Here is a 56,340-nt window from a genome sequence, read left to right as displayed (position 1 = left end):
CCTGATGGACCCGGTGGCGAACGCCATGGAGCAGAACACCAAAAAACAGCTCGCGGTGATCGAGTGCGTGCGTACCGTGCTGGTGAATCACGTGGCGGGCAAGCCCACGCTGCTGGCGGTGGATGCCGGACGTAAAATGCTGCCGCTCGATTCGAAACCGACCTTCGCCACGCTCGACGGCTGGGTGAACCAGATGACGGGTGAATCCTGATGCGCGGCACACGCGGAAAAGAACATACCACCATCATCAAACGCTCCTCGCGCAAAAGCCACGACACCTTTCATGGCGGGGCGTGGAAGGTGGCCTTCGCCGACTTTACCCTCGCGATGATGGCGCTGTTTATGGTGCTGTGGATCATGGGCTCGGTGACGGAAGAGGAGCGCAAAGAGATCGTCTCTCAGCTCAACGGCGAGTCGATTTTTGAAGGCAACTCCCTGACGCCAATCACCCAGCCGCACGGCAGCGGCGGTAAAATTGCGGTCACGGAAAAACGCGATCGCGAAGCGAAAAAATCATCCGCAGAAAAACCGATGACTATTCAGGCGGGGCTGAAAGGCGAAAGCCTGGAGGACGTGAATAAGCGTTCCCAAAGGGAGATCGAAGATCTGGCGCGGATCATCATGAAGATCACCTCGGCCTACGATGCCCAGTCGAACCTGAAAATGGAGATCGTCCCGCAGGGGCTGCGGATCCTGATCACCGACGATCAGAAGCGCGAGATGTTCCAGCGCAGCAGCGCGATCCTGACGCCGTTCTTTACTCGTCTGCTGACGGAGTTCTCCCCGGCGCTCAACAAGATCGACAACAAAATCATTATCACCGGCCACACGGACGCTACCCGTTTCCGCGACCAGGATCTCTACAACAACTGGAACCTGTCCGGCGAGCGAGCCATGCAGGCGCGTAAAGTCCTGACCAGAGCCGGGTTAGCGCCAGGGAAAATTTTGCAGGTGAGTGGAATGGCCGATCAGATGCTGCTCGACCCGGAAAATCCGCTCAGTTCCTCGAACCGCCGCATTGAAATCATGGTGCTGACCCACTCGGCGAGCGAGTCGCTATACCAGTTCTTTGGTCAGCACGGCGAGAAAGTGATCAAGCCGATCATTGATAAACTCTCGCAGAAACAATAGACGATTGAGTGATGTTGACCTTTATCCCTTTCCCGATCCTGCGCTGTATGGCGCTGGCTGCCGCGCTGATGGTGGCCGGGACTTTTCATGCCGACGCCGCGCCGCGGCGTGAGACGGTCTCCGAAGAAGAGGCCGCCGCCAACGCGCGGATGCGCAATCGCGCGGCGCTGCTGAAAAAAGCCCGCACCCGCATCGCCGTGGTGCCGGTGACGCCGGAGCAAAAGCGCAAGCTGAGCGAGGCAAAACGCCTTGAGCGGGTACAAAACCGCGAACAGCTGGCGATGCATAAACGCTGGCAGCCTGGAAAGCTCTCGACGGACATGATCTGGGAGCCGCTCCCCGGCGAGAAGATGAGCCCGCGCCTGCAGGCGTCGCTGAAAAAAGTGATTCATTTGCTGCAAGAGCAGATTGGCAAACCCTACGTCTGGGGCGGCCAGACGCCGGAGCAGGGCTTTGATTGCAGCGGCCTGGTGTTCTACGCATTCACGCCGGTGCTGAGCCGCAATCTGCCGCGCACCGCCAACGGTATGTATCAGGACCGCACGCTGAGACAGATAAAACAGGACAAATTGCGACGCGGCGATCTGGTGTTCTTCAACATCAACCAGCGCCCCGGCGCGGATCACGTCGGCGTCTATCTCGGGGACGGCAAATTTATCGAAGCCCCGCGCACCGGCCTGAATATTCGCATCAGCCAGCTTTCCGATAACTTCTGGCAGGACCACTATCTCGGTGCCCGCCGCATTTTAACTGACGAGGCTGTGCTCTGACGCGGCCCCCTTTTTCAGAACGATTGAGACATTTTCCATGACCCAGACTTGCAAAAAATTCGCCATCGACGACGGTTCCACTAACGTCAAAATCAGCTGGATTGAAAACGGCACCCTGAAGACCGTGGTCTCGCCAAACTCCTTCCGCAAAGACTGGAAGAGCGCGGCGCTGCTGCGCGGCCAGGCGGTGCACAACTACACCATCGGCACCACCAAATACACCTACGATGCCACGTCCGATAAGGCGCTCTCCACCACCCATATCGACTATCAGTACGACGATTTAAACCTGCTGGCGGTGCATCACGCCCTGCTACAGACCGGGGTAACGCCGTGCGACGTAGAGGTGATTGTGACCTTACCGATCACCCAGTTCTACAAGCCGGACGACTGTCAGCGTAACGAAGAGCGCATCGAAGCGAAGCGCCAGAATCTGATGCGCGATATCTCCCTGAACAAAGGCGAGCTGTTCCGCATTGTGGATGTGCAGGTGATGCCGGAGAGCCTGCCTGCGGCGCTGTCTCACCTGCTCAACTCGAACGTTAATGAATTTACCAAATCGCTGGTGATCGACTGCGGCGGCACCACCCTGGATATGGGCGTGGTGATTGGCGAATTCGACGATGTGTCGGCCATCTACGGCAACAACGAAATCGGCGTGGCGATGGTGACGGACGCGACGCGCAAACTGCTGGCCGCTGCCGACAGCGACTCCAGCTATCTGGTGGCGAATGAGCTGATCAAGCGCCGCCACGATCTTAACTTTGTAAAAAGCGTGATTAACGACGAATCGCGCATCGATGACATTCTCGAAAAGATTGAGATTAAAATTCAGGAGCTGGGCGATCAGGTCGCTTACGAAGCGAAAAAATTCGCCAAAAACCCGAACCGCGTTTACCTGGTCGGCGGCGGTGCGCACCTGATCGAAGGGGCGATTCGCGACGTTTACGCGACCCTCGGCGATCGCGTGGTGAGTATTGAAAACCCGCAGAGCGCGCTGTCGCGCGAAATCTGCCTGTATCACTCTGACGCCGGTGCGCAGACGGTCGAGGAGCCGTTAATGGCCGAGGTGGGTGACGATGCGTAAGGGACAGATTCGCCGCGTCAATCTGTCCCTGCACCTGACGCCAGACCAGTCGCGCGCGGATCTGCGCGCGATGCAGCAGCTGCAAAAGTGGCATCAGTCCATGGACAAGTCTGCCAGCATTGACGACACGAATATGGAGATCCGCGCGTTCCACCGTGACGTCTACCTGGCGGGCCTGCAGCTGCACCTGATGGACCCGTCCCTGTGCCACCATGTGGCGGAATCGCTGGGGCGCGAAACGCTAACGCTCGCGCAGCTGCTGGAGGAATTGACGCCGCAGGAGTCTGTGCCGGAAAAAGCGGTGGATACTTCCGCAGAGCAGCTGGCGCAGTTGCAGATGATTCGTGACGAAGTTGCAGCCCTGAAGCCGCTGCTGGAGCAGCAGAAGCTGGCGTTACAGCAGTTAAGAATGGCCGGGAAAACGGCGTCGGAACCTGAGCGCGCGGCGAGTGGCAAAGAAGAACTGGATTTGAGTCAGGTGGATGCGCCGACGGAGAAGATGAAGAAGGTGCGGCAGAAGGGCATTTTCTAGCGGCTGGTGCCTGCTATCCTGACCCTCTCTCTGTGTGAGAGGGCCGGGATGTGAGAACTAAACACAGCGATCAGGTAATGACCATCGGCCAGTCAGGCGGGGTATGGCTCATCGCTTCGATCATCACCTCTTTCATGTTGCCCCAGATCGTCGCCACGTCCACCATGGTGATACCCAGTAATCCCGTCGCGAACCAGCATGCAGCGCCTACGCCCAGTAAGGTGCTAATCACCGCCAGCCCCGCAAGGTCAGATTTACGAAATTGAATGTTCAGCGTGCTGGCTAAAAACATCAAAACCGCACTCAACAACGGCCAGCGCAGTAAAACCATGCTGGTGGTAATGGTCGCCATAAAACCAAATCCTCGAAAAGCGTGTGAACAACAATGAAACAGTGTTTCGCGTTACAGAATATGTGTGAACTATATCACATTTGTTCTTTTATTCGCCAGTCTCGTTGCGGCAAAAATGTGCGCTTTTTAACCCTTCTCAGTAAAAGAAGGGGTACGCAAAATATATCTTTGCAGACTAATCGTGATTTCATGCACGTCTTTATAACGAATTCATTGAGATACAAAAGTCTCTACAGCCAGGAGGGGTCTGTACAATATTTACAGTATTAGACCTATGGCTTATGCTTGAACGGACAATAAAATATACACAATTAATAATTCAGGTTACTGAATTCATTGCTTTTTATTCTCTGGTGTCACTTATTATTCACACACACATGCAATTTTTCACATATTTATGCGTTGCCTGGAATAAAAGCTCTCAATGAGATTATTCGAATCCTGAGTTATTCGTTGCGCCTGTTTTCTATGTTTCAACGACCTGCGAATAAACATGATGAAAGAGACATGCCGCGAAATTGTTAACGACAGCATGCAGGCTTTGCATGCTTTAGCAAAATTGATGCCGCTGTTAACGTCCCAGTGTTCGCTGACTGAGATGCTGGAAACGATCAACCGCTCGCTGGGTTCGGCGCTGGCGTGGGTGAGTGTGGATGATGATAGCGGCTTGCCGCGCGTGGTTTGCGCGGGTGATGTCACCTGCCACTCTTTTGAAGTAACCGATTTTCTTGCCAGCACTCTGATGAAGCGTCATCACCGCTCGTGGCGCGCGATTTACTGGAAAGAAAATATTGGCCGCTCGCTTTTTAACGCCCAGCATCCTGGTTATGTGCAATTACAAAGCGGCGTGTTATGTAAACTCTCTTCCCGGGATGGCAGCTGCAACGGCTATTTCTTCCTGGGTTTTTCGCAACGATTGTGTGCATTACCGACGCTGAAAAATGTGGTGGTCGTGCTGGTCGAGAAATTAAAAGATTATTTTGCCGATATGATTTCCCGCGAGCGAACGGCAAAAGAGATGCAGCTGGTGGTGACGCAATATAAAACGTTATTTGAACGCGCGCCGGTATTAATGAACTCTTTTGATCGGCGTAATCGCTGCGTACTGTGGAATATGGAGTGTGAAAAGATATTTGGCTGGACGATGGCGGAGATCAATATGTATCCCGATCCGCTGGCGCTCTTTTATCCCGATCCGGAAGTGCGGCAGCGGGTCCGCGAATCGGTCCATGTGTCGCCTCTGAAAGATATGTACGAGTGGCATCCGATCCGTAAAGACGGGGAAGAACTCACCATTCTGTGGTCGAACATTCTGCTGCCGGACGGCTCTATTCTGAATATTGGTCTGGATATCACCGAGCGTAAAAAAGCCGAGCAGCAGCTGGCGCTGAAAGCCACCACCGACGACCTGACCGGCTGCTTGAATCGTTCGGCGATTTTACAGGCGCTGCAGAGCGCTCTTGAACACAATCAAACGCGCGACAGCCCTTTCTGCGTGCTGATGTTTGACCTGGATTATTTCAAGCAGATCAACGACGAGTGGGGCCATCAGGTGGGTGATGCCGCGTTGATCCACTTCTGCGATCGCCTGCGCGAGTTAAGCCCTGCACATTCCGCACTGGGGCGGGTTGGCGGAGAAGAGTTTTTACTTCTACTCTCAGAGGCGGACTGTGAAGCGGCTATAGCCCTCTCGACAAAGCTGCGTGCAGCGCTGCTGGAGCGGCCGATGTGGGTGGGCGATAAATCTCTGCTCCTCACCTTTAGCGCCGGAGTGGTGGAGGTCGGACGTGGACAGCGCGATACCTCGTCGCTGCTTACCCGCGCCGACAAAGCTTTATATGATGCAAAACGAAGCGGCAGAGGGAAAACGGTGATTGCCATTGATTATTTATAAATCAATATCGGGGTAAGCCGTATCCAGTAAGTCTGAAAATTGATGATCACGCTGAGCTTTTTTCATGCTGTCGTGAGTTTGGCTTAATCAATGATCCTCTGTTGTGTTATCTTAAAACTCACCGTTAAGTCTTGATATTTATTTTCCTTAATAAAAACGGCACGCATTCTTTAAGTTTGGCTTACGGACAAATAATATCGTCATAACCAAATATTGGGTTTCTGATGATAAAAGTCAGTTGCTAACTTCGCATGATTCATGCAACGTAATCACCTGTTTATCAAAGCATCCGGCCTTCATTACTACAGGCACACATATTGCAGGGATATAGGGCGGAAATGAATCGTAGCGCACGGCGCAAGGTGCTGAGGGTAGTCGGGATCATCATGGTAGTTTTGCTACCGGTGATGCTGGCGCTATGGTTTGCCCAGCTAAGAGCCGTCACCGAAACAAGCAGTCAGCTACGCTCCTTTGCGCAACTCGCTTTAGATAAAACTGAACTGGTAATTGAACAGGTTGATTTAGCCCGCGACGCCGCCGAAAAATATCAGGGAGAGATTTGTTCCCCCGCTCATCGGCAATATATGTTGAACGTTGTGCGTGGCCGTCTGTATGTGTCCGATTTAATTTATGCCGAAGGCCAGCAGTTTCTCTGCTCCACGGTAATGACTCCCGATAAGCCGTATCTGATACCTGACGCAAATTACAAACGAAAACCTGACGTCTCTATCTATTATTTCCGCGATACGCCCTTTTTTGCTGGTTATAAAATGACTTATATGCAGCGCGGGAATTATGTCGTCGTGGTCAATCCGCTCTCATACAGTGAAGTGATGTCGACAGATCACTCTCTGGCGTGGGGCGTATTTGATACGGTGACCAATGCCTTCTTTTCCGTCAGTCCACGGGCCAATATTTCTTTATTACACACGCTCGTCGGAAATGTGAGCGCGCCATTTCAAAAAGACGATCGTTTTTACACCATCGTCAGCTCAGCGAAGCGGCCTATTGCCGCGATCGTCTCAACATCCAATACCCGTTTTTATGAAATTCTTTACCACCAGGCCACATTGACCCTGCCGCTGGGGATGATTTGCAGCATTATTATTTTGCTGGTCTGGTCGCGCACGCACCGTGAATTTAATTCGCCAGGACGGTTATTGCACCGCGCGCTCAATAAGCGCCAGCTGTGCGTTCATTATCAGCCGATCATTGATATTAAAAATAACCGCTGCGTCGGCGCCGAAGCGCTGCTGCGCTGGCCGGGGTTTAATGGCCCGGTGATGAGCCCGGCAGAGTTTATTCCGCTGGCGGAAAAAGAGGGGATGATTGAGCGCATTACCGATTATGTCGTCGAAGAGGTGTTTAACGATCTCGGAGATTTCCTCGGCAACAATCCGCACCTCTATATTTCGATTAACCTGTCGGCGTCGGATTTCCACTCGTCGCGCCTGATTGCCCTGATCTCGGATAAAGCACGGCATTACTCCGTGCGGGCGCAGCAAATTAAGATTGAGGTAACGGAGCGCGGATTTATTGATGTGCCGAAAACCACGCCGGTGATTCAGGCGTTTCGCCAGGCGGGTTATGAGGTGGCGATCGATGATTTTGGCACCGGGTATTCGAACCTGCATAACCTCTATTCGCTCAACGTCGATATCCTGAAAATCGATAAGTCGTTTATCGATACCCTGACCACCAATAGCACCAGCCACCTGATTGCGGAACACATCATTGAGATGGCCCAGAGTCTGCGGCTGAAAACCATTGCGGAAGGGGTGGAAACGGCGGAGCAGGTGACCTGGCTCCTCAAGCGCGGCGTGCAGTATTGTCAGGGCTGGCACTTTGCGAAGGCGATGCCGCCGCAGGAATTTATGACCTGGCAGCAACAGCCTGTCGGCGTGCTGATCCCGCGCACGAGTTAATTCAGCTGGTGGCGGTAGTCGCTCGGCGTGCGGTCGAATTCGCGACGAAACACCCTGGAGAATGTCTGCTGCGACACATATCCCAAATCCATCGCAATATCAAAAATCGGACGCTTGGTCGTGCGCAGAGCCTGTGCGGCCAGCAGTAACCGACGCTGACGGATGTAATCCCCCAGAGTCTGATGCATAACGGTGCGGAACATCCGCTGCAGATACCACTTCGAATAGCCCGACTTTTTAGCGACAGCGTCAATATTTAACGGTTGGTCGATATGTTCATCAATCCATTCAATCAATGTCTGAATAATTTGCTGATGCGACATAAGGTTGCCCCTCTTTAGATACAACTTTCTCTGTTGATTCGTCGTTTTCTCTGCGGGGGAGTATAATTCCTCAAGTTAACTTGAGGTAAAGAGGTTTTATGGAAAAGAGATTACCCAGAATTAAGGCGCTGCTGACGCCGGGGGAAGTCGCAAAGCGTAGCGGGGTGGCGGTCTCAGCGCTGCATTTCTATGAAAGCAAAGGCTTAATTAAAAGTATCCGCAACGGGGGCAATCAGCGCCGCTACACCCGCGATGTGTTGCGCTACGTGGCGATTATCAAAATTGCGCAACGGATCGGCATTCCGCTGGCGACCATCGGCGATGCGTTTGGCGTGCTGCCGGAGGGGCACTCCCTGAGTACGAAAGAGTGGAAGCAGCTATCCTCCCAGTGGCGTGAGGAGCTGGATCGGCGCATTCATACGCTCGTGGCGTTGCGCGATGAACTGGACGGATGTATCGGCTGCGGGTGCCTGTCGCGCAGCGACTGCCCGCTGCGAAATCCGGGGGATACGCTGGGTGCGCAGGGGACCGGCGCGCGGCTGCTGGAAGAAGATTGAATTCGCAGGGTTTATATGCCGGATGGCGCAATGCATATCCGGCCAACAAAAAACGCACAATCCTGTGGGCGGACTAAAATGTCATAGCTACCCAACGCAGAAAAAACTAAAGCGCCAGACTAAGGCGCTTTAGTTTATTCCCGGTCTTTGTCTTTCTCTCTATCCCGTTGGTACACGGGAGGGTTTCCCCCGACATCAACACCCCTCATGTCGAGCACGTTGGGGAGGTTCCGGTTTGTGTTGACACTTTAATTGTATGCAAAACCCGGTTGTTCGCCAGTGGCTTTGGTCAGAATCTCGCCAAAACTTTTTCGCCATGTTGTGCAATTTTCTATAGTTAGTTTGTATGAATCATAGGAGAAAAACCATGCTGACGCTCCACCACCTGAACCAGTCCCGCTCCCAGCGCGTCATCTGGGCGCTTGAAGAGCTATCTGTGCCGTATCAGATTGTCCGCTATCAGCGTGAAAAAACGATGATGGCGCCCCCGTCGCTCAAAAAAGTGCATCCCCTGGGGAAATCGCCGGTAATCGAGGATGACGGCCTGATCCTCGCAGAGTCCGGTGCCATTCTGGAATATCTGCAGGAGACCTATGATACCCAGTCGCAGCTCAAGCCCGAGGGCGCGGCGGACAAAAATCAGTACCGCTTCTGGCTGCACTATGCGGAAGGTTCCCTGATGCCGCTCCTGCTGATGAAGCTGGTGTTTGCCAGCCTCGGTAAGCCGCCGATTCCGTTTGGTATGCGCTCGCTTGGCAAAGTGCTGGGTGGGGGCGTGCAAAAAGCCTGGCTCAATCCGCAGCTCGAAACCCACGCGCGCTACATCGAATCTCATCTCAGCGAACACCCCTGGTTTGCCGGTGAGCAGCTGAGCATGGCCGATATCCAGATGACTTATCCGATCTTCGCACTGCTGACACGCGGTGGGATCGACAATCTTCCGCACACCCAGGCGTGGAAAAAAAGAGTGGAAATGCGTCCTGCCTGGCAACGCGCCATTCAGCAGGGCGGGCCTTTTGAGATCCCTGGCGGGTGACAGATTGTTATCAAATTGCGCATTCACGATAACGTTTGCGCATCCTCTGGTTATTTCTTCAGCGTCATAAGGGAATTTTAGCGAAAAACGATAAAGTTCAGTTGAAAAGGGCGTGGATTACGCTAGATAATCGTTTGCCTTCAATTCACCACCCGTTTTGTCAGCGCGGAGCTAAACGTTTGCTTTTTTTGTGACGGCCCCTTTTCGTCGCAAACGCAGCACAAGGATTTGACGTTTCGCTGGCAGTGGAGTTGTCCACCACGCTGACAGGCGAATGATAAAAATTTCTCAGGGGATGTTTTCTATGTCTACGCCATCAGCGCGTACCGGCGGTTCACTCGACGCCTTGTTTAAAATTTCTGCTCGCGGCAGCACCGTGCGTCAGGAAGTTGTTGCAGGTCTGACGACGTTTCTGGCGATGGTTTACTCCGTCATCGTGGTGCCTGGCATGCTGGGTAAAGCGGGCTTCCCACCGGCGGCCGTTTTCGTTGCCACCTGTCTGGTTGCGGGCGTCGGCTCCATCGTCATGGGCCTGTGGGCAAACCTGCCGCTGGCGATTGGCTGTGCGATCTCGCTGACCGCCTTTACCGCGTTTAGCCTAGTGCTGGGTCAGCACATCAGCGTGCCGGTCGCGCTGGGTGCGGTATTCCTGATGGGTGTGTTGTTCACCATCATCTCCGCCACCGGGATTCGTAGCTGGATCTTGCGCAACCTGCCGCAGGGCGTGGCGCACGGCACCGGTATCGGTATCGGCCTGTTCCTGCTGCTGATTGCGGCGAACGGCGTCGGTCTGGTGATCAAAAACCCACTGGACGGCCTGCCAGTGACCATGGGCCATTTCGCCAGCTTCCCGGTGATTATGTCCCTGATTGGTCTGGCGGTGATTATCGGCCTGGAAAAACTGAAGGTGCCGGGCGGTATTCTGCTGACCATCATCGGTGTTTCGATTGTCGGTTTGATTTTCGATCCGACCGTTCACTTCTCCGGCGTTTTCGCCATGCCGTCTCTGAGCGACGACCAGGGTAACTCCCTGATTGGCAGCCTGGATATCGTCGGTGCGCTGAACCCAATTGTTCTACCAAGCGTGCTGGCTCTGGTGATGACCGCGGTGTTTGATGCCACTGGCACCATCCGCGCTGTCGCGGGGCAAGCGAACCTGCTGGATAAAGACGGGCAGATTATCGATGGCGGCAAAGCGCTGACCACCGACTCCCTGAGCAGCGTCTTCTCCGGCCTGGTCGGTGCGGCACCGGCAGCGGTGTACATCGAGTCCGCAGCGGGTACGGCGGCAGGCGGTAAAACCGGTCTGACGGCGATCACCGTGGGCGTGCTGTTCCTGCTGATCCTGTTCCTCTCTCCGCTCTCCTATCTGGTTCCGGCCTACGCGACCGCGCCTGCGCTTATGTACGTGGGTCTGCTGATGCTGAGCAACGTGGCGAAAATTGATTTCGCGGATTTCGTCGATGCGATGTCCGGCCTGATTACCGCCGTGTTTATCGTACTGACCTGTAACATCGTGACCGGCATCATGATCGGTTTCGCCTCGCTGGTGATTGGTCGTCTGGTCTCCGGTGAGTGGCGCAAGCTGAACATCGGCACCGTGGTGATTGCCATTGCGCTGGTGGCATTCTATGCGGGCGGCTGGGCGATTTAAGCCCGTCCGACGCCTTAAAACGGGTGGCTTAGGCCGCCCGTTTTCATTTTCAGACCCATTTCGTTGTCTTTTGCGTTACTCTGGAAGCGGTAGAATAGAAGCACGACGCTTCATGCTTATGCCTGTCATACGTCTGGTTGCACGTGCGTTGGCTGCGGTCATTCTCCCTCATCACTTACTTGAGTAAGCTCATGGAGATGCACTTACTGCCACCTTCTTTCAACTCGACTTATTTAGGGCATACACAATAAGAAACACGCAAACAGGGAACGCATGGAAATCTTCTTCACAATACTCATCATGACCCTTGTGGTCTCACTTTCCGGGGTAGTTACCCGCGTACTACCCTTCCAGTTACCCCTCCCGCTGATGCAAATCGCCATTGGTGCGCTGCTGGCGTGGCCGACGTTTGGCCTGCACGTTGAGTTCGACCCCGAGCTGTTCCTCGTGCTGTTCATTCCGCCGCTGCTGTTTGCCGACGGCTGGAAAACGCCGACGCGTGAATTTCTTGAACACGGGCGAGAGATATTTGGTCTGGCGCTGGCGCTGGTTGTCGTCACGGTTGTCGGGATAGGGTTCCTGATTTACTGGATGGTACCGGGCATTCCGCTGATACCGGCCTTTGCACTCGCCGCCGTCCTGTCGCCAACGGATGCCGTGGCCCTTTCCGGTATCGTCGGCGAAGGCCGGATACCGAAGAAAATCATGGGCATCCTGCAGGGCGAAGCGCTGATGAACGACGCTTCCGGTCTGGTGGCGCTGAAATTTGCCGTCGCAGTGGCGATGGGAACCATGATTTTTACTATCGGTGGCGCGACCGTTGAATTCTTTAAGGTGGCGATTGGCGGCATCCTGGCCGGTTTTGTGGTGAGCTGGCTGTACGGTCGCTCGCTCGGGTTCCTCAGCCGCTGGGGCGGTGACGAACCCGCCACGCAGATCGTCCTGCTGTTCCTGCTGCCGTTTGCCTCTTACCTGATTGCCGAACATATCGGCGTATCGGGCATCCTGGCAGCCGTCGCGGCGGGGATGACCATCACCCGTGCGGGTGTGATGCGCCGCGCACCGCTGGCGATGCGTCTGCGCGCCAACAGCACCTGGGCGATGCTGGAGTTTGTCTTTAACGGCATGGTGTTCCTGCTGTTGGGCCTGCAGCTGCCGGGCATTCTGGAGTCCTCGCTGGTGGCGGCAGAAGCCGATCCGAACGTGGAAACCTGGATGCTGTTTACCGATATCGTGCTGATTTACCTGGCGCTGATGCTGGTGCGTTTCGGCTGGCTGTGGACGATGAAAAAATTCAGCCTGCGTTTTCTGCACAAGAAGCCGATGGAGTTTGGCTCTTGGACCACGCGCGAGCTGCTGATTGCCTCGTTTGCGGGCGTTCGCGGGGCGATTACCCTCGCCGGTGTGCTCTCGATTCCCCTGCTGCTGCCGGATGGCAACGTCTTCCCGGCGCGTTACGAACTGGTGTTCCTGGCGGCTGGCGTGATCCTGTTCTCGCTGTTTATCGGCGTGGTGATGCTGCCGATTCTGCTGCAACACCTGGAGGTGGCCGACCACTCCCAGCAGCATAAAGAGGAGCGTATCGCGCGCGCGGCGACCGCCGAAGTGGCGATTGTGGCGATTGAGAAGATGGAAGAGCGTCTGGCGTCCGATGCGGAAGAGAACATAGATAATCAGCTGCTGAAAGAGGTGAGCTCGCGGGTGATTGGTAACCTGCGCCGCCGCGCCGATGGGCGTAACGACGTAGAAAGTTCGATGCAGGAAGAGAATCTGGAGCGCCGCTTCCGTCTGGCCGCGCTGCGTTCAGAGCGAGCCGAACTTTACCACCTGCGTGCTACGCGCCAGATCAGCAATGAGACGCTGCAAAAACTGCTGCACGATCTGGATTTGCTGGAAGCCTTGTTGATAGAACAGTAGGGCGCGCGGCCTGATGGCGGCATCCATTCCCTCTCCCTTTCGGGGGAGGGGGAACACCCGCCGCAGGACTTACTCCGCTGCGACCCAAAACCCCTCGCAGCACGTCAGCCACGCCTGGGCGCTGTGCGACAAATAAACCCCTTCGCGCCAAATCATCCCCAGCTGCCAGTGCAGATCGCTCTCAAGCGGTATCCAGCGCAGCGTGTTCTTATCCAGACGCTCGCAAATCGGCTGCGGCAAAATCGCAATCCCGACGCCCGCCTGCACCATGGCGGCAAGAAAATCCCACTGGCCGCTGCGCACGGCGATGCGCGGTTTGACGTCGTGCTGATGGAAAAGCTGCATAAGCTGGCGGCTCAGGGCGAAATCCTCGTTATAAATCAGCAGAGGATGCTCTGCCAGCAGCTCGGGTTTTACCGTATCAATCTGCAGCCAATCGCCGGAGCGCGGGACCAGCACGCACAGGGGGTGGCTAAACAGCGGAAGCGTCGCCAGGCCGCTGTCCTCTTCGACGGGCAGGGCCGTCATCGCCAGATCCAGTTCGCCGTTCATTACCGCCTGTTGGACGGTCAGCCCGCCGAACTCGGAGATCTTCAGCTCGACGCCGGGATAGCGCTGGCGATAGAGGCTGATCGGTCCGGCCATCATCATGCCGACCATCGGCGGAATGCCTAAGCGCAGCAGGCCCTTGTTCAGGTGGTTAATATCGCCAAGCTCGGCTTCCAGCTGGCGGAACTCGGCCAGAATCGCCAGACCGCGCTCAAACACGACGCGCCCGGTGTCTGTCAGCAACAGCTTGCGGCCATCGCGAATCAGCAGGGTACAGTTCAGTTCATCTTCGAGATTTTTCAGCATTTTGCTGATGGTGGGCTGGGTGACAAATAACTTCTCCGCTGCGCGGGTAAAACTCTGCTGGCGAACCACTTCGACAAAATAGCGCAGCGTTCTTATGTCCATGATTATTCCTCGAAACTATACCTTTGATGATTTTAATTCATTTCTGTCCACTCCGTGTGGTCACTATACTGGCGCCTTGTCTCATTTCTGAGGAATTCCCCCATGGCCGTGGCGTTAGGTCGTATTACGCCTGCTGTTGTGCAACGGCTCCAGGTACCGGTTCAGGTACTGCTTTATGCCGCGCTGTTTGTTTTCGCTGAATATCTCGTTACCTGGCTGCATCTGCCGCTGCCCGCCAATCTGGTGGGAATGGTACTGATGCTGACGCTCATTCTGTGCCGCGTCATCCCTCTGAACTGGATCCGCGCGGGCTCTCGCTGGCTGCTGGCGGAAATGCTGCTGTTCTTTGTTCCGGCGGTGGTGGCGGTAGTGAACTATGCGCAACTGCTGATGGTCGACGGCTGGCGGATTTTTGCCGTCATCGCCCTGAGCACGCTGATGGTGCTCGGCGCGACGGGATGGGTGGTGGATAAAGTCTATCACTATGAGATAAGCAGGCAGAAGCATGACTAACTTTCACATCAGCGTGCTGTGCCTGGTGGTCACGCTGGTGATCTATTTTGCCAACAAACGCCTCTATCGCCGCTTTCACGCCCTGCCGCTGATGCCGCTGGTCTTTACCCCGTTGTTACTGGTGCTGATGCTGATCTTCGGCCACATCTCCTGGCAAAACTACATCGGTGAATCCCACTGGCTGCTGTGGCTGCTCGGCCCGGCGACTATCGCCTTTGCCGTGCCGGTTTATGACAATCTGGCGGTGATCCGACGCCACTGGATGTCCCTCACGGCGGGAGTTGTGACGGCAACGGTCGTGGCAGTGACCAGCTCTGTGTGGCTGGCACGCTTGTTCACGCTGTCGGATGAGATCCAGCGCAGCCTGGCGGTGCGTTCCGTCACCACACCCTTTGCGCTTGCGGCGGCGAAACCTCTCGGCGGCCAGCCGGATCTGGTGGCGCTGTTTGTGGTCGTAACCGGCGTGTTTGGGATGGCGGTGGGCGATATGCTGTTTTTACGCCTGTCGATCCGCGAAGGGATGGCAAAAGGCGCCGGATTTGGCGCGGCGTCGCACGGTGCGGGGACGGCGCGTTCTTATGAGATGGGTCAGCAGGAGGGCGTGGTCGCCAGTCTGGTGATGATGCTGTCCGGTGTGGTGATGGTGCTGGTTGCCCCGCTGGTGGCGTGGGTGATGTTCTGAAGACTCCCCGGCCGCGTGACCGGGGAGAGTTAGCACTTAATGCGCGCGGCCCTGATCGATCCCAAGACCCGTTTGTGAGCGAATAAACTGGGCGCGGAATTTGTCGCGTTCCAGATTTCCTTCCGGTGAATTATCGGTGGCCGAGAAGAACCAAATTCCGATAAACGCCACGGCAATGGAGAACAGCGCCGGGTATTCGTACGGGAAGATGGCTTTTTCGTGACCGAGGATCTGCACCCAAATAGTCGGGCCGAGGATCATCAGAATCACCGCCGTCAGCAGGCCCAGCCAGCCGCCAATCATCGCGCCACGGGTGGTCAATTTTGACCAGTACATGGAGAGCAGAATGATCGGGAAGTTGCAGCTTGCGGCAATCGAGAACGCCAGGCCGACCATGAAGGCGATGTTCTGTTTCTCGAACAGAATGCCCAGCAGAATCGCCACCACGCCCAGGATCAGCACGGTGATTTTAGAGACTTTCAGCTCCTGACGCTCCGTTGCCCCTTTACGCCACACGTTCGCATAGAGGTCATGAGAGACCGCCGATGCGCCCGCCAGGGTCAGGCCAGCAACTACCGCCAGAATCGTAGCGAACGCCACGGCGGAGATAAAGCCGAGGAACAGGTTGCCGCCCACGGCATCGGCCAGATGTACCGCCGCCATGTTATTGCCGCCAATCAGCTGCCCCGCCGCATCTTTAAACGCCGGATTCGCCCCAACCAGCATGATCGCACCAAAGCCGATGATAAAGGTCAGGATGTAGAAATAGCCCATAAAACCGGTGGCATAGAAGACGCTTTTACGCGCTTCGCGAGCGTCGCTGACGGTAAAGAAGCGCATCAGGATGTGCGGCAGACCGGCCGTACCAAACATCAGACCGAGACCGAGCGACAGCGCGGATATCGGGTCTTTCACCAGCCCCCCTGGGCTCATGATCGCTTCCCCTTTCGGGTGAACCGCCATTGCTTCGGTGAACAGGTTGTTGAAGCTAAAGCCGACGTGTTTCATCACCATAAAGGCCATGAAACTTGCGCCGAACAGCAGCAGCACGGCTTTGATGATCTGCACCCAGGTGGTGGCGAGCATCCCGCCGAACAGAACGTACATCACCATCAGCACGCCAACCAGCACCACGGCGACATGGTAGTTCAGGCCAAACAGCAGTTCGATCAATTTACCTGCGCCCACCATCTGGGCAATCAGGTACAGCGCCACCACCACCAGCGAACCGCAGGCGGAGAGGGTGCGGATCGGGCCTTGCTTCAGGCGATACGAGGCCACGTCAGCAAAGGTATAACGCCCGAGGTTACGCAGACGCTCAGCGATCAGGAACAGAATAATCGGCCAGCCGACGAGGAAGCCGAGAGAGTAAATCAGACCGTCGTAGCCGGAGGTGTAAACCAGCGCGGAGATCCCGAGGAACGACGCGGCTGACATAAAATCGCCCGCAATCGCCAGTCCGTTCTGGAAGCCGGTAATGTTGCCACCCGCCGTGTAGTAGTCATTACGCGAGCGCACGCGTTTTGACGCCCAGTAGGTGATGTAGAGGGTCAGCAGCACGAAAATCAGGAACATGATAATCGCCTGCCAGTTGGTCGGCTGGCGTTGGACGTCACCGGTCAGGGCATCGGCCGCATGCGCCGCAAAAGGCAGTGTGGCGGCTAGCGCCGTCAGAACTCGCTTCATGATGCTTTTACCTCACGCAGTACTGCTTTATTGAGACGATCAAATTCACCGTTCGCGCGCCAGACGTAGACGCCGGTCAGCACGAAGGAGATGACAATCACACCGATGCCGATGGGGATCCCGCGCGTGACGCTGGTTCCGGCGTGCAGGGGCGTGCCCAGCCAGTGCGGGGCAAAGGCGATCAGCAGAATAAAGCCGACGTAGATAATCAGCATGATGATGGAAAGGATGAAGGCAAACCGTTGCCGTTTTTCGACGAGCTCCCTGAAATGCGCACTATTTTCTATCTGCTGATAAATATCAGTATTCATCACAGAACTCTCCAGAGTATTGGTGTAGGGAAGGGCGTTTTTATTATTCCCTCTCCCTGTCTGGGAGAGGGTTAGGTTGAGGGGAACTCAGTTACGAAGGCATTGCGATGGCCTGCTTCTCTTCGAGCAGTTTGTCCACCACGCCAGGATCGGCGAGCGTTGAGGTATCACCGAGGTTACTGGTGTCGCCCGCAGCGATTTTGCGCAGAATGCGGCGCATGATCTTGCCGGAGCGGGTTTTCGGCAGCGAGTCGGTCCAGTGCAGCACATCCGGCGTGGCGAGTGGGCCGATCTCTTTGCGCACCCAGTTACGCACTTCGGTGTACAGCTCAGGCGTCGGCTCTTCGCCATGGTTCAAGGTGACGTAGGCGTAAATCGCCTGGCCTTTGATGTTGTGTGGGATCCCAACCACCGCCGCTTCGGCGATTTTCGGATGTGAAACCAGCGCCGACTCAATCTCAGCGGTGCCCAGACGGTGGCCGGAGACGTTCAGGACATCGTCCACGCGCCCGGTGATCCAGTAGTAGCCGTCTTCGTCACGGCGTGCGCCGTCGCCGCTGAAATACATGTTTTTAAAGGTCGAGAAGTAGGTCTGCTCAAAGCGATCGTGATCGCCAAACAGGGTACGCGCCTGGCCCGGCCAGGAGTCGGTGATCACCAGGTTGCCTTCGGTCGCGCCGTCGAGCGGGTTACCTTCGTTATCCACCAGCGCTGGCTGCACGCCGAAGAACGGACGAGTCGCGGAACCGGCTTTCAGCGGGATTGCGCCCGGCAGCGGAGTGATCATGAAGCCGCCCGTTTCGGTCTGCCACCAGGTGTCCATCACCGGGCATTTTTCGTTACCGATCTTCTTCCAGTACCACTCCCAGGCTTCCGGGTTAATCGGCTCGCCGACGGAGCCAAGAATGCGCAGGGAGAAGCGGTCGGTGCCTTCGATGGCTTTATCGCCTTCGGCCATCAGCGCGCGGATCGCCGTCGGCGCGGTGTAGAGAATGTTGACCTTATGCTTATCAACCACCTGACACATACGGGCAGGTGTCGGCCAGTTCGGAACGCCTTCGAACATCAGCGTAGTCGCGCCGCAGGCCAGCGGGCCATACAGCAGGTAGCTGTGGCCGGTGACCCAGCCCACGTCGGCGGTACACCAGTAAACATCGCCCTGATGGTAGTCGAAGACATATTTAAAGGTCGTGGCCGCGTAAACCAGATAGCCGCCGGTGGTGTGCAGCACACCTTTCGGCTTGCCGGTCGAGCCGGAGGTATAGAGGATAAACAGCGGATCTTCCGCGTTCATCGCTTCGGGCTGATGCTGATCGCTGGCTTTTTCAATCAGGTCGCTCCACCACAGGTCACGCCCCTCTTTCCACTCGACGTTGCCGCCGGTGCGCTTAAGGACGATGACGTTGCTGATGGTTTTGACGTTCGGGTTTTTCAGCGCTTCGTCGACGTTTTTCTTCAATGGAATGCCGCGACCGGCGCGCACGCCTTCGTCGGCGGTGATCACCAGTTTTGAACTGGAATCAATGATGCGCCCGGCGACGGCTTCCGGCGAGAAACCGCCGAAAATCACCGAATGCACGGCACCGATGCGCGCACAGGCGAGCATCGCCACGGCCGCTTCCGGCACCATGGGCATATAGATGGCAACCACATCGCCTTTTTTGATGCCCTGCGCTAACAGCACGTTGGCAAAGCGGCAGACGTCGCGGTGAAGTTCTTTATAGGTGATGTGTTTGCTCTGCGAGGCGTCGTCGCCTTCCCAGATAATGGCGGTCTGATCGCCGCGCTCGGCCAGATGGCGGTCCAGGCAGTTCGCGGCCAGGTTCAGGGTGCCGTCTTCGTACCATTTAATCGAGATATTGCCTGGCGCGAAGGAGGTGTTCTTCACCTTCTGGTAGGGGGTGATCCAGTCAAGAATTTTGCCCTGCTCGCCCCAGAAGGCATCAGGGTCGGTGAGAGATTGTTGATACTTTTGCTGGTACTGCTCCGGATTTATCAGGCAACGGTCCGCAATATTTGCGGGAATGTCATGTTTGTGAATTTCGCTCATGGCTTTTGTTCTCCTTTTAGGATGTTAATAATATGTCGCAAAAACGTTAATTGTAGGGGCTTTGGTAGCTTTGTTTGTTATTTGGGCGACAGATCACGCAATAAATGAACAGGTGAAAAAAGCAGCAAATGAAACTTTGAAGGAAAATAATTTACACTGTCGATTATTCACAATTAGTTGAAAAAAACCGTTTTTATAACAAAAGGTTATTTATAAGAATTATTACAAATTAGCGTCCTATGACCTTTTTGCAGTGGAAAGCCTTGTTCTTTAAGGCTTGCGCAGCAGGCCATGCAAATGATACTGATACGGCGCGTTAAAAAACCCCATAAACCAACGCAACACAATTCATACCCTTTCAGTATGTGTCATTCCTGCCAGTGATGGGGGAAGGGCGCTTCATTGAGGAAGTCTGTTTTTATGAAAAACTTGAAAATCAGCCTCGCCTGGCAAATTTTGCTGGCCATGGTGCTGGGCATCTTGCTGGGCAGTTATCTGCATTATCACAGTGACGACCGCGAGTGGCTGGTGGCGAATATGCTGTCACCAGCGGGCGATATCTTTATTCACCTGATCAAAATGATTGTCGTCCCGATTGTGATCTCAACGCTTATCGTCGGTATTGCCGGTGTCGGTGATGCGAAGCAGCTCGGGCGTATCGGTGCGAAAACCATCATCTATTTCGAAGTGATCACTACGGTTGCTATCATTCTGGGTATTACGCTGGCGAATGTGTTCCAGCCGGGTGCCGGGATTGATATGTCGCAGCTGGCAACGGTGGATATTTCGAAATACCAAAGCACAACCGCAGACGTGCAAAGCCATGCGCATGGCCTGATGGGAACCATCCTGTCGCTGGTGCCGACCAATATCGTGGCGTCGATGGCGAAGGGCGAAATGCTGCCGATTATCTTCTTCTCGGTGCTGTTTGGTCTGGGCCTCTCGTCCCTGCCTGCCACGCACCGCGAACCGCTGGTGACCGTGTTCCGTTCTATCTCCGAAACCATGTTTAAAGTGACACACATGGTGATGCGCTACGCCCCTGTGGGTGTGTTCGCGCTGATTGCCGTGACCGTTGCGAACTTCGGCTTTGCCTCCCTGTGGCCGCTGGCGAAGCTGGTGATTCTGGTTCACTTCGCGATTCTGTTCTTTGCGCTGGTCGTGCTGGGGCTGGTTGCGCGTCTGTGCGGCCTGAGCATCTGGATCCTGATTCGCATCCTGAAAGACGAGCTGATTCTGGCGTACTCTACCGCCAGCTCCGAGAGCGTGCTGCCGCGTATTATTGAGAAGATGGAAGCCTACGGCGCGCCGGCGTCGATCACCAGTTTCGTGGTGCCGACGGGCTACTCCTTTAACCTCGATGGCTCAACCCTGTACCAGAGTATCGCGGCAATTTTCATCGCGCAGCTGTACGGTATCGATCTCTCCCTGTGGCAGGAGATCGTCCTGGTGCTGACCCTGATGGTGACCTCGAAAGGGATCGCAGGCGTGCCGGGTGTCTCCTTCGTGGTGCTGCTGGCAACGCTTGGTAGCGTCGGTATTCCGCTGGAAGGCCTGGCGTTTATCGCCGGTGTTGACCGTATTCTCGACATGGCGCGTACCGCGCTGAATGTGGTGGGGAATGCGCTGGCGGTGCTGGTGATCGCCAAGTGGGAACATCAGTTCGACCGCAAAAAGGCACTGGCGTACGAACGCGACGTGCTGGGTCGTTTTGATAAGACTGCCGATCAGTAATATAAAAAGCCGGGGGGCGGTTTCGCCTGACCCGGCTGACTTTTTTAAGCGTGGGGAGATTACTCCCCGCTCAAGGCATCAAACTCTTCGCATCCGGTATCAAACCCTTCGCTACAGCTCAGATTGAACCAGTACAGCGCCTTCTGTTTGTTCGGGGTAATAAACCCTTTTTCGCCCTGCTGAAAAACCATTCCTGCCCAATATTCCGCGTAACCAGTACGCGAAAGCGCTGAGCTGCGTTTGAACCACATTTGCGCCTGAGCATCGTCCTGAGCCATCGATACGCCGTTGGCGTAGATCAGCCCCAGCAGCATCTGGGCATCGACTGCAGAGTCGTTGTCGATATCATCCGTGGCGGTTTGCAGCAGTTTGATTGCCTGCGGATAGTCCGTTTTACCGGCCTGCGTATTTACCAGCAGGCGCGCCAGCATGATCGCCCCGCGTTTGCTGCCAGCAATGGTCGCCTGTTGCGCCAGGGTTTTGGACTGGGCGTAATCGGCATGCTTAAAGTGGATTTGCGACAGCAGCGCCACGGCATCGACATCGCCGCCTTTTGCCGCTTTCTCCGCCCACAGCGCAGCCTGCTTATCATCACCTGCGCTGAAGTAGGTATCGGCCAGATAGTACTGAGCGCGCGCGTCGCCCGCTTCGGCCTGTTCTTTATATTGGCTACCGGGTTCGTCAGCGTGAGCAAACGCGGTAAAAAGGAAGAGCAACATCAAAAGGGTTTTCATGAGTTCTTATCATCCGGGTACATAGCGCGCAGTATAAGCGCGGTCAATGAAGAATAAAAAGGGTGCGTTAAGACCTCAACATCCAGACAAGCCGGGCGGGTTTCCCCGCCCGCAAAATCATCCTGATATACAGGCTAATTTTGCCGCCACTTCCTGATGTTCACTCTTTATTGTCAGCTCACAAAGTTTGCCGCGATTAATAAAGGTAAAAATCACGATGGTCAGGCAAATAATAAAAACAATGCCTAACACAGTTTTTAATGGCGTCATGCCTTTTACTCCTTGCATTTATAAGAATAAGAGGCTAACTTCAACTTGTTGGAGTTGATGTTGTTTGGTAGCCTCGGGTGAGTTTAACTTTCCCGGGGCTTTCAACTTTCTGCTCCTCACACATGCTCAAAACAGAAAGTCTTAAGCACCCGCCGCCATCTTATCCTTCTGAATTAAAATGCAAAGATGTAATTCCTGCATTTAAAAGTTGCATTGATTTCTGCGAGCTACATTCCAGAATAATATTGATAAAATTAATGCTAAATATACAAATAAAAATGGGGTGAATATCTCACCCCATTTATTCATTGAACATCTACTTATTTAACCCATTGCGCTTTCGCGTAGGCGGGCTTTCAGTTTCGTGTATTCATCAATCACATATTGCTCGGCGCTTTGCTGATCGGCAATTGGCTCCACGCGCACGGCGCAATATTTATACTCAGGTGTTTTGGTTATTGGGCTGAGGTTTTCCGTCACCAGCTCGTTACAGGCACCAATCCACCACTGGTAGGTCATATAAACCGCCCCTTTGTTCGGGCGATCGCTGACCTGTGCGCGGGTGATGATGCGGCCTTTGCGCGAATTCACCCACACCAGCGCTTCATCCTCAATGCCCAGACGGGCGGCATCGGCGGTGTTGAGCTGCGCGTAGCCCGGCTCGTCTGCCAGTGCAGCCAGCGCGGCACAGTTCCCGGTCATCGAGCGACAGGAGTAGTGGCCCACTTCACGCACCGTCGAGAGCACCATGGGGTACTCGTCGGTGAGTTTGTCGATAGGTGCCACCCAGTCGCAGGTGAAGAACTGCGCCAGCCCGTTCGGGGTATCGAACTTCTCGGCGAAGAGGTATGACGTCCCCTGATCCGCCTCGGACTCGTCCCGGCAGGGCCACTGAATATACCCCAGCTCGCCCATCTTCTCGTAGGTCGCCCCGGTGAAATCCGGACACAGTTTACGCAACTCATCCCAGATCTCCTGGGTGTTGTTGTAGTGCATCGGATAGCCCATTCGGGTGGCGATTTCGCTGATAATCTGCCAGTCCGTTTTCAGATCCCACTTCGGCTCGACCGCTTTAAAGAAGCGCTGGAAACCGCGATCCGCTGCCGTATAGACGCCTTCGTGCTCACCCCACGACGTTGACGGTAAAATCACATCCGCCGCCGCCGCCGTTTTGGTCATGAAGATGTCCTGCACAATCACCAGTTCGAGATCCTCAAAACCTTTGCGCACCGCCGACAGTTCAGCGTCGGTTTGCAGCGGATCTTCGCCCATGATGTAAGCGGCACGCACTTCACCGTGCGCCGCGCGGTGCGGCAGCTCGCTGATGCGATAGCCCGTGTGCTCCGGCAGGCTTTCAACGCCCCAGGCCCTGGCGAATTTCGCCCGGTTTTCCGGGTACTTGACGTACTGATAGCCCGGATAGGTATCCGGCAGTGCGCCCATGTCGCAGGCACCCTGAACGTTGTTTTGCCCGCGCACCGGGTTTACGCCCACATGCGGTTTGCCGAGGTTGCCCGTCAGCATTGCGAGGCTGGTCAGTGACCGCACGGTTTCCACCCCCTGATAGAACTGGGTTACACCCATGCCCCACAGAATCGACGCGGTTTTCGCGGCGGCGTACATGCGCGCAGCCTGGCGAATCTCTTGTGCGCTGACGCCTGTAATCTCTTCGACCGACTCCGGCGTATAGCCTTCGACAATCTTGCGATACTCCTCGAAACCTTCCGTACGTGTGGCCACAAAGGTCTGGTCATAGAGGTTTTCTTCAATGATCACGTGCCCGATGGCGTTAAGCAGCGCGATATTTGAGCCGTTGCGTAAGGCGATATGCATATCCGCAATGCGCGCGGTTTCGATTTTACGCGGATCGCAGACGATGATTTTCGCCCCGTTGCGTTTCGCGTTAATGACGTGATTTGCCACGATAGGGTGGGAATCCGCCGGGTTATAGCCGAAAACAAACACCAGATCGGTGTTATCGATTTCGTTGATAGCGTTACTCATTGCGCCGTTACCGACCGACTGGTGCAGACCTGCAACCGATGGGCCGTGTCAGACGCGAGCGCAGCAGTCGACGTTATTGGTACCAATAACGGCGCGCGCGAATTTTTGCATTACATAGTTGGTTTCATTCCCCGTCCCGCGTGAAGAGCCGGTGGTCTGGATCGCGTCCGGGCCGTATTTGGCTTTGATCTCGCTCAGACGGCGGGCGACATAGTCCAGCGCTTCCGTCCAGGAGACGGACTCCAGCTTGCCGCCGCGCTCACGGCGAATCATAGGGGTTTTCAGACGGGGGGTGAGGATCTGGGTATCGTTAATAAAATCCCAGCCATAGTAGCCTTTCAGGCACAGCGTACCCTGATTGGTCTTACCCTGTGCAGCCTCCGCCCGGACGATTTTGCCGTTATCGACCACCAGGTTTATCTTGCAACCTGAGGCACAATAGGGGCAAACCGTGACGACTTTTTTCATCGGTCTCGCTCCAGTTAATCAATGCTTTCCCACCCTATTATGCAGCTTCTATGCCATGTTTTTATTGTGGGTATCCCCTGACTTTACGGCCAAAGTTTGGTCAAAACCCTGACGAGAAGCAGGCAATCGTCAAAATTGACGTGTCGAAAGGGCAATGGATGTGACATGGGTTGAAATTCCATCACGCAACAATGGATTTGGCTGGAGCCGTTTGCAGAATAGGTCAGACTTAACATAATCCCCTGACGGAAGCATACGATGAAACCGGCGATTCTGGTGGTTGATGACGATACGGCGGTCTGCGAACTGCTGCAGGATGTGCTTAACGAGCACGTCTTTACGGTGCACGTCTGTCACAACGGGCTGGACGCGCTGGCGCTGGCTCAACGAGAACCGGGCATTGCGCTGGTATTGCTGGATATGATGCTGCCGGATATCAATGGGTTACAGGTTTTACAGCAGCTACAAAAGCAGCGCGCCGAGCTGCCGGTGATTATGCTCACCGGCCTTGGCAGCGAATCGGACGTCGTGGTGGGGCTGGAGATGGGCGCGGATGATTACATCGGCAAGCCGTTTAATCCGCGTGTCGTGGTCGCCCGCGTAAAAGCGGTACTGCGCCGCACGGGCGTGCTGGCGGCGGAACCCACCGCACCGCGCACGTCGGGCATGGGCTTCAACGGCTGGACCCTCGACACCACCCGCTGCGAGTTAAGCGATCCGAAGCAGGTGACGGTGCCGTTAACTCAGGGGGAGTACGGTTTACTGCTGGCCCTCGCGCAGAATGCCCGGCGGGTTTTGAGCCGCGAACAGCTGCTGGAGCTGACCCACAGCGAAAGCGCCGAAGTCTTTGACCGCACCATCGACGTGCTGATCATGCGCCTGCGGCGAAAAATCGAAATTAACCCTCATCAGCCGCTGCTGATCAAAACCATTCGCGGCCTCGGCTACGTATTTGCCGCGGACGTGTCTCACCACGACAAAGCCGCTTAAAGATTCAACTTCAGTTCGTCCAGTGTTTTCGCCCCGTCGATAGCATTGGCCGCCAGCAGGCTGGCTCGCGCGCAGGCGTGCGCCAGGGCAATGCTCTCGGGCAGTGGCCACGCCTCGTGGCAGCCGTACAAAAAGCCCGCGCAAAACGCATCGCCCGCGCCGACGCTGCCGATAATCTCATCCTTTTCAAGCTGCCGTGACGGCACCCACTGGCCTGGCTCACCCGGCGCTTCGCCCCAGGCGCCTTCCGGACAATGAATGACCACGCGCTGACGCACTCCGGCCGCCAGCAGTTGCGACGCGGCTTCGGCGATATGCAGAATGTTCGGCGCATCAAACTCGTCGCGCATCTCCAGCCCGCTAAACTCACCGGCCTCCAGCTCGTTGATCACCAGATAATCCACATAGCGCAGGGCAGGGAGCACCAGCGGTTGATAGCGCGGATCGCCTTTGCGCGACACCAAATCCAGTGACGTTTCATACCCCAGATCGCGCATCTGAGACAGCAGGCGTGCGCTGCGGGTGCCAAACTCGTCGTCCGGCATATCCAGGCTGTCGAGAAGCAGCAAATAGCCGAGATGGAAAATTTTCATCTTCGGGTCGAGGCGGTCGAAGGCCGGAAGATCCAGCAGCCGGTTGGCCGCCGGGGAGTGGAAAAAGGTACGCTGCCCGCTGGGATCGGTCATCACTTGCGACATGGAGGTCGGCGCAAACGTGGTGCGCTGCACCCGCTGGCGGTTGACGTGGTACTGATCGAGCATGGCCAGAATGTAGTCCCCGTCGCTGTCGTCGCCAATCAGCCCCACCGCCTGCAGCGGCAGGCCGACGTGCATTTTGGCGAGCGTCAGCAGGACGTTCAGCGGCGCGCCGCCGGTGGCCCGTTCGCTGTGAATAATTTCCGCCAGCCAGCCGCGCTCCGGCCACTGCACAATCTGATGCACGTGGTCGACGAGCATATTCCCTGCGGCGATAACGCCCCGGCGTACCATCAGGCTCTCCCCGCGCTACCGAAGATGCGCATTTGTTCCGATACGGTGTCGGTAATCGCCGCTTCAATGCCCAGCAGCAGTTCGGCGAACTCGTCGTAAATAGGCTGACGATGGGTGATCCGCTGCTCGACGGAGGCCAGCGCCGCCTGCGACATCCCGGTGTAGAAATTGATTTTATGTATGCCCAGCTCAATCGCGCGGCGGAAATCGGCGTCGCTGATCCCGGAACCCCCGTGCAGCACCAGCGGCAGGCCGGTTTGCAGGCGGATCGCATCAAGCCGCGCGAAATCGAGCTTCGGCTCGCCTTTGTATTTGCCGTGCGCATTGCCGATGGCGACGGCGAGCGCGTCAATGCCGGTCTGATCGACAAAATCGCGCGCCAGGGCCGGATCGGTGAAAAAGGCTTCATCGGCATGGCCGTACAGCGCACCGCCCTCGTCACCGCCCACGGCGCCCAGTTCGGCCTCCACCGACACTCCCACGGCGTGACACATTTTCACGACTTCCCTGGTCTGGCGAATATTCTCTTCGTAACTCAGGGTGGAGCCATCAAACATCACGGAGCTGAAGCCTAAGCGCAGCGCCCGCACCACCGCCTCAAAATGCAGGCCGTGATCGAGATTGAGAACCACCGGAATATCGTGTCGCGCGGCCTCGAACCGGACCGCTTCAACTAATGAATCGAGCGATAAATACTTAAAATGCACTTCGGCGATGTTGATGATAAAGGGCGAGCGCTCCTGTTTTGCCGCGGCGAACAGGGCGCGCAAAAAGTGGGAGTCGAGAACGTTAAATGCGCCGAGGGCGTAGCGATGTTCACGGGCGTGTTCCAGCCCGGCGGCGAGAGAAATTAGCGGCATCATTCACTCCTTAGTTTCGAAACAGGCTGTACTCGTTACAGAGCACCAGCACCGCCGTTTCGTCTTCTTCAATATTGTTATAGCGCGCGAGCGGCTGTAAAAAGTGGTTGTCGTGCTCGTCGTCATTCACGGATGACACTTCGCCGACCAGCACATCGCCAAAGCCGCGCTCCCCCCAGAAACTGTGGTACAGGCCGGGCGTGAGACAGATGCTTTCCCCTGGTGTGAGGCGCAGCTGGCTGCCGGGAGCGTGAGTCTGAATGCAGCCGTCGACCACCACCGTAACGTCGGTGTTTTCCGTCTCTTCATGCCCGCCCGCGTTCCACAGCTCAATAATCAGATTTCCTCCGCCGCGATTAATGATGTCCTCGCGTTTACGCCAGTGGAAATGCATCGGTGTGACCTGCCCGTCGCGGACGTGCATGATCTTCTCCGCGTAGCATTTTTCGTAAGGTACGCCGTTCGGCGAGCCGTTGCGCAGAGTGAAAAGGGTGAGTCCCTGTGCGGCAAAATGGTTCCCGCCGAAGGCGGTGACGTCCCAGCCGAGTTTGAGATCGAAGACTTCGCGCCAGGCGTGGCGATCGAGCTGCCGCCACTGGGTCGGCGGGAAACTGGCAAACGGTGGCAGGTGTACGTCATGCATCGAAAAGAACTGCCGCGTATGGCCGAGGATTTCGTTGATTTCGGAGCGTTTCATGGGAACTCCTTTAGTGGTGCGCTGCGCTGACTCCTCACCCTCTTTGCGGGAGAGGTGAGGGCATCAACGCGCACAAACCTTATTTAACCGTCCACCCCTTGTACGTCCCGACGCTCTTCTTATCGATCATCGTCACCGGGATCAGCACCGGCTCTTTGGGTGCCGGTTTGCCCTGCAGAATGTCATAGCCGATCTCTACCGCTTTGGCCGCCATAACCTGCGGGTCCTGCGCAGGCGTTGCCACAAACAGAGAGTTTTCGCGCTTCAGCGCCTCTTCACCGTCCGGGCTACCGTCCACGCCAACGATAAAGAACTCGCTGCGCTGCGCCTGTTTCGCCGCCAGATCGGCACCGATCGCTGTCGGATCGTTAATCGCGAAGACACCGTCGATCTTCGGATTCGCGGCCAGCAGCGCGGTCATCACTTCCAGGCCGCCTTCGCGACTGCCTTTGGCGTTCTGGTTATCCGACAGCACTTTGATATCCGGGTGGCGCTTGAACTCGGTCTGACAGCCTTCCACACGGTTCTGTACCGCGGAGACCGGCGGTCCGTTGATGATCACCACGTTGCCTTTGCCTTTCAGGCGATCGGTGATGTATTTACAGGCCATTTCGCCCGCCTGGGTGTTATCCGAGGTGATAGTGGCGTCGGCCCCTTCGGCCGCCACGTCAACGGCGACCACCACAATCCCCGCTTCTTTCGCCCGCTTCACCGCCGGGCCAATCCCTTTCGAATCAGCGGCGTTGAGAATGATCATATCGACCTTCGCGGCGATAAAATTATCAATCTGGGAAACCTGTTGGCCCAGATCGTAGCCGCTGGAGACCAGCGTCACTTTTACGTTATCCCCCGCCAGTTTACGGGCTTCAAGCTCCGCACCTTTGGTGATCTGCACGAAGAACGGGTTGGCGAGATCGCCCACCGTCACGCCGATGGATTTCAGATCTTTCGCCTGCGCAAACGGGGCTGCGGCAAGCAGTGCGCCAGCACAGAGCGCGGTGACCAATGGCTTCAATCTCATGCTGTTTTCCTCATTATCGTAGGGTGTTGTTGTTATGCACTTTGATGGTGTCGGGTACGGTATTTGTCGATCAGTACCGCAATGATGATCACCGCCCCTTTGATCACCAGTTGCCAGAAGTAAGAAACGCCCATTAACGTCATGCCGTTATTCAGGGTGGCGATAATCAGTGCGCCCACCAGCGTGCCGGTGATCGTGCCGATCCCGCCGACAAAACTGGTCCCGCCGAGGATCACCGCCGCGATGGCGTCCAGCTCGTAGCCGGTGCCTAAGTTGCCGTTGGCGCTGTAAAGCCGCGAAGCGCTCATCACCCCGCCAAGACCGGACAGCAGGCCGCTCATGCCGTAGACAAACAGCAGCACCAGCCAGACTTTGATCCCCGTGAGACGCGCAGCCTGCATGTTGCCGCCAACCGCGTAGATATGAACGCCGAGCGTGGTGCGGCGCAAAATGAACCAGCACACCACGATCACCGCCAGGGCGATCACCACCAGCCACGGCACCGGGCCGAGATAGTTATTGCCGATCCATTCAAAATTAATGTTCGAGTTAATCACCGTGGTGCCGTCGGCCAGCAAATAGGCTGCGCCGCGCAGGGCGGTATAGGTGCCGAGGGTGACAATAAACGGCGGGAGTCCGGCAAAGGCCACCAGTGCGCCGTTGAAGAGACCCAGCACCATGCCGAGCATCAGCGCCGCCGGAATCGACAGCATCGCCAGTTCAGGCATCAGGGAGACCACCATCGCCGCCACTGCCGTGGTGCCGAGAATCGACCCCACCGACAGGTCGATCCCGCCGGTCAAAATGATGAAGGTCATCCCGGCGGCTAGCACGATGTTGATCGACGCCTGACGGGTAATATTGAGCAGATTGCTCTCGGTGAAGAAGTTCGGCGCGATAAAGCCAAAGACCGCCACGATCAGAATCAAAATCGGCAAGATCCCGACCGTTTGCATCAGATCGCTCATCAGCATTTTTTTGGCGGAGGCGGATTTCGCCACCTGCTGCGGGTTAGTTGAATGTGTCATGATTGCACCGCCTGATGAGTGTCGTTCACGCCAGTTGCCAGCGTCATAATATTTTCCTGAGTGATGGTTGGGCCGTGTAACTCCCCGGCAATGCTCCCTTCACGCATCACATAGACCCGGTCGCTCATGCCCACCACTTCCGGCAGCTCGCTGGAGATCATCAGGATCGCCACACCTTTACGCGCCATCTGGTTCATGATGCGATAGATCTCGCTTTTCGCCCCGACGTCCACGCCGCGCGTTGGTTCATCGAGGATCAGAATGCGCGGGCCGATCGCTACCCAGCGGGAGATCAGCAGCTTTTGCTGATTTCCGCCCGATAGCCCACCCGCGCGCACCTGCGAATGCGGCACGCGAATATTGAGCAGGGCGATGGCGTCATCGGAGATCGACTGCGCTTTTTTGCGGTCCAGCATGCCCCAGGTGGCGTCGCGCTCCAGCGTCGCCATGGTGATGTTCTCCTGCGCCGCCAGCTCCAAAAACAGCCCCTGTTCTTTGCGGTTCTCGGTTAAAAAACCGATGCCGTGGTCGATGGCGGCGCGCGGGGAGTGGATCACCACCGGCTCGCCGTCGACTTCAATCATCCCGCCCGTCGCTTTGCGCACACCGAAGATCAGCTGTGCCAGCTCCGAACGTCCGGCCCCTACCAGCCCGGCGAGACCGACGATCTCCCCGGAACGCACCTGCAGGCTGCACGGCTGCACTTTTTTGCCGTCGGTGAGGTGATGGACGTTGAGCCGCGCGCTGCCAAGAGGGATATCGCGCTCTTTGTTAAACAGGTCGCTTAAGGGGCGGCCCACCATCATCCTGACCAGCTCCGAGGCGTTGAGTTTGTCGCGGGTCAAACTACCGACATACTGACCGTCGCGCAGCACGCTGACGCGGTCGGAAAGCTCGTACACCTCCGCCATGCGGTGGCTGATATAGATAATCGCCATCCCCTCATCGCGCAGGCGCAAAATCAGTTCAAATAGGCGATGGGTTTCGCGCGAGGAGAGGGCGGCGGTGGGTTCATCCATCACCAGCACGCGGCTGTTGCGGTGCAGCGCGCGGGCGATTTCTACCTGCTGTTGTTCGGCAATGGTCAGTTTCATCACCAGATCGGTGGCGCTGAAATGGGCGCCGAGACGGTCAATTACCGTCTGGGCCTGCGCGGCCATCTCTTTCCGCTTCACCAGCCCGCCACGCGACAGTTCGCTGCCGAGGAAGATGTTTTCCGCCACCGTGAGGTTTGGCGCTAGCTGCATCTCCTGATAAATCAGGGTAATACCTGCGGCCAGCGCGTCTTTCGGCCCTTTGATGTGGTACGGCTGGCCGTCAATCAATATCTCGCCGCTGGTGGCGATGTACGCCCCGGCGAGGATTTTCATCAGGGTGCTTTTGCCTGCGCCGTTTTCGCCCATTAACGCGTGGATTTCGCCGGGCCAGACCGTCAGATCCACACCCTTGAGCGCGTGAAAGTTGCCAAAGGTTTTGGCAATGTTGCGCATCTCTAATACCGGGGTCCTGCTCATGGCGGATCTCCTGTGAAGGTCGATATCAGCAGTGCATCACATCCCGGTAAATGCAAAATGTCAGAAGCCGTTCATATTTGTCATAGTTATGAATAGTTAACGGGCGTCACAATTCTGAGCCTTTTTCCTCTCACCGGAGCCACCATGCCATCACGCCGCCCTCCCTTTTTTGCCAGCGCCCGTGGCCGCCTGCTGATCTTCAATCTGCTGGTGGTGGCGGTGACATTGATGGTCAGCGGCGTGGCGGTGCTGGGCTTTCGGCATGCCAGCCAGATTCAGGAGCAGGTGCAGCAGCAGACCTTAAACGACATGACCGGCAGCATGAATCTGGCGCGCGACACCGCCAATGTGGCCACGGCGGCGGTGCGTCTTTCGCAGGTGGTGGGGGCGCTGGAGTACAAAAGCGAAGCGGATCGCCTGAAGCAGACGCAGACGGCACTGCGTCACTCCCTTGAGCAGCTCGCCGATGCACCGCTGGCGCAGCAAGAACCGGCGCTGGTGGCGCGAATCATTCGCCGCAGTAATGAGTTACAGCAAAGCGTCACCGGGATGCTGGAACGCGGTCAGCGACGTCATCTGGAGCGCAACGCGCTGCTCAGTTCGCTTTATCAAAGCCAAAGTTTTTTACGCCATTTGCAGGATATTAACCGTCGCTTCGGCGACAACGTGCCGGACGCTCGCCAGTTGGCTGAAATGGACCGCCTGATTATGGCGGCTATCGAAACGCCGTCTCCGCGCGCCACCATTCAGCAGCTGAATACCGTAACCACCACGCTGCCACAGACCGCCAGCCAGCCGGTGATCGACTTTGTGCTGCCCGATTTCAACGCCGAGCTGCAAAAGCTCGCGCCGCTTTCGAAGCAGCTTGAAGAGAGCGATCTGACGATCAACTGGTACATGTTCCACATCAAAGCGCTGGTGGCGATTTTAAACAGCGATATCAACCAGTACGTGGCGCAGGTGGCGCAGGCGTCGGAGCTGCGCACCGCCCAGAGTCATCAGGAGTTGCGCTCTATCAGCGTCTTTATCAGCGTGTTCGCCGTACTGGCGCTGATGATCACCGGCTGCGCCTGCTGGTATATCTACCGCAATTTAGGCTCCAACCTGACGGCCATCTCCAGAGCGATGTCGCGCCTGGCCCACGGCGAGCCGGACGTGTCGGTACCGGCCCTCCAGCGCCGCGACGAGCTTGGCGAGCTGGCGCGCGCGTTCAACGTGTTTGCGCGTAACACCGCGTCGCTTGAGCACACCACCCGCCTGCTGAAAGAGAAAACGACGCAGATGGAGATCGACCGGCTCGAACGCGTGGGGCTGGAAGAGGCGCTGCTGCACAGCCAAAAAATGAAGGCGGTCGGGCAGTTGACGGGCGGGCTGGCGCACGATTTTAACAATCTGCTGGCGGTCATTATCGGCAGCCTGGAGCTGGTTGATCCCGAGTCGCCGGATGCGCCGCGCATCACCCGCGCGCTGAAAGCCGCCGAGCGTGGCGCGCTCCTGACCCAGCGGCTGCTGGCCTTCTCGCGTAAACAGTCTCTGCATCCGCATGCGGTGGAAATGAAACCGCTGCTGGAAAACCTCGGCGAGCTGATGTGCCACTCGCTCCCGGCCACCCTGACGCTGGATATCGAAGCGCAGCACCCGGCGTGGCCCGCGTGGATTGACGTCAGCCAGCTGGAAAACGCGATTATCAATCTGGTCATGAACGCCCGCGACGCGATGGAGGGGCAGAGCGGTGTGATCCGCATTCGCACCTGGAATCAGCGTGTCACCCGCAGCGACGGGCGCAGGCAGGATATGGTGGCGCTGGAGGTGATCGACCATGGCTGTGGGATGTCCCAGGAGGTGAAATCTCAGGTCTTCGAGCCGTTCTTCACCACCAAACAGACCGGCAGCGGCAGCGGGCTGGGTTTGTCGATGGTCTACGGTTTTGTGCGCCAGTCCGGTGGGCGTGTTGAAATTGAAAGCGCACCGGGGCAGGGCACCACCGTGCGCCTGCAGCTTCCGCGCTCCGCGCAGGCGGTGGTGGAGCATGATGAAGGGCTGGCGGCAACGGAGTCAGAGCAGAGCGACCGGCTGGTGCTGGTGCTTGAAGATGAAAGCGACGTGCGTCAGACGTTATGCGAACAGCTGCATCAGCTCGGCTATCTGACGCTCGAAGCTGAAACGGGCGAGCAGGCGTTGAAGATGCTGGAGGCCTCGGCCGATATCGAACTCTTTATCAGCGACCTGATGCTGCCGGGAGCGTTAAGTGGCGCAGAGGTGATCCACCACGTCCGCACCCATTTCCCGCATCTGCCGGTGCTGCTGGTGAGCGGGCAGGATTTACGGCCCACCCACAATCCGCAGCTGCCGGACGTGGAGTTGCTACGAAAACCCTTCACCCGAGCGCAGCTGGCGCAGGCGCTCCGTAAGGCGTCGGCATAACGCGTACCGCCTGTACGAAAGGCGCGTTTTGAGATTCCTCCGCTACTCCGTCTGAGCGCCGATGATTAACGTAAAGCCAGCTCACCTGCTGCGAGACTGGCTCTATGAAACGCTCTACCACCGCTCTGTTATTTGGCCTGCTGTCATTAACCAGCCAGCTTGCCCACGCTGATATCATTGACGACGCCATTGGGAATATCCAGCAGGCGATCGGCGAAGCGTACAACCCCACCAGCAGCCGTCAGAATGACGACGATAACCGCTATGAAGAGAGCCGTCGTACCGACAGTCGCCAGTACGATGATCGTCGTCGACAGCTTGAGGATCGTCGCCGTCAGTTAGACGACAGGCAGCGCCAGCTCGATCAGGACCGGCGTCAGCTGGAGGACGATGAGCGCAGGCTGGAAGATGATTACGACCGGTGAGGAAATCCGTGAGATGCGTGCAGCCTGACGCCCGGCTTACCGCTCAGTCCAGCACGATTCTCATCCCGTCATACCCCGCCTCAAACCCTTCTGGCAGCGGGTTATCCATCATCCATACGTCGAACTGATGGCTGATGTGCGTCAAAATGACCTGCGGACAGCCAATGACTTTGTTGAGCGCGATGACGGTGTTTAAATCACAATGGTTGCGCGGCGTCTGCTCGCGCGGTTCGTGGCTGCAATCGATCACCATCACCTGCGGATGATTATTGAGTAAAAATTTCAGCGTTTTGTCCGGCAACCCGGCAGTGTCCGACAGCCACGCCACGCGGCTGTGGGCGCTCTCCAGCAGATAGCCGAAGGTCAGCTTCGAGTGATTGAGCGGCAGCGGTGTCACGCGCAGCCCCTGCAGCTCAAACACCACAAAGGGCTGGACGGTATGGCTGAAATCGAGAAGACCGGGATGTTTGAACAGATCGTCGCAGCCCGTCTCGTCCGGCGGGCCGTACACCGGAATCGTTGCCCCCACGCCCCAGCGCAGCGGGAACAGGCCCTGGACATGATCCATATGATAGTGGGTCAGTAAAAACTGCTGGAAACTGCCCGCGGGCCACTCGTCCATCAGGTGCGGAATGCCCGCGTCCAGCAGCGTCACCGCGTCGTTGAAGGTCACGACCGCGCTGCACGGGCGACGGCGATGCGCCTCCTGCAAACGCGCCCGGCGGCAGGCCGCGCAGTCGCAGCCGAAGACAGGTACCAGCTGCGCACCGCCGGTGCCGGTCAGTTGGAGAGTTAGGGCCATGGTTTCCCCCTTTAACGACATTGCCAGGCGGCGCTGTGCTTAGGTTTTACAGCGCTTTGGTAAAACGAAAATGGCTCTGGGCATACCCTTCGCGAAGATAAAACCGGTGCGCATCCACGCGCTTTACGCTGGTCGACAGCTCGGTCATCTCAGCACCTGCATGTCGCGCCTGCGCTTCGGCCCAGGCCAGCAGCTGACTGCCGACTTTCAGGCCACGGGCCTGCGGCAGCACCACCAGCTCCTGAATCTCACCGATCCAGTTGGCGTGATGCAGATGAAACTGCAAATGCAGGCCAATCATCCCGACGACGTTCCCGTCCAGCTCCGCAAGATGGTAGTGTATGTTGCGATCCTGAAGATTCGCGAGATACCCGGCGTGAAAGGCTTTCTGGTCGAATTCCGCCTGTTTTAACTCACAGATCAGACCGTAAACGGCCTGCGCATCGTCCGCAGTGGCGGGGCGCAGCTGGCAGTCAGGCATGTTGTTTCTCCTTCTGACGGATAAGCGATAACAGATTCTCGACTGACTGTAGCAAACTTCCGTCGTTATTGAGCAGATGGCAGTCCGACGGCGTGTAGCGCGCTGCACGCGCCAGGCGCAGGTCGATCTCCCGCGCGCTTTCGCGCCCGCGCTGCTGCAAACGCTGGCGCAGCACTTCCGGCGAAACCTGCAAACAGACCGGCATCAGCGCCTGGGCGTAGCGCGCGCGGGCCTGTTGCAGATGAGCGCGCGAGCCGTTCACCAGCACGTCGAAACCGGCGTGCAGCCACAGGTCGATCTCAATGCCCACACCGTAGTACAAGCCGTTCGCGTGCCAGCTCAGTGCCAGTAAGTTCTGCCCGGCACGGGTAAAAAACTCCTGCTCGCTCAGGGCGATATGATTCTCGCTGCCCGCATTCGCCGCGCGCGTGATGTAGCGATGCGCCACCAGTAATTGCGTGTGCTCCTGCTGGCGCAGCGCCGACAGCAGGCTGTCTTTTCCGGAGCCGGACGGCCCCATGAGCCAGATCAGTTTTCCCATCAGAACACCCGTTTTCCCTGACGCCAGACGTGGTCGATATGGATGTGCTCGCCCTTGCGATGCGCCAGCACCAGATCCGCCCGTTTGCCTTCGCCAATCACCCCGCGATCGCTCAGGTTCAGCGCGTCAGCCGGGTTTTTGGTCACCAGACGAATGGCCTGCGGCAGGGTGAAAGGGTTGCCCGTGTCATCGGCGACGCGGAAGGCCGCATCCAGCAGGCTCGCCGGATAGTAATCTGAGGAGAGAATATCCAGCAGGCCGAGCGCCGCCAGCTGGCTGGCCGCCACGTTGCCGGAGTGGGAGCCGCCGCGCACGATGTTGGGCGCGCCCATCAGGACGTTCATTCCGTGCTGGCGGGAGGCTTCTGCCGCTTCAAACGTGGTAGGAAATTCGGCGATCACGCTGCCAAGCTGATGGGATTCCCGCACATGGTCGTGCGTGGCGTCGTCGTGACTTGCCAGCGCAATGTTACGCTCCCGGCACATCGCCGCAATCGACAGGCGGTTCGGCTGGGACCATTGGGCCGCCAGCGCCAGCTGCTCCTCTTCGTAGCGCGCCATTTCCGCGTCATTCAGGGCGTATTTGCCCTGATAATATTCACGGTACTTCTCGATATTGGCGAACTGACGCTGGCCCGGTGAGTGGTCCATCAGCGACACCAGAGAGACAGGCTCGCGGCCAACCAGCTTTTCAAACAGCGGCAGTGTGGTGTGGTGCGGCAGTTCGCAGCGCAGATGCAGGCGATGCTCGGCGCGGTTCAGGCCGCGCTTTTGCGTCTCTTCCACCGCGTTGATCATCTTTTCAAGATTCTCCAGACGGTCGCCGCCGTCGCGCACATCCCCAATCGCCACGGCATCGAGTACCGTGGTGATACCGCTGGCGACCATCAGCGCGTCGTGGCTGCTCATCGCCGAGTGGGCCGGCCAGTCCACCTTTGGGCGCGGGGTGAAGAATTTATCCAGATTATCCGTATGCAGTTCGATAAGCCCCGGCAGCAGCCAGCCGCCGTCGCCATCCATCGCCTCCGGCAAGCGGCTCTGGGTTTCGGCGTAGGTGCGAATCACGCCGTCCTGAATGTCGATCGATCCCGCGATCACGTCGTTTTCCAGTACCAGTTTGACGTTATTGATGATCATGCTGCGGCTCCCATCGGATGAAGACGATCCGCCACGCGATCGCGGACTGCGGCGTCATGGAAGATCCCCACGATCGCCGCCCCGCGCGCTTTGGCCTGTTCGATCAGCTCGACGACGGCGTCGCTGTTTTTGGCATCCAGCGAGGCGGTCGGTTCATCGAGCAGTAAAATCGGGTAATCGACGATAAAGCCGCGGGCGATATTCACGCGCTGCTGCTCGCCGCCAGAGAACGTCGACGGTGCCAGGTGCCACAGGTGTTCCGGGACGTTGAGGCGCGTCAGCAACCGAGCGGCTTTCGCCGCGCATTCCTCGCGGGAGACGCCCAAATCCAGCAGGGGCTGCATGACCACGTCCAGCGCGGAGATCCTCGGGATCACCCGCAGAAACTGGCTCACCCAGCCGATTGTCGCCCGGCGGACTTCCAGCACTTTGCGCGCCGGGGCCTGCACCAGATCCACCCACTCGTCACCATGACAGATATGAATGTGGCCCTGGTCGGGCAGATAGTTGGCGTAAAGGGAGCGCAGCAGCGTCGATTTCCCGCTGCCCGAATGGCCATGCAGCACCACGCATTCCCCCTTTTTGACCTCAAGAGAGGCATTTTGCAGCACCGGCAGTCGCACGCCGTTTTGCTGGTGGAGCACAAACGTCTTACTCACATTTTCTACGCGGATCATGTTGGCCTCTTAGTTCTGCAATACCGATGAAACCAGCAGCTGGGTGTACGGATGATGCGGATCGTCGAGCACGCGGTCGGTTAATCCACTTTCCACCACCTGGCCCTCCTTCATCACCATCAGGCGGTCTGCCAGCAGGCGGGCCACGCCCAGATCGTGGGTAACAATCACCACCGCCAGATCCAGCTCTACCACCAGGCCGCGCAGCAGGTCGAGCAAACGCGCCTGAACGGAGACATCCAGCCCGCCCGTCGGCTCATCCATGAACACCAGCTTCGGATGGGTGACGAGGTTGCGGGCGATTTGCAGGCGCTGCTGCATTCCGCCGGAAAAGGTGGTTGGCAGGTCGTCGATACGCGACGCCGGGATTTCGACATCGGTCAGCCACTGCTGGGCGGTCGCACGGATATTGCCGTAGTGGCGCGCGCCCGTTGCCATCAGCCGTTCGCCAATGTTTCCGCCCGCCGAGACCTGGCGGCGCAGGCCGTCCATGGGATGCTGATGCACCACGCCCCACTCGGTGCGCAGCAGGCGACGGCGCTCGGCTTCGCTCATGTCGTACAGGGACTGATTCTGATAACGGATCTCGCCGGTTTGCGGCGTCAGGCGTGCGGAGATGGACTTGAGCAGGGTGGTTTTGCCGGAGCCGGACTCGCCGACAATCCCCAGCACTTCACCAGGCCACAGCTCAAACGACACGTCGCTAAAGCCTTTGCCGGGCGCATACAAATGGGTCAGGTTGTTCACCGAAAGCAGCGGTTTCATTGGCCGTTCGCCTCACTCTGTTGGCGGCAGAAATCGGTGTCGGAGCAGACAAACATGCGTTTGCCCGTATCGTCGAGCACCACTTCGTCGAGATAGCTGTGTTTTGAACCGCAGATGGCACACGGCTCGTCCCACTCCTGCACCCGGAACGGGTGATCGTCGAAATCGAGACTTTCGACGCTGGTGTAGGGCGGCACGGCATAAATGCGTTTTTCGCGTCCGGCGCCGAACAGTTGCAGTGCGGGCATCATGTCCATTTTCGGGTTATCGAATTTCGGGATTGGCGACGGGTCCATCACGTAGCGCCCGTTCACCTTCACCGGGTAGGCGTAGGTGGTGGCGATATGGCCAAAGCGGGCGATATCTTCGTACAGTTTCACCTGCATCACGCCGTACTCTTCGAGGGCGTGCATGGTGCGGGTTTCCGTTTCGCGCGGCTCGATAAAGCGCAGCGGCTCAGGGATGGGCACCTGGAAAATCAGAATCTGATCTTCCGTCAGCGGCGTTTCCGGGATGCGGTGGCGGGTCTGAATCAGGGTGGCATCTTCCGTGCGCTCGGTGGTGTTCACGCCGGTGACGCGCTTGAAGAAGTTGCGAATCGACACGGCATTGGTGGTGTCATCCGCCCCCTGGTCGATGACTTTCAGCACGTCCGCTTCGCCAATCACGCTGGCGGTCAGCTGAATGCCGCCGGTGCCCCAGCCGTAGGGCATCGGCATTTCGCGGCCGCCAAACGGGACCTGATAGCCAGGGATGGCCACGGCTTTTAAAATCGCGCGGCGGATCATGCGCTTGGTTTGTTCGTCCAGATAGGCAAAGTTATAGCCGCTGAGGTTAGCCATGATTGCGCTCCCGTTGCAGACGTTTCAGCAGTTCCAGTTCCGCCTGGAAATCGACGTAATGCGGCAGTTTGAGGTGCGATACAAAGCCCGCCGCTTCAACGTTATCCGCGTGGGCCAGCACGAACTCTTCGTCCTGCGCCGGGCCGGAAATCGTCTCGTCATAGTCCGGGGCCTGGAGCGCGCGATCGACCAGCGCCATCGCCATCGCCTTGCGCTCGCTCATGCCGAACACTAAGCCGTAGCCGCGCGTAAAGTGCGGCGCGTCGTTTTCGGGGGCGACGAAGCCGTTCACCATTTCACACTCCGTCATCAGCAGTTCGCCGACGTTGACCGCAAATCCCAGCTCTTCTGGCACGATATCGATTTCAACGAACCCGCTGCGGATTTCGGCAGCAAACGGGTGGTTGCGCCCGTAACCGCGTTGGGTGGAGTAGGCCAGCGCCAGCAAATAGCCTTCGTCCCCGCGCATCAGCTGTTGCAGGCGCGAGGCGCGCGAGCACGGATAGACCGGCGGTGTACGGGTGACGTCGTCCGGCACGCGGCCCGTGTCCTCTTCGGCTTTCGCCAGCCCCTGGTTCGCCAGCAGGCTAAAAACGTGGGGAGCGGATTCCTGCTCTGCGTCTGAGGTGTTCAGCCTCGGGGCCTCACCGTTCGCCAGCAGGGTGAAATCGAGCAGGCGGTGGGTGTAGTCGTAGGTGGGGCCGAGCAGCTGGCCGCCGGAAATGTCTTTGTAGACGGCGGAAATGCGGCGCTCCAGTCGCATCTTCGCGCTGTCCAGCGGCTCGCTGACCGCCAGTTTGGCCAGCGTGGTGCGGTAGGCGCGCAGCAGGAAGATAGCTTCGACGTTATCGCCGCTGGCCTGTTTCAGCGCCAGGGCCGCCAGCTCGCGGTCGGCAATTCCGCCTTCGGTCATCACCCGGTCAACTGCCAGGTTTAGCTGCTGTTCGATTTGCGCGACGCTCAGCTCGCTAAGCGCTTCATCGCCGCGTCTTCTGTGCTCTTGCAGCGCATGGGCGGCGGCTATCGCCTTCTCGCCCCCTTTAACGGCAACGTACATCAGCACACCTCGACATGTGTGGTCCGTGGGATTGCCAGCAGGCGTTCGCCGCAGGTGAGGATCAGGTCGATCCCCAGTGGGAACGGATGCGGACGTTCAGTGAGTTCGTGAATGATGCATTCGGGCAGCTGTGGCGCGACCATGCGCTCGTCGGCGATCCCGGCCCCGGTCAGGCGCAACATGCGCCCACCGCTGAGGCTTGCGACCTGCAGAATCAGCGTGGCGCTGGTCTCCGGGGCGACGGCGCTGCCGGACGATAGCGCGTTCAACTGCTCGTGGCTAATCAGCTCGTCGGCCACGGCAAACACCGCCTGCTGCGGCTGATCCACCCGTGGGGCGCTGGTGTGAAAGCGCAGGTTCTGGCTGGCAATGTCGTTGGCCATGCTGGCCGACAGCCAGACCGGCGTGTCGTTATCCGCCAATGTCAGCAGTACGCTGGTGGTGGCGAGATTCAGCGGCTGCCAGCCGTGGGTGAGCTGATGCAGCGAGACAATTACGCCCGGCTCGCTCATGGCTTTCAGGAGGCGACGAAAACTGTGCTGGGCATCCTGCACGGCGTGGGTAAAAGCGGGTTGAAGCGTCATGCGTTATCTCCGCGAACGAGCGTAAAGAAGTCGACCCGGCTGGTGTTGATTTCGGCCTGACGGGCGGCGATGCGCGCGGCACGGTCGGCTTCCAGCGGGGCAATTAAGGTTTCCATTAACGACTGAAAATGGGTCGGTTCTTGCAGCAGCGCGTCGACGACGGCGCACTGCTCGGCGTGCTGTTTATCGCGCCCCAGCAGGTAGCCGTAGCCCGTGGTGCCGCTCTTAAGGCGAATCACCGCACGGGTCAGGGTGGCGTCTCCGGCAAAAAAACGGTCGCCGGTGCCGCCCATCCGCGCCTGTATCTGCACCAGGCCGATCTCGGGGGCGCGCAGGGTGTCGTATTCTGGAGCGAGGTTCAGCTGGCGCAGACGCTCGCGCAGGGCGGCGGGCTGGCTGTGGGCCAGGGCGCTCATCCAGCGCTGGCGAGTGGGAGTATCGAAGTGCATTCAGTGCTCCATGGTGAATTCAATCATGTCGGCGCGGGTCAGGCTGACGGAGTATTCCGTCGCGTTGACCTCGCCGTCACGGTGGTTGAGGGTGCGCACGCAGAGCAGCGGTGCCATATTCGGGATCTCCAGCACCTTGCTCTCTTTGGCCTGCGCGCGACGGGCGCTGATCCGCGTCTGGGTTCGCCTGAGGGCGATGCCGGTGGCGTCGAAGAGAAAGTCATGCAGCGAGCCGCTGGAAAAATGTTGCAGCGTCGGCCAGAGGGTGAGGTCGGCGAAGTAGTGGTCGATCTGGCAGACCGCCACGCCGTTGACGCGTCTTAAGGTGCGCAGATGCACGACGCTGTCGCCCTCCTGAATCCCCAGCGCATCAGCGATGTGGCTGGAGGCCGGGCGCAGCACCGAGAGCAGTTTTTCGCTGGTCGGGTGGCTGCCCTGATCGAGCAGGTTCTGGCTGAAACGCGCCTGGGAGTTCAGCGGATAGTCGAAGGGGCGCATCAGCACCAGTACGCCAATCCCCTGGCGGCGCTGGACCCAGCCGCGTTCCACCAGCTGGTCAATGGCGCGGCGCAGGGTGTGGCGGTTGACTTCGTAGCGGTCGGCGAGTTGCTGCTCGGCGGGCAAATAGTCGCCGCAGCGGTAGTGGGTGCGCAGCTCAATTTCGAGCCTGGCGGCGATCTCTTGCCAGCGTGTGGGGTAACTGGTCGGATGTCTGGATAAGTGCATAGAAATCAAAGCCTCGCTTCTCAGATGAAGTGCTTACGCAAACGTTGAGAGAGGAAATCCAGCAGGCTGACGGTGATGATGATGAGGACCATCAGGGCGCAGGTTTGCTGAAACTGGAAGCCGCGAATCGCTTCCCACAGGGTGACGCCAATCCCGCCCGCGCCGACCATGCCGACCACCGTCGCTGAGCGAACGTTGGATTCGAAACGGTAGAGGGAGTAGGAGATCAGCAGCGGCATGACCTGCGGCAGGACGCCGTAGAGAATTTCTTCGATTTTGTTGGCCCCCGTGGCGCGGATGCCTTCCACCGGGCCGGGTTCGATGGCTTCGACCGCCTCAGACAGCAGTTTGGAGAGCACGCCGGTGGTGTGGATGAACAGCGCCATGACGCCAGCAAACGGGCCGAGACCGACGGCGACCACAAAGAGCATCGCGAAGACCATTTCGTTGATGGCGCGACAGGCGTCCATCAGGCGGCGCATCGGCTGGTAAATCCACCAGGGGACGATGTTTTCGGCGCTCATCAGGCCAAACGGAATGGAGAGAATGACCGCCAGCGCGGTGCCCCAGACGGCGATTTGCATGGTGACGGCCATTTCGCCGAGGTAGTCCTGCCACTGGCTGAAGTCTGGCGGGAAGAAGTCTGCCGCGAAGGTCGCCATGTTGCCGGAGTCTTTGACCAGCATCAGCGGGTCCATTTCCGCACCTTTCCAGGAGATGACGAGCACCGCCAGCAGAATGGCCCAGCTTATCAACGAGAACCAGCTGCGTTTCGGAGGTGGGACGGTGATGGTTTGCATGAGTTCTCCTAATGTTCTCTCCCTCTTCGTGTGGAAGAGGGAGAGGGACGGTTACTGCACCGCTTTATTCACTGACGTCATCGCGCTCAGCGCGGCGGTGAGGCGGTCCAGATCTTCCAGCTGCGCCTGAATCACAGAGACTTTGCTGGTCTTCTCTTCGGCGTTCAGCCCTTTGTTGTCCTTGACGCCCTGCATCTCTTTAAACAGGGCCAACTGACGGATAGGCACCAGCTGCAGATCGCTTGAGGCGCGGAACGGCGCCCAGCCCAGACGTTCGAGAACCGTTTTCTCTTCCGCCGTTTTGCCGTAATTCATAAAGAAGTCGTAGATCTTGTCTTTGGTGCTCTCAGAGAGGTTTTTGCGCCAGACAATCGGGTCGCCCGGAATGAGAGGCGATTTCCAGATCACCTTCAGCTGTTTCAGTTTTTCAGGCGCGGAGGTTTTCAGTTTGTCGAGGTTTTCGGTGTTGTTGGTGGCGACGTCGACCTGCTTGTTGGCAACGGCCAGCGCGTTGGTTTCGTGTCCGGCGTTAACCGTGCGTTTGAACTCGCTGGTGGAGACGTTGTTTTTGGCGAAGACGTAATAGCCCGGGACCAGGAAGCCGGAGGTGGAGTTTGGATCGCCGTTACCGAACGTGAGATCTTTGCGTTTGGCGAGCATATCGTTGAGGTTGTTGATCGGACTGTCTTTGTTGACGATCAGCACGCTCCAGTAGCCCGGGGAGCCGTCTGCGGCGACGGTCTGGGCGAAGACCTGACCGTTGGCGCGGTCCACTGCTTCCATGGCGGAGAGATTGCCGTACCAGGCGATGTCGACTTTGTTAAAACGCATCCCCTGGATGATGCCCGCGTAATCCGGGGCGAAGAAGGCGTTCACTTTGATGCCCAGTTTGGTTTCCATATCTTTCAGGAAGGGTTCCCACTGGGGTTTCAGGTTTTGCTGTGATTCTGTCGAAATAATGCCGAAGTTCAGGGCTTTTTCCTGTTCCTGCTCCTGCGCATAGGCCGGGCTTAACAGGGTGCTGATGCTGAACATGCTGGTGAAGGCCAGCGCGGCAACGGCTTTATAGCTCATCTATCATCCTCTTTTGGCATTGTTCCAGGCCAGTTCATTTGCCAGCCTGAACGCTTCGTGAAATTACGCAGCCTGCGCGTTCTCTTCGACGCGGTTAATGCTGCGGTACAGGTGGTCAAAACGTTCGTTATCAAAGTGTTGGCTTGCGCCGTCGTAGAACACATGGCCCTGACGCAGGGCGACGATGCGCTCGCAGTAACGCAGGGCGTAATCCACCTGATGCAGCGTGACCACGACGGTGATGCCGTCGTTCTGGTTAATGTCGCGCAGGGTTTCCATCACGATGCGGGCCGATTCCGGGTCCAGCGAGGCGATGGGTTCATCGGCGAGGATCACTTTGGCTTTTTGCATTAGCGCTCTGGCGATGGCCACGCGCTGCTGCTGGCCGCCGGAAAGGGTGGAGACGCGCTGGTGGGCGAAGTGGGCCATCCCGACGCGGGTCAGGGCCTGGAGTGCCTGCTGTTTTTGTGCCGGGGAGAACCAGCGCAGGCAGGTGCGCCAGAAGGGGGTACTGCCGAGGGCGCCGATCAGGACGTTCTCCAGCACCGTCAGGCGATTCACCAGGTTAAATTGCTGGAAGATGCAGCCCGTTTGCGTACGGCTTTTACGAATATCGCTCGCCAGACGGCCCGCGCGCTGCACGGTCTTCCCCAGCAGCTCGACGTGACTTTCCGGCGTTTTATCGCCGGTGATGAGACCGCTGAGATGGCGCAGGAGGGTGGATTTTCCGGAGCCGGAAGGCCCGAGCAGCGCTACCATGTCGCCCTGCTGGACAGTCAGATCAACGGCATGCAGAGCCTTGTTGTGATGAAAGGTCTTGCTCAGTTTCTCGACGCGGATGACAGTTTGCATGTTCAGGCCTCACGATAAATGTGGCCTCATGCTGGCGGATTAATGTGACATTTAGGTTAAGTATTGGTTGCGGGATTTTGAAGAGTTGAAGTGAATGGGATGACAGGCGGAGGGGGCGCCTCCGCCAGACGATCACTGCTGTTTAACGACGTTGATCATCCATGGCACGCCATATTTATCGGTCACTTTGCCGAAACCGTGTGCCCAGAAGGTCTCCTGCCAGGCCATTTCAACGTTACCGCCCGCGGCGAGCTTGTCGAACCAGCCTTTGCCTTCGGCGACGTCCTGGGTGTCGAGCACCAGCGTGAAACCCGCGTACTGGGCGTTACCGCCGGGCACGCCGTCGCTCATCATGATTTCGCTGCCAGCGATACGAACGTTGGAGTGGGCAATCGCGGTGTCCGGGAATGTCATGCCAGACGGGCAGCCTTCTTCGCTGTTTTCGTCTTTGGGCATTTCGCCGTAGGTGATTTTATAGGTGAGTTCTGCGCCGACTGCTTGCTGGTAGAAGGCGATGGCTTCTGCACAGTTTCCGGCGAATGAGATGTAGGGACTTAACGACATAATCATTACCTCAGGTAAGAGAAGCTCGTTAAGTGTAGTACGAATTTTGTACAATATTCTGTCGGCCCGGTCAGCGCAGCGCCGCCGGGCACCTGGCCGGATGCGTTGCGCTTATCCGGCCTACAAAACAATAAAAGCTTATATATCAGTTCTTTTTCACGAACTCAGATTTGAGCTTCATCGGGCCAAAGCCGTCAATTTTGCAGTCAATATTATGATCGCCTTCAACCAGACGAATATTCTTCACTTTGGTGCCGATTTTCAGCATCGAAGAGGCGCCTTTAACTTTCAGGTCTTTTACCACGGTGACGCTATCGCCGTCGGCCAGCAGATTTCCGTTGGCATCTTTCACAATCAGCGTATCGCTGTCTTGCGCTGGCTCTGCATCATTCCATTCATGGGCGCATTCAGGACAAATGAACATCCCGTTATCTTCGTAGGTGTATTCGGAATTACATTTTGGGCAGTGTGGAAGTGACATATTGAGTTCCTCAAAAGTGCTAACGGGGCTGGAAAGCGCCAGCCAAAAGATGGCAGTTTGCCGAAAAAGGCGTCAAGTATAGCGTAAGTCCACACCGTTGTCGGTGATATTATTTTTTTTGCGAAGAGTGAAATCGTCGTGTCTGGAGTGACACTTTCTGTCAGTCACTTAAGCGATGCTAACAGCGTACTTAAGATTTAAACGGCGCGATGAAATATATCGAATATTTTATTGCGTAAATTGCCAGGTACTGTCATTTCGGATAAGGTGAGGTGAGCAGTTGTTATTTATCAACGGCACCCGCGATTGCCATTCCTCCTTAGGCGTGCGGGAATTACCTCTCATTTTGGGTGGGTAAATTACTTTGATATATCCTATAGCTTCATAAGAAATGGTCTACGCTCATTATCTTTCGGCTTTCTTTGTCGAGAGGAGCGTACGAGCGCTCTACGCTTCAGGCCGAATATATTCCGGTTTGTCATCAGGCGCTTATATTCATTGAACATATTTTCCACGCGTAATCTAAAAAGCCGAAATTTCATTATTAAAACTATCCGGCTAAATAAAAGTAATAAATTTGCGTTAAGGAAAGGCTTTTATCATGCATACACAAACAATTTTTGAATTAAGCCAGGAAGCGGAAAGGCTTCTGCAACTTGCTTTGCAGAATCTTGACGCCCTGAAATCAATGCCGATTGCGGTGCTGGATAGCACCACCGCTGCGATGACCGGGGAGACGAATAATGTTCTGCCTCTGCATTTCAGCACCCGTGGCGTTGAAACGCAGCTTTCTATGCTTAATAACGAATTACGCAAAATTACCCGTCTGGAGATGGTGCTGGCGATTGTCGGGACCATGAAAGCCGGGAAATCGACCACTATAAATGCCATCGTCGGGACCGAGGTGTTGCCAAACCGCAACCGCCCGATGACCGCGCTGCCGACCCTGATCCGCCATACGCCGGGCCAGACCGAGCCGGTGCTGCATTTCGCCCATGTGTCGCCAATTGATACGCTGATCAAGCAGTTGCAGGAGAAACTCTGCAATCACGATCGCGGAAAACTGACTCAGCGCCTTGAGATCGATAAAGACATGAACGCGCTGCTCGGGCGTATTGAGCAGGGCGAAGCGTTTGAAAAACATTATCTGGGCGCGCAGCCGATTTTCCAGTGTCTGAAAAACCTCAACGATCTGGTGCGTCTGTCGAAAGCGCTTGGCGTCGATTTTCCGTTCTCGGAATATGCGGCGATTGAACATATTCCGGTTATTGAGGTGGAATTTGTCCATCTGGCCGGGCTGGATTCCCATCTGGGCCAGCTGACGCTGCTCGACACCCCAGGGCCGAACGAAGCCGGACAGCCGCATCTTCAAAAAATGCTCAGTGAACAGCTGGCGCGCTCGTCGGCGGTGCTGGCGGTGATGGACTACACCCAGCTGAAATCGATCTCCGATGAAGAGGTGCGACAGGCTATTTCCGCGGTCGGAAAATCGGTGCCGCTGTATGCGCTGGTGAATAAGTTTGATCAGAAAGATCGCAACAGCGATGACGAAGAGCAGGTGCGGGCGATGATCTCCGGCACGCTGATGAAAGGCAATATTTCGCCGGGGCAGATTTATCCTGTGTCGTCGATGTGGGCCTATCTCGCCAACCGCACGCGCTATGAAATTGCCAGCCATGGCCGCTTGCCAAACCCTCAGGAGCAGCGCTGGGTGCAGGATTTTGCCGAAGCGGCGCTCGGGCGTCGCTGGCGGACGGCGGATCTGGATGATGTTGAGCATATTCGCCATGCCGCCGATCTGCTGTGGGAAGATTCGTTATTCGAACAGCCGATCCGTAAACTGATCTACGCCGCTTACGCCAACGCGTCGCTCTATGCCCTGCGATCGGCTTCCCATAAGCTGCTGAATTACGCGCAAAATGCCCGCGAGTACCTGGATTTTCGCTACCAGGGGCTGACGGTGGCCTTCGAGGAGCTGCAGGTAAATATCACGCGTCTGGAAGAGGATATGGCGCTGTTGCAGATGCGTCAGGAGGTCGTCAGCGACGAAGTGGGGCATGAAGTGGAGCAGGCGCTGGATGCGGCGAATGCGTTTATTTCGCAGCAGAAAAGCCAGATTCAGCAGGCCATCGGCCACATCTTTAACAGAGATAATATTCTCGATTTAGCGGGCATCCAGCCCATGAGCCTGAGAAATAGCTCCCCGGAAGAGATGGGGCAGCTGGTGCTGGATGATGAAGGGCAGGCGCAGATTGTGTTGAGCAAAATCCGCTCTTCCTGCGAGCTGATCATGCTCGATGCGCAGGGAAAAATCAGCCGCGAGCTGGCGCTGCGCTTTGACCAGCTTGAGTCCACGCTGGCGCGTTCCCTTAACGAAGCGATGCGCCCCATTGAGAAACGCATTAAAGAAGAGCTGAGCCATGCCGGTTTCCGGGCGCGGATCAGCTTCCCGGCATTCCAGGCGAGTCAGCTTAATTTCAACACGCGTGGGCTGTTTACTGACGCCATTGCGTCGGAAAATCGTCCGGCGGGTGATGTGTCGGCGTCCGGCAGCGTGCGTGAAACGGTGTCGCGCTGGCTGAACAATCCGGGCTGGGGCTTTGAAGATTACGTGATGACACGCACCCGATATGTTATTGACATCGCGCAGCTTCATGAGCGATTTAAACAGCATATTGATCAATTTTGTCAACAAATCTGTAAAGCTTTGGTGGCGCAGGTCGATGTCTCTGTTACGGCAGGAATGGCGACGTTTTTCGCAGAATTCTCGTTATGTCTGACCGGGTTACAGGAAAGCTTGCGTGATAGCCTCGCAGTGCGCCAGCAAAACGAGCACTCCACCCGAGCGCTCAGCCAGCTGTTGCAGCAAAGTATTACCACTGCGACGTGGATTCAGGAAGATACCCGACTGTTACGCGATGATATTCAAACCTTATTCGCGGCTGAGCAACTATGACAACACAACTACTGGACGGTCCCGGGCGGACGCTGGAGTGTATTCATCCGAAGTTTATGGTCGATCTGGTACAAGGGGTGGACGCGGTGCGTCTTCCCCCTCTCGCCCCTCAGCAGCAGCAATTTCGTGAGCGTTTAACTCAGGAGATCATGACCCAGACGAAGCTTCGGCCCTGGGCGATGACGGGAATGTTCAGCGAAAATGCTGCCCTGCGGCTGGGGCTTGCGGAAAAACTGGCGGGGATGTTCGATCCCGGCCATCTGGCGCTGACGCGCATGACGGAAAAACTCACCACGCTGCGCCAGCAGACCAGCCGCCAGGGGCAACAGTCTCCGGGCCTGATGCAGCAGTACGACGATCTCTCTGCCCATTTTTCCCAGCGTGCAGCCTATAAAGAGAAAGCACTTTCCCAGCGTGGCCTGACGGTGCAGGCGGGCGAACATAGCGAGCAAATTTTTACCCACTGGCGGGCCGGGCAATACGATGGCTGGTCGCTGGCCGGGCGCTGTTACCTCGCGCTGGAAGAGCTGCGTTGGGGGGCGTTTGGCGATGCCTGTCGCCTGGCAAACGAAGACGTTGGCGCGATGCTGAAAGACAATTTACGCAGCCTGGCGGCAAATTATCTGGCGCAGGGGATCAACGCTTCTCCCGCCACTCGCCATTTCTATCACCAGTGGCTTGCCACACCGATTTCAACGGGCTTAATGGACCATAAGGATATGCTGGGCTGGCTGGGGGACTGGTGTCATCCTGACCGTCATCCGGTGAGCTGGTCTGTGACGCAGAGCTGGCAGACGGTGGCACTGGGAATGCCGAGACTCTGCTCAGCGAAAAGGCTGGCGGATGCGATGGTGAGTGAAGTGTTTGGCGAGGGATAACTAAAACCCTCTCCGAAGAGAGGGCGTAGAAATCTTAGTGATGTAAGGATTCAACCGGCTGCGGCTCTGACTCGGCCTGCGGGATATTGCCGTAGCGTTTGGCGTACAGCGCCGTAATAATCGGTACCAGAATCGCGGTCACAATCACTGCCGCTGCAACCAGCGCGGTTGCGGAGGCGGCCACAGGTTCGAAGGCCGGGTTAATCTGCGCGATAATCACCGGGTTCGCCACGGCTGCACCTGCAGCAGATGACGCAGCGACACCTGCGGTCCCATTCCCTCCTCCAATCACGCGGTCTGCGATAATCAGCGGAATACCGGTGATGATGATAACCGCGACGCCCAGGGCGATGCCCAGCAGACCGGTATCCATAATCACGCCCAGGTTGATGGTGTTACCCAGTGCGAAGCCGAAAAACGGAATCAGCACCGGCGTGGCTTTGCTGAAGAAATCGCGCAGATCGGTGTCCAGGTTACCCAGTGCGAAACCGATCAGGAACGGCAGAATCGCGCCGACGAAGTGGTGCGGTTCAAACGAGGCCAGACCGGCGGAGCCTAGGATCAGCATGGTCATCAGCGGACCGGATTCCAGCGACATTAAAACGAAGGCGCCAGACTCTTCTTTGGTGCCGTACTGGTTCATCAGGCTGGCGTAGAGACCGCCGTTGGTCATATCCATTGCCGAAACAATCGCCAGAATGGACAATCCGGCGAAGAATCCGGTCTGAATTCCGTTCTCAGGAATAAACATGGCGCAGACCATTGCGACGACCCAGGCGACCGCAATTTTGGTAATGACCAGCGTACCTGATTTACGCAGAACGGTACCTGTAGCCCGTAAATTAATAGAGGCGCCAATACAAAAGAACCAGACCGCCAGAATGGGAACGGTGCCGGTGATCATCCCTTTTGTGAACCCGCCAAAATAAGCGCCGGTATTTGGCGCAAGGGTATTTAATATTGCGCCAAGGACCAGGGGAACCAGCATCATCCCGCCAGGGATGCGTTCAATTGTGGCTTTAATCTTCATGATAAATCCTCACATCTCATCTCGCGTTTCTGGCGGACAAGTCAGGTAATATTAATGATTACATTCAAATGATTACGAAAATTTAACTGTCTGAAGTTCCGTCTGGTAATGCACAAACCGCAGCCCGTTAACACGTGTTAAACGGTTGGTGAGTTGCAGCCATCGCGGCGTGTTCGGGCTTATCATGCGATCATTGGAATTGCGATTCAATGAAAATAAAACAGTGTTTTAGTTATCTTGATCACATATTTGCGTAAACGAAGACATTGACCGCTTGTAATTAAAAAAGCTGTGAAATGGTTGTAAATGAATGTCAGTGTTTTATTTAATTGCGAGAGGAATAATAACCAGCGGAAGAATCGTCTGAATGCGATTAAAACGTAACGAAAGAGAGAGGGGGGTTTACGTTTTCTGACAACTTCTGACGCCATACGTAAGTTTTTGTGAAGTTGATCACTAATTTAAACGCTGGTAGGGTAAAGAGGTCACTAACTGCCCAGACAGGCGTCAACAGGTTCGGTTGTATCGACAGTAAATGTCAATGTAAGTAAACCTGCTACGCTTGAAGAAGAAGATTCGCATGAGGCGAATCTCACTTTACAGACCGCATGAGTTTCTGTGGTATGGACAGGGCTGAGTCTACGAGGATAGCAATGCTTAAAAGGAAAAAAGTAAAACCCATTACGCTCGGCGATGTCACCATTATTGATGACAGCAAGCTGCGCAAGGCCATCACTGCCGCATCGCTGGGTAACGCGATGGAATGGTTTGACTTCGGTGTTTACGGCTTCGTTGCCTATGCACTCGGTAAGGTCTTCTTCCCCGGCGCCGATCCCAGCCTGCAGATGATTGCAGCGCTAGGTACCTTCTCTGTACCCTTCCTGATTCGCCCGCTCGGTGGGTTGTTCTTCGGGATGCTGGGCGATAAATATGGTCGCCAGAAAATTCTCGCCATCACAATCGTGATTATGTCGATAAGTACCTTCTGTATCGGCCTGATCCCGTCTTACGCCACCATTGGCATCTGGGCACCAATATTGCTGCTGCTGTGTAAAATGGCGCAGGGCTTCTCCGTCGGCGGTGAGTATACGGGCGCATCGATCTTCGTTGCCGAATACTCCCCGGACCGTAAACGCGGCTTTATGGGAAGCTGGCTGGACTTTGGATCGATTGCCGGGTTTGTGCTGGGTGCGGGCGTGGTGGTATTGATTTCCACCGTCGTCGGGGAAGAGAACTTCCTCGAGTGGGGCTGGCGTATTCCGTTCTTCCTGGCGCTGCCGCTGGGTATTATCGGCCTTTATTTGCGTCATGCATTAGAAGAGACCCCGGCGTTCCAGCAGCACGTTGAGAAACTGGAGCAGGGCGATCGCGAAGGCCTGCAGGATGGACCGAAAGTTTCGTTCCGCGAAATTGCGACCAAACACTGGCGTAGTCTGCTGACCTGTATCGGTCTGGTGATTTCGACCAACGTGACCTACTACATGTTGCTCACGTATATGCCGAGCTACCTGTCGCATAACCTGCACTATTCAGAAGATCACGGCGTGCTGATTATCATCGCCATCATGGTTGGTATGCTGTTTGTGCAGCCGATTATGGGTCTGATGAGTGACCGCTTCGGTCGCCGTCCGTTCATTATTCTGGGTAGCGTCGCGTTGTTCGCTCTGGCGATTCCTGCCTTTATCCTTATTAACAGTAATGTGCTGGGGCTGATTTTTGCCGGTCTGCTGATGCTGGCGGTGATCCTGAACTGCTTCATCGGGGTGATGGCGTCCACGCTCCCGGCGATGTTCCCAACGCACATTCGTTACAGTGCGCTGGCGGCAGCATTTAATATCTCGGTACTGATTGCGGGTCTGACGCCGACACTGGCGGCCTCGCTGGTCGAAAGCACCCAGGACCTGATGATGCCGGCTTATTATCTGATGGTTATCGCGGTTATCGGTTTAGCGACCGGTCTGACGATGAAAGAGACGGCCAACCGACCGCTGAAAGGGGCGACGCCAGCGGCATCGGATATTCAGGAAGCGAAAGATATCCTGCGCGAGCACTACGATAATGTTGAACAGAAAATTGATGACATTGACGTAGAGATTGAAGAGCTGCAGAAGAAACGTTCTCGTCTGGTGGATCAGCATCCACGGATTAACGAGTAACAAACGAAAAACCCGCCGCTGGCGGGTTTTTTATTAGCAGCCTGCGGCAATGTAGTCGCCGTTAGCGCTGATGGGAATGACCGTTAAGAACAGCACCGTCGCGAACAGAATCAGCACAATCCCGCCGGCAATTTTTGCCACCGGCACCAGCCAGCTCAGGTGTGTTCCTCCGCCGAAGAGCGCCACCGTGCGTTCTCGCGCATAGCGCACCGCCAGCGACAGTCCCATGATCGACAGGGCCGTGCCGAGGGACATGGTCATCACCGCCGCAATTCCCCAGGTCACAATACCCAGCGCGTTCGAGAACATCAGAATCATGATCGCCCCACTGCATGGGCGCGCGCCAATGGCCAGGATTACCCCCAGACGTATTTTCCAGTTTTCCCCGTTCAGCGCGGCACCCACACCGTGGTGACCGCAGCCGCAGCTTTCATTATGTTGATGAAGAGGTTTAAGGGCGTGAACCGTCATCCTGCGAGGGCGCAGGCTTTTCAGCGCCTGGTAAATGACAAACGCGCCGAACGCACCAATCATGACCGCGCTGATTTTTTCCACATACCAGCGGCTGGCGCTGAGATCGCCGGAGGCGAGATTAAACCCCACGGCCAGAATAAAGACGAAAAGAATGGCGCTTACACCCTGCATCAGGCTGCCGAGGAAAGGCACCACGCGTGCGGCGAGCTGGCTTTCTTTATTAGTAGAGAGATAGGTGGTGACGATAAATTTGCCGTGGCCTGGCCCAATGGCGTGAAGCACACCATAAAAAAACGCGCCCGTCAGCAGCCACAGCCCACCGGCGTACTGGTGATTATTGAGTTGCAGAAGGTACATCACCAGATAGCGGTGCAGGGTGATTTGCGTTGCGAGGCACCACTGAATAAAGGCGTTCCAGTGGGCGTGTAGCGTAAAGGCTGCCAGCAGAATGCCCAGCGCCATCAGCCCGGCAGTGGTGAGGCGCCAGTCACGTGCGAGACGTTGTGTGGTCATGGTATGGCCTGCGGGAGAGGATTTTTGGCAAGTATAGCGTTTATGATCGCGAGCGCGCTGAGGTTTACTCTTCCGTCATCCCTTCGCCGCTTTTTCCGTTCACCCATGCGACCCGGCGATGGAACATTTTTTTCAGCGCCCGGCCCAGGGTATTAAACCAGCCCGTCGGGCGTGGATCGGCAAGCATGCTCAGGGCGCGGGCGTAGTCCAGCACCAGCCCTGGCGTCCAGGCCATGGTCTCGGCGCGTTTACGCAGCTGGAGTGCGACCCAAAGTTCCGGCGTGGACATCAGCTTTCCAATCGCCAGCCAGAACCCGCGCGTTTGCCAGAGTCTTCCGACGGATCCCTCCAGCGCGGCTTCCAGCGCTCGCGCCACGCTGCTGGAGCAGTTACGGTGGGTCAAATTGTAGGATGCATTCTGACGGTAGTTTTCCCAGAAGGCGCTCAGGCGGGTTTCACTATAATTGCGGATGCGTACTTTTCGCGTTGAGGGGCACCATTGCGCTGATTCTGTTGCATAGTCGGGCTGGAACAGCCCTTGCACATTATTCTCCGGCGTCGCCCGCAACAGTCGGGCGAAGGCATCCGGCGAGCGGTCGATGAGTTCCGCAGGGTACAGGCTGATATAGATCCCGCCAGGAGATTCCAGCGCAGCGTGGCCGGTGGAGATAATGCCGTTTTGATCCACGGCGGCGATATAGCGGTTGATGACCGGGCGGGGGATGGTTTCACCCGGCGCGGAACCTACGGGAGTCCAGACGTGAACCGTCAGCGCTTTTTCGTCATCTTCCGGCGGACCATCCCACTCCACAGTGGCGGGCGGGAGCGTATCTGCTTCTTCCATATACTCTTCGCCTTTAAGACCCGGGTTGGCGGCGGCCACTTTGACGCGGTTGGCGAGGATAAACATGTTCCATCCCGCGAAGGCGAGGCCCAGGCCCAGACAGTAAGGAACGGTGCCGGCATAATTTGACGGCCAGGGCTGATAGAAGAAGATGGCCAGCGCGATCTCGACGCTCCCGCCTGCCAGGGCGGAGCGCCAGCGTTGATAGCGAACGACCAGGGCGGAGGCAATTTGTAGCGCACCATCGAGCAAGAACAGCGTGCCGAAAATGATCGCCAGTACAATATCGCCATCGTGGTTCCCCGCCAGGATCAGAACCGCGGCGAGTGAAAAGGTGGCACCTTTGACATAGCGTAAGATGCGCTGCCCGCCCATGCCGCTGTGCGCCACCATTAATGTAAGGGCACCTTCGAATAATAGCAGGCAGGCGAAAGGTTCAATCGGGAAGAACAGCGACCCGTCCATGGCGTCGATGAAGATGACGGTGCCGGCGATCAGAGTGATCCAGCCAAAGCGGCGAAGCCCGCGCCAGTGTGAACGCAGGAAATCGATACCCAGCAGGATCAAGATCAGTCGCATCATAGGAAAACGTCCGGAAATAGCCTTCCACATATATAGCTTATTGGATCGTTTAGTGCGTGATGAGTGAGAAACGTGTCGGTAATACTGGCCGGGTTGTGGATAAGTCTGTGTGCAAAAGGGTATAAGGCGGGGTTTTGCTGTGGAATGCAGCAGTCAGTCATTTTTCTGTCATTTAGCGGTTGCGGGCTGACGAGAACTCCCTATAATGCGCCTCCATCGACACGGCAGATGTGAATCACTTCACACAAACAGCCGGTTCGGTTGAAGAGAAAAAATCCTGAGATTCAGGGTTGACTCTGAAAGAGGAAAGCGTAATATACGCCACCTCGCAACGGTGAGCGAAAGCCGCGTTGCACTGCTCTTTAACAATTTATCAGACAATCTGTGTGGGCACTCAAAGTGACATGGATTCTAAACGTCGCAAGACGCTAAATGAATACCAAAGTCTCTGAGTGAACATACGTAATTCATTACGAAGTTTAATTCACGAGCATCAAACTTAAATTGAAGAGTTTGATCATGGCTCAGATTGAACGCTGGC

54 protein-coding genes (1 of these 54 only partly in view) are annotated in these 56,340 nt (G+C 56.9%); 20 read left to right on the top strand and 34 right to left on the bottom strand.

Going from position 1 to position 56,340, the window contains the following annotated elements; translation table 11 throughout:
* The 5 genes in view from motA to F153LOC_RS20555 are tightly spaced (at most 37 nt apart) and all read left to right on the top strand, a layout consistent with a single transcriptional unit that may run on beyond the window.
* Positions 1-211, top strand: the final stretch of a protein-coding gene (motA, locus tag F153LOC_RS20575; RefSeq protein WP_100777999.1) for a flagellar motor stator protein MotA. Its footprint begins 653 nt before the window's first position; 211 of the gene's 864 nt are visible here — the last part of the coding sequence; the start codon falls outside the window, past its left edge; the stop codon is at positions 209-211.
* Positions 211-1,131, top strand: coding sequence for a putative lateral flagellar export/assembly protein LafU (lafU, locus tag F153LOC_RS20570; RefSeq protein WP_102105717.1), 921 nt, complete (start codon positions 211-213; stop codon positions 1,129-1,131). The genes motA and lafU overlap by 1 nt, the downstream gene beginning before the upstream one ends.
* An 11-nt stretch (positions 1,132-1,142) precedes the next feature.
* Complete coding sequence (locus tag F153LOC_RS20565) at positions 1,143-1,901, top strand: C40 family peptidase (protein WP_102105718.1); 759 nt, start codon at positions 1,143-1,145, stop codon at positions 1,899-1,901.
* 37 nt (positions 1,902-1,938) lie between these two features.
* Positions 1,939-2,988 (top strand): plasmid segregation protein ParM domain-containing protein, encoded by a 1,050-nt coding sequence (gene parM, locus F153LOC_RS20560; RefSeq protein WP_102105719.1) that lies wholly within the window; start codon positions 1,939-1,941, stop codon positions 2,986-2,988.
* The gene (locus F153LOC_RS20555) at positions 2,981-3,520 is read left to right on the top strand and encodes a hypothetical protein (RefSeq protein ID WP_102105720.1); all 540 of its coding nucleotides are present in this window, start codon (positions 2,981-2,983) and stop codon (positions 3,518-3,520) included. The genes parM and F153LOC_RS20555 overlap by 8 nt, the downstream gene beginning before the upstream one ends.
* A 70-nt stretch (positions 3,521-3,590) precedes the next feature.
* Here the strand turns inward: F153LOC_RS20555 and F153LOC_RS20550 are convergent, their stop codons facing one another.
* The gene (locus tag F153LOC_RS20550) at positions 3,591-3,872 is read right to left on the bottom strand and encodes a YjcB family protein (RefSeq protein ID WP_100777994.1); all 282 of its coding nucleotides are present in this window, start codon (positions 3,870-3,872) and stop codon (positions 3,591-3,593) included.
* 496 nt (positions 3,873-4,368) lie between these two features.
* On the opposite strand from F153LOC_RS20550, the gene F153LOC_RS20545 reads away from it, so the two are divergent.
* Both F153LOC_RS20545 and F153LOC_RS20540 read left to right on the top strand, forming a co-directional pair.
* Positions 4,369-5,766, top strand: coding sequence for a sensor domain-containing diguanylate cyclase (locus tag F153LOC_RS20545; protein WP_102105721.1), 1,398 nt, complete (start codon positions 4,369-4,371; stop codon positions 5,764-5,766).
* Between the two features lie 338 nt (positions 5,767-6,104).
* Entirely contained in the window at positions 6,105-7,691 is a 1,587-nt protein-coding gene (locus F153LOC_RS20540; protein WP_102105722.1) for an EAL domain-containing protein, read from the top strand.
* On the opposite strand, the gene soxS is transcribed toward F153LOC_RS20540, so the two are convergent.
* The gene (gene soxS / locus F153LOC_RS20535; protein WP_100777992.1) at positions 7,688-8,014 is read right to left on the bottom strand and encodes a superoxide response transcriptional regulator SoxS; all 327 of its coding nucleotides are present in this window, start codon (positions 8,012-8,014) and stop codon (positions 7,688-7,690) included. The two genes, F153LOC_RS20540 and soxS, sit on opposite strands and share 4 nt — an antisense overlap.
* A 98-nt stretch (positions 8,015-8,112) precedes the next feature.
* On the opposite strand from soxS, the gene soxR reads away from it, so the two are divergent.
* The 4 genes from soxR (at position 8,113) to F153LOC_RS20505 (ending at position 13,178) form a co-directional block, all read left to right on the top strand.
* Positions 8,113-8,571, top strand: a complete 459-nt coding sequence (gene soxR, locus F153LOC_RS20530; protein WP_100777991.1) for a redox-sensitive transcriptional activator SoxR — start codon at positions 8,113-8,115, stop codon at positions 8,569-8,571.
* 367 nt (positions 8,572-8,938) lie between these two features.
* Positions 8,939-9,607 carry a glutathione S-transferase family protein gene (locus F153LOC_RS20520; RefSeq protein ID WP_102105723.1) on the top strand — a complete coding sequence of 223 codons (669 nt, stop codon included), beginning with the start codon at positions 8,939-8,941 and terminating at the stop codon, positions 9,605-9,607.
* Between the two features lie 304 nt (positions 9,608-9,911).
* Complete coding sequence (gene ghxP, locus F153LOC_RS20515; protein WP_102105724.1) at positions 9,912-11,261, top strand: guanine/hypoxanthine transporter GhxP; 1,350 nt, start codon at positions 9,912-9,914, stop codon at positions 11,259-11,261.
* A 273-nt stretch (positions 11,262-11,534) separates the two neighbouring features.
* Entirely contained in the window at positions 11,535-13,178 is a 1,644-nt protein-coding gene (locus F153LOC_RS20505) for a Na+/H+ antiporter (RefSeq protein ID WP_100777988.1), read from the top strand.
* 69 nt (positions 13,179-13,247) lie between these two features.
* Here F153LOC_RS20505 and F153LOC_RS20500 read toward each other — a convergent pair whose 3' ends face one another.
* A complete protein-coding gene (locus F153LOC_RS20500) occupies positions 13,248-14,135 on the bottom strand; it encodes a LysR family transcriptional regulator (protein WP_100777987.1) in 888 nt (295 codons plus the stop codon).
* Between the two features lie 102 nt (positions 14,136-14,237).
* Between F153LOC_RS20500 and F153LOC_RS20495 the strand changes: the two genes are divergently transcribed.
* Positions 14,238-14,648, top strand: coding sequence for a CidA/LrgA family protein (locus F153LOC_RS20495; RefSeq protein WP_102105725.1), 411 nt, complete (start codon positions 14,238-14,240; stop codon positions 14,646-14,648).
* A complete protein-coding gene (locus tag F153LOC_RS20490; RefSeq protein ID WP_100777985.1) occupies positions 14,641-15,330 on the top strand; it encodes an LrgB family protein in 690 nt (229 codons plus the stop codon). Before F153LOC_RS20495 ends, F153LOC_RS20490 begins: the two co-directional genes overlap by 8 nt.
* Before the next feature lie 36 nt (positions 15,331-15,366).
* On the opposite strand, the gene actP is transcribed toward F153LOC_RS20490, so the two are convergent.
* The 3 genes from actP to acs form a co-directional block, all read right to left on the bottom strand.
* Positions 15,367-17,016, bottom strand: coding sequence for a cation/acetate symporter ActP (gene actP, locus F153LOC_RS20485; RefSeq protein WP_100777984.1), 1,650 nt, complete (start codon positions 17,014-17,016; stop codon positions 15,367-15,369).
* Positions 17,013-17,327, bottom strand: coding sequence for a DUF485 domain-containing protein (locus F153LOC_RS20480; RefSeq protein ID WP_100777983.1), 315 nt, complete (start codon positions 17,325-17,327; stop codon positions 17,013-17,015). The genes actP and F153LOC_RS20480 overlap by 4 nt, the downstream gene beginning before the upstream one ends.
* 91 nt (positions 17,328-17,418) lie before the next feature.
* A complete protein-coding gene (acs, locus tag F153LOC_RS20475; protein WP_102105726.1) occupies positions 17,419-19,377 on the bottom strand; it encodes an acetate--CoA ligase in 1,959 nt (652 codons plus the stop codon).
* Positions 19,378-19,797: 420 nt separating this feature from the next.
* On the opposite strand from acs, the gene gltP reads away from it, so the two are divergent.
* On the top strand, positions 19,798-21,111 hold the full coding sequence (gene gltP, locus F153LOC_RS20470) for a glutamate/aspartate:proton symporter GltP (protein ID WP_100777981.1): 1,314 nt from the start codon (positions 19,798-19,800) through the stop codon (positions 21,109-21,111).
* A 59-nt stretch (positions 21,112-21,170) separates the two neighbouring features.
* Here gltP and F153LOC_RS20465 read toward each other — a convergent pair whose 3' ends face one another.
* The 3 genes from F153LOC_RS20465 to fdhF form a co-directional block, all read right to left on the bottom strand.
* Positions 21,171-21,845 carry a tetratricopeptide repeat protein gene (locus F153LOC_RS20465; protein ID WP_102105727.1) on the bottom strand — a complete coding sequence of 225 codons (675 nt, stop codon included), beginning with the start codon at positions 21,843-21,845 and terminating at the stop codon, positions 21,171-21,173.
* A gap of 117 nt (positions 21,846-21,962) precedes the next feature.
* On the bottom strand, positions 21,963-22,115 hold the full coding sequence (locus F153LOC_RS20460) for a Hok/Gef family protein (protein WP_102105728.1): 153 nt from the start codon (positions 22,113-22,115) through the stop codon (positions 21,963-21,965).
* A 324-nt stretch (positions 22,116-22,439) separates the two neighbouring features.
* Positions 22,440-24,587: a formate dehydrogenase subunit alpha gene (gene fdhF, locus F153LOC_RS20455; protein ID WP_102105729.1), complete on the bottom strand. Its 2,148-nt coding sequence runs from the start codon at positions 24,585-24,587 to the stop codon at positions 22,440-22,442.
* Positions 24,588-24,845: 258 nt separating this feature from the next.
* Between fdhF and F153LOC_RS20450 the strand changes: the two genes are divergently transcribed.
* On the top strand, positions 24,846-25,577 hold the full coding sequence (locus tag F153LOC_RS20450; RefSeq protein ID WP_102105730.1) for a response regulator: 732 nt from the start codon (positions 24,846-24,848) through the stop codon (positions 25,575-25,577).
* On the opposite strand, the gene F153LOC_RS20445 is transcribed toward F153LOC_RS20450, so the two are convergent.
* From F153LOC_RS20445 to F153LOC_RS20420, 6 genes are all read right to left on the bottom strand, one after another.
* Entirely contained in the window at positions 25,574-26,566 is a 993-nt protein-coding gene (locus tag F153LOC_RS20445; protein ID WP_102105731.1) for a carbohydrate kinase family protein, read from the bottom strand. The genes F153LOC_RS20450 and F153LOC_RS20445 overlap by 4 nt on opposite strands.
* Positions 26,566-27,426, bottom strand: coding sequence for a ketose 1,6-bisphosphate aldolase (locus F153LOC_RS20440; protein WP_102105732.1), 861 nt, complete (start codon positions 27,424-27,426; stop codon positions 26,566-26,568). Before F153LOC_RS20440 ends, F153LOC_RS20445 begins: the two co-directional genes overlap by 1 nt.
* 10 nt (positions 27,427-27,436) lie before the next feature.
* Positions 27,437-28,123: a D-lyxose/D-mannose family sugar isomerase gene (locus tag F153LOC_RS20435; RefSeq protein ID WP_102105733.1), complete on the bottom strand. Its 687-nt coding sequence runs from the start codon at positions 28,121-28,123 to the stop codon at positions 27,437-27,439.
* A gap of 79 nt (positions 28,124-28,202) precedes the next feature.
* Entirely contained in the window at positions 28,203-29,144 is a 942-nt protein-coding gene (locus F153LOC_RS20430) for an ABC transporter substrate-binding protein (protein WP_100777973.1), read from the bottom strand.
* Positions 29,145-29,176: 32 nt separating this feature from the next.
* Positions 29,177-30,172: a ribose ABC transporter permease gene (locus F153LOC_RS20425; protein ID WP_100777972.1), complete on the bottom strand. Its 996-nt coding sequence runs from the start codon at positions 30,170-30,172 to the stop codon at positions 29,177-29,179.
* Positions 30,169-31,686: a sugar ABC transporter ATP-binding protein gene (locus tag F153LOC_RS20420; RefSeq protein ID WP_102105734.1), complete on the bottom strand. Its 1,518-nt coding sequence runs from the start codon at positions 31,684-31,686 to the stop codon at positions 30,169-30,171. Before F153LOC_RS20420 ends, F153LOC_RS20425 begins: the two co-directional genes overlap by 4 nt.
* A gap of 144 nt (positions 31,687-31,830) precedes the next feature.
* Between F153LOC_RS20420 and F153LOC_RS20415 the strand changes: the two genes are divergently transcribed.
* Positions 31,831-34,110 (top strand): ATP-binding protein, encoded by a 2,280-nt coding sequence (locus tag F153LOC_RS20415; protein WP_102105735.1) that lies wholly within the window; start codon positions 31,831-31,833, stop codon positions 34,108-34,110.
* 104 nt (positions 34,111-34,214) lie between these two features.
* Positions 34,215-34,535, top strand: coding sequence for a DDRRRQL repeat protein YjdP (yjdP, locus tag F153LOC_RS20410; RefSeq protein WP_102105736.1), 321 nt, complete (start codon positions 34,215-34,217; stop codon positions 34,533-34,535).
* 43 nt (positions 34,536-34,578) lie between these two features.
* Here the strand turns inward: yjdP and phnP are convergent, their stop codons facing one another.
* The 16 genes from phnP to F153LOC_RS20330 all read right to left on the bottom strand — a co-directional run bounded on the left by phnP (position 34,579) and on the right by F153LOC_RS20330 (position 46,366).
* Positions 34,579-35,337: a phosphonate metabolism protein PhnP gene (gene phnP, locus F153LOC_RS20405; RefSeq protein WP_102105737.1), complete on the bottom strand. Its 759-nt coding sequence runs from the start codon at positions 35,335-35,337 to the stop codon at positions 34,579-34,581.
* A gap of 46 nt (positions 35,338-35,383) precedes the next feature.
* The gene (gene phnO / locus F153LOC_RS20400) at positions 35,384-35,818 is read right to left on the bottom strand and encodes an aminoalkylphosphonate N-acetyltransferase (protein WP_102105738.1); all 435 of its coding nucleotides are present in this window, start codon (positions 35,816-35,818) and stop codon (positions 35,384-35,386) included.
* Positions 35,811-36,362: a ribose 1,5-bisphosphokinase gene (gene phnN, locus F153LOC_RS20395; protein WP_102105739.1), complete on the bottom strand. Its 552-nt coding sequence runs from the start codon at positions 36,360-36,362 to the stop codon at positions 35,811-35,813. Before phnN ends, phnO begins: the two co-directional genes overlap by 8 nt.
* Positions 36,359-37,495 carry an alpha-D-ribose 1-methylphosphonate 5-triphosphate diphosphatase gene (gene phnM / locus F153LOC_RS20390; RefSeq protein ID WP_102105740.1) on the bottom strand — a complete coding sequence of 379 codons (1,137 nt, stop codon included), beginning with the start codon at positions 37,493-37,495 and terminating at the stop codon, positions 36,359-36,361. Before phnM ends, phnN begins: the two co-directional genes overlap by 4 nt.
* Complete coding sequence (gene phnL / locus F153LOC_RS20385) at positions 37,492-38,172, bottom strand: phosphonate C-P lyase system protein PhnL (protein WP_102105741.1); 681 nt, start codon at positions 38,170-38,172, stop codon at positions 37,492-37,494. Before phnL ends, phnM begins: the two co-directional genes overlap by 4 nt.
* A gap of 9 nt (positions 38,173-38,181) precedes the next feature.
* Positions 38,182-38,937, bottom strand: a complete 756-nt coding sequence (gene phnK, locus F153LOC_RS20380; protein ID WP_102105742.1) for a phosphonate C-P lyase system protein PhnK — start codon at positions 38,935-38,937, stop codon at positions 38,182-38,184.
* Entirely contained in the window at positions 38,934-39,779 is an 846-nt protein-coding gene (gene phnJ / locus F153LOC_RS20375) for an alpha-D-ribose 1-methylphosphonate 5-phosphate C-P-lyase PhnJ (RefSeq protein ID WP_100777962.1), read from the bottom strand. The genes phnK and phnJ overlap by 4 nt, the downstream gene beginning before the upstream one ends.
* Complete coding sequence (locus F153LOC_RS20370) at positions 39,772-40,836, bottom strand: carbon-phosphorus lyase complex subunit PhnI (protein ID WP_102105743.1); 1,065 nt, start codon at positions 40,834-40,836, stop codon at positions 39,772-39,774. The genes phnJ and F153LOC_RS20370 overlap by 8 nt, the downstream gene beginning before the upstream one ends.
* Positions 40,836-41,420, bottom strand: a complete 585-nt coding sequence (phnH, locus tag F153LOC_RS20365; RefSeq protein WP_100777960.1) for a phosphonate C-P lyase system protein PhnH — start codon at positions 41,418-41,420, stop codon at positions 40,836-40,838. The genes F153LOC_RS20370 and phnH overlap by 1 nt, the downstream gene beginning before the upstream one ends.
* On the bottom strand, positions 41,417-41,869 hold the full coding sequence (phnG, locus tag F153LOC_RS20360) for a phosphonate C-P lyase system protein PhnG (RefSeq protein ID WP_102105744.1): 453 nt from the start codon (positions 41,867-41,869) through the stop codon (positions 41,417-41,419). The genes phnH and phnG overlap by 4 nt, the downstream gene beginning before the upstream one ends.
* Entirely contained in the window at positions 41,870-42,595 is a 726-nt protein-coding gene (phnF, locus tag F153LOC_RS20355; RefSeq protein ID WP_102105745.1) for a phosphonate metabolism transcriptional regulator PhnF, read from the bottom strand.
* A 20-nt stretch (positions 42,596-42,615) separates the two neighbouring features.
* Complete coding sequence (gene phnE / locus F153LOC_RS20350) at positions 42,616-43,395, bottom strand: phosphonate ABC transporter, permease protein PhnE (protein ID WP_100777957.1); 780 nt, start codon at positions 43,393-43,395, stop codon at positions 42,616-42,618.
* Between the two features lie 51 nt (positions 43,396-43,446).
* Positions 43,447-44,469, bottom strand: coding sequence for a phosphonate ABC transporter substrate-binding protein (phnD, locus tag F153LOC_RS20345; protein WP_102105746.1), 1,023 nt, complete (start codon positions 44,467-44,469; stop codon positions 43,447-43,449).
* A 63-nt stretch (positions 44,470-44,532) separates the two neighbouring features.
* Complete coding sequence (gene phnC / locus F153LOC_RS20340) at positions 44,533-45,321, bottom strand: phosphonate ABC transporter ATP-binding protein (protein ID WP_102105747.1); 789 nt, start codon at positions 45,319-45,321, stop codon at positions 44,533-44,535.
* A gap of 132 nt (positions 45,322-45,453) precedes the next feature.
* A complete protein-coding gene (gene yjdN / locus F153LOC_RS20335) occupies positions 45,454-45,885 on the bottom strand; it encodes a VOC family metalloprotein YjdN (RefSeq protein ID WP_100780778.1) in 432 nt (143 codons plus the stop codon).
* A 145-nt stretch (positions 45,886-46,030) separates the two neighbouring features.
* Positions 46,031-46,366 (bottom strand): zinc ribbon domain-containing protein YjdM, encoded by a 336-nt coding sequence (locus F153LOC_RS20330; protein ID WP_100777954.1) that lies wholly within the window; start codon positions 46,364-46,366, stop codon positions 46,031-46,033.
* A 601-nt stretch (positions 46,367-46,967) separates the two neighbouring features.
* On the opposite strand from F153LOC_RS20330, the gene crfC reads away from it, so the two are divergent.
* Positions 46,968-49,322: a clamp-binding protein CrfC gene (gene crfC, locus F153LOC_RS20325; RefSeq protein ID WP_102105748.1), complete on the top strand. Its 2,355-nt coding sequence runs from the start codon at positions 46,968-46,970 to the stop codon at positions 49,320-49,322.
* Positions 49,319-50,200, top strand: a complete 882-nt coding sequence (locus F153LOC_RS20320; protein ID WP_102105749.1) for a diguanylate cyclase regulator RdcB family protein — start codon at positions 49,319-49,321, stop codon at positions 50,198-50,200. Before crfC ends, F153LOC_RS20320 begins: the two co-directional genes overlap by 4 nt.
* Before the next feature lie 34 nt (positions 50,201-50,234).
* Here the strand turns inward: F153LOC_RS20320 and kdgT are convergent, their stop codons facing one another.
* Entirely contained in the window at positions 50,235-51,230 is a 996-nt protein-coding gene (kdgT, locus tag F153LOC_RS20315; protein WP_100777951.1) for a 2-keto-3-deoxygluconate transporter, read from the bottom strand.
* A 653-nt stretch (positions 51,231-51,883) separates the two neighbouring features.
* Here kdgT and proP point away from each other — a divergent pair.
* Positions 51,884-53,386: a glycine betaine/L-proline transporter ProP gene (gene proP / locus F153LOC_RS20310; RefSeq protein WP_100777950.1), complete on the top strand. Its 1,503-nt coding sequence runs from the start codon at positions 51,884-51,886 to the stop codon at positions 53,384-53,386.
* Positions 53,387-53,419: 33 nt separating this feature from the next.
* On the opposite strand, the gene F153LOC_RS20305 is transcribed toward proP, so the two are convergent.
* Both F153LOC_RS20305 and F153LOC_RS20300 read right to left on the bottom strand, forming a co-directional pair.
* Positions 53,420-54,373: a nickel/cobalt transporter gene (locus F153LOC_RS20305; protein WP_102105750.1), complete on the bottom strand. Its 954-nt coding sequence runs from the start codon at positions 54,371-54,373 to the stop codon at positions 53,420-53,422.
* A gap of 64 nt (positions 54,374-54,437) precedes the next feature.
* A complete protein-coding gene (locus F153LOC_RS20300) occupies positions 54,438-55,799 on the bottom strand; it encodes an HdeD family acid-resistance protein (RefSeq protein WP_233210375.1) in 1,362 nt (453 codons plus the stop codon).
* Positions 55,800-56,340: the final 541 nt, after the last annotated feature.

This window comes from Lelliottia sp. F153 (genome assembly GCF_002870005.1).
Classification (GTDB): Bacteria; Pseudomonadota; Gammaproteobacteria; order Enterobacterales; family Enterobacteriaceae; genus Enterobacter; species Enterobacter nimipressuralis.
This window is presented reverse-complemented; position numbering and strand designations above follow the sequence as displayed.

What these genes read in the sequence shown, in the direction of transcription:
- lafU (WP_102105717.1), top strand. Translation starts at nt 211, where the DNA reads ATGCGCGGCACACGCGGAAAAGAACATACCACCATCATCAAACGCTCC.
- F153LOC_RS20565 (WP_102105718.1), top strand. Translation starts at nt 1,143, where the DNA reads ATGTTGACCTTTATCCCTTTCCCGATCCTGCGCTGTATGGCGCTGGCT.
- parM (WP_102105719.1), top strand. Translation starts at nt 1,939, where the DNA reads ATGACCCAGACTTGCAAAAAATTCGCCATCGACGACGGTTCCACTAAC.
- F153LOC_RS20555 (WP_102105720.1), top strand. Translation starts at nt 2,981, where the DNA reads ATGCGTAAGGGACAGATTCGCCGCGTCAATCTGTCCCTGCACCTGACG.
- F153LOC_RS20550 (WP_100777994.1), bottom strand. Translation starts at nt 3,872, where the DNA reads ATGGCGACCATTACCACCAGCATGGTTTTACTGCGCTGGCCGTTGTTG.
- F153LOC_RS20545 (WP_102105721.1), top strand. Translation starts at nt 4,369, where the DNA reads ATGAAAGAGACATGCCGCGAAATTGTTAACGACAGCATGCAGGCTTTG.
- F153LOC_RS20540 (WP_102105722.1), top strand. Translation starts at nt 6,105, where the DNA reads ATGAATCGTAGCGCACGGCGCAAGGTGCTGAGGGTAGTCGGGATCATC.
- soxS (WP_100777992.1), bottom strand. Translation starts at nt 8,014, where the DNA reads ATGTCGCATCAGCAAATTATTCAGACATTGATTGAATGGATTGATGAA.
- soxR (WP_100777991.1), top strand. Translation starts at nt 8,113, where the DNA reads ATGGAAAAGAGATTACCCAGAATTAAGGCGCTGCTGACGCCGGGGGAA.
- F153LOC_RS20520 (WP_102105723.1), top strand. Translation starts at nt 8,939, where the DNA reads ATGCTGACGCTCCACCACCTGAACCAGTCCCGCTCCCAGCGCGTCATC.
- ghxP (WP_102105724.1), top strand. Translation starts at nt 9,912, where the DNA reads ATGTCTACGCCATCAGCGCGTACCGGCGGTTCACTCGACGCCTTGTTT.
- F153LOC_RS20505 (WP_100777988.1), top strand. Translation starts at nt 11,535, where the DNA reads ATGGAAATCTTCTTCACAATACTCATCATGACCCTTGTGGTCTCACTT.
- F153LOC_RS20500 (WP_100777987.1), bottom strand. Translation starts at nt 14,135, where the DNA reads ATGGACATAAGAACGCTGCGCTATTTTGTCGAAGTGGTTCGCCAGCAG.
- F153LOC_RS20495 (WP_102105725.1), top strand. Translation starts at nt 14,238, where the DNA reads ATGGCCGTGGCGTTAGGTCGTATTACGCCTGCTGTTGTGCAACGGCTC.
- F153LOC_RS20490 (WP_100777985.1), top strand. Translation starts at nt 14,641, where the DNA reads ATGACTAACTTTCACATCAGCGTGCTGTGCCTGGTGGTCACGCTGGTG.
- actP (WP_100777984.1), bottom strand. Translation starts at nt 17,016, where the DNA reads ATGAAGCGAGTTCTGACGGCGCTAGCCGCCACACTGCCTTTTGCGGCG.
- F153LOC_RS20480 (WP_100777983.1), bottom strand. Translation starts at nt 17,327, where the DNA reads ATGAATACTGATATTTATCAGCAGATAGAAAATAGTGCGCATTTCAGG.
- acs (WP_102105726.1), bottom strand. Translation starts at nt 19,377, where the DNA reads ATGAGCGAAATTCACAAACATGACATTCCCGCAAATATTGCGGACCGT.
- gltP (WP_100777981.1), top strand. Translation starts at nt 19,798, where the DNA reads ATGAAAAACTTGAAAATCAGCCTCGCCTGGCAAATTTTGCTGGCCATG.
- F153LOC_RS20465 (WP_102105727.1), bottom strand. Translation starts at nt 21,845, where the DNA reads ATGAAAACCCTTTTGATGTTGCTCTTCCTTTTTACCGCGTTTGCTCAC.
- F153LOC_RS20460 (WP_102105728.1), bottom strand. Translation starts at nt 22,115, where the DNA reads ATGACGCCATTAAAAACTGTGTTAGGCATTGTTTTTATTATTTGCCTG.
- F153LOC_RS20450 (WP_102105730.1), top strand. Translation starts at nt 24,846, where the DNA reads ATGAAACCGGCGATTCTGGTGGTTGATGACGATACGGCGGTCTGCGAA.
- F153LOC_RS20445 (WP_102105731.1), bottom strand. Translation starts at nt 26,566, where the DNA reads ATGGTACGCCGGGGCGTTATCGCCGCAGGGAATATGCTCGTCGACCAC.
- F153LOC_RS20440 (WP_102105732.1), bottom strand. Translation starts at nt 27,426, where the DNA reads ATGCCGCTAATTTCTCTCGCCGCCGGGCTGGAACACGCCCGTGAACAT.
- F153LOC_RS20435 (WP_102105733.1), bottom strand. Translation starts at nt 28,123, where the DNA reads ATGAAACGCTCCGAAATCAACGAAATCCTCGGCCATACGCGGCAGTTC.
- F153LOC_RS20430 (WP_100777973.1), bottom strand. Translation starts at nt 29,144, where the DNA reads ATGAGATTGAAGCCATTGGTCACCGCGCTCTGTGCTGGCGCACTGCTT.
- F153LOC_RS20425 (WP_100777972.1), bottom strand. Translation starts at nt 30,172, where the DNA reads ATGACACATTCAACTAACCCGCAGCAGGTGGCGAAATCCGCCTCCGCC.
- F153LOC_RS20420 (WP_102105734.1), bottom strand. Translation starts at nt 31,686, where the DNA reads ATGAGCAGGACCCCGGTATTAGAGATGCGCAACATTGCCAAAACCTTT.
- F153LOC_RS20415 (WP_102105735.1), top strand. Translation starts at nt 31,831, where the DNA reads ATGCCATCACGCCGCCCTCCCTTTTTTGCCAGCGCCCGTGGCCGCCTG.
- yjdP (WP_102105736.1), top strand. Translation starts at nt 34,215, where the DNA reads ATGAAACGCTCTACCACCGCTCTGTTATTTGGCCTGCTGTCATTAACC.
- phnP (WP_102105737.1), bottom strand. Translation starts at nt 35,337, where the DNA reads ATGGCCCTAACTCTCCAACTGACCGGCACCGGCGGTGCGCAGCTGGTA.
- phnO (WP_102105738.1), bottom strand. Translation starts at nt 35,818, where the DNA reads ATGCCTGACTGCCAGCTGCGCCCCGCCACTGCGGACGATGCGCAGGCC.
- phnM (WP_102105740.1), bottom strand. Translation starts at nt 37,495, where the DNA reads ATGATCATCAATAACGTCAAACTGGTACTGGAAAACGACGTGATCGCG.
- phnL (WP_102105741.1), bottom strand. Translation starts at nt 38,172, where the DNA reads ATGATCCGCGTAGAAAATGTGAGTAAGACGTTTGTGCTCCACCAGCAA.
- phnK (WP_102105742.1), bottom strand. Translation starts at nt 38,937, where the DNA reads ATGAAACCGCTGCTTTCGGTGAACAACCTGACCCATTTGTATGCGCCC.
- phnJ (WP_100777962.1), bottom strand. Translation starts at nt 39,779, where the DNA reads ATGGCTAACCTCAGCGGCTATAACTTTGCCTATCTGGACGAACAAACC.
- F153LOC_RS20370 (WP_102105743.1), bottom strand. Translation starts at nt 40,836, where the DNA reads ATGTACGTTGCCGTTAAAGGGGGCGAGAAGGCGATAGCCGCCGCCCAT.
- phnH (WP_100777960.1), bottom strand. Translation starts at nt 41,420, where the DNA reads ATGACGCTTCAACCCGCTTTTACCCACGCCGTGCAGGATGCCCAGCAC.
- phnG (WP_102105744.1), bottom strand. Translation starts at nt 41,869, where the DNA reads ATGCACTTCGATACTCCCACTCGCCAGCGCTGGATGAGCGCCCTGGCC.
- phnF (WP_102105745.1), bottom strand. Translation starts at nt 42,595, where the DNA reads ATGCACTTATCCAGACATCCGACCAGTTACCCCACACGCTGGCAAGAG.
- phnE (WP_100777957.1), bottom strand. Translation starts at nt 43,395, where the DNA reads ATGCAAACCATCACCGTCCCACCTCCGAAACGCAGCTGGTTCTCGTTG.
- phnD (WP_102105746.1), bottom strand. Translation starts at nt 44,469, where the DNA reads ATGAGCTATAAAGCCGTTGCCGCGCTGGCCTTCACCAGCATGTTCAGC.
- phnC (WP_102105747.1), bottom strand. Translation starts at nt 45,321, where the DNA reads ATGCAAACTGTCATCCGCGTCGAGAAACTGAGCAAGACCTTTCATCAC.
- yjdN (WP_100780778.1), bottom strand. Translation starts at nt 45,885, where the DNA reads ATGTCGTTAAGTCCCTACATCTCATTCGCCGGAAACTGTGCAGAAGCC.
- F153LOC_RS20330 (WP_100777954.1), bottom strand. Translation starts at nt 46,366, where the DNA reads ATGTCACTTCCACACTGCCCAAAATGTAATTCCGAATACACCTACGAA.
- crfC (WP_102105748.1), top strand. Translation starts at nt 46,968, where the DNA reads ATGCATACACAAACAATTTTTGAATTAAGCCAGGAAGCGGAAAGGCTT.
- F153LOC_RS20320 (WP_102105749.1), top strand. Translation starts at nt 49,319, where the DNA reads ATGACAACACAACTACTGGACGGTCCCGGGCGGACGCTGGAGTGTATT.
- kdgT (WP_100777951.1), bottom strand. Translation starts at nt 51,230, where the DNA reads ATGAAGATTAAAGCCACAATTGAACGCATCCCTGGCGGGATGATGCTG.
- proP (WP_100777950.1), top strand. Translation starts at nt 51,884, where the DNA reads ATGCTTAAAAGGAAAAAAGTAAAACCCATTACGCTCGGCGATGTCACC.
- F153LOC_RS20305 (WP_102105750.1), bottom strand. Translation starts at nt 54,373, where the DNA reads ATGACCACACAACGTCTCGCACGTGACTGGCGCCTCACCACTGCCGGG.
- F153LOC_RS20300 (WP_233210375.1), bottom strand. Translation starts at nt 55,799, where the DNA reads ATGATGCGACTGATCTTGATCCTGCTGGGTATCGATTTCCTGCGTTCA.